The organism is Bradyrhizobium sp. MV1.5, assembly GCF_055807615.1.
This window is the reverse complement of the sequence record NZ_JBVVPL010000031.1, coordinates 36,086-80,681: the sequence shown is the minus strand read 5'-3', so window position 1 is coordinate 80,681 and position 44,596 is coordinate 36,086. Positions and strand designations below refer to the sequence as shown.

Annotated in this window: 41 protein-coding genes; 23 read left to right on the top strand and 18 right to left on the bottom strand. The window is 63.3% G+C overall.

Features of this window, described 5'->3' with window-relative positions; genetic code table 11:
* From AC0L2J_RS25665 to recQ, 11 genes are all read left to right on the top strand, one after another.
* On the top strand, positions 1-1,845 hold a 1,845-nt coding region (locus AC0L2J_RS25665; protein ID WP_473394919.1), incomplete at its 5' end, for a cadherin-like domain-containing protein.
* 13 nt (positions 1,846-1,858) lie between these two features.
* Positions 1,859-3,223, top strand: coding sequence for an HlyD family type I secretion periplasmic adaptor subunit (locus AC0L2J_RS25660; RefSeq protein WP_473394918.1), 1,365 nt, complete (start codon positions 1,859-1,861; stop codon positions 3,221-3,223).
* 704 nt (positions 3,224-3,927) lie between these two features.
* The gene (locus AC0L2J_RS25655) at positions 3,928-5,757 is read left to right on the top strand and encodes a hypothetical protein (RefSeq protein WP_473394917.1); all 1,830 of its coding nucleotides are present in this window, start codon (positions 3,928-3,930) and stop codon (positions 5,755-5,757) included.
* A gap of 76 nt (positions 5,758-5,833) precedes the next feature.
* Positions 5,834-6,685: a phosphatase PAP2 family protein gene (locus tag AC0L2J_RS25650; protein WP_473394916.1), complete on the top strand. Its 852-nt coding sequence runs from the start codon at positions 5,834-5,836 to the stop codon at positions 6,683-6,685.
* Between the two features lie 34 nt (positions 6,686-6,719).
* Entirely contained in the window at positions 6,720-7,745 is a 1,026-nt protein-coding gene (locus AC0L2J_RS25645) for a G1 family glutamic endopeptidase (RefSeq protein ID WP_473394915.1), read from the top strand.
* Positions 7,746-7,835: 90 nt separating this feature from the next.
* Complete coding sequence (locus AC0L2J_RS25640) at positions 7,836-8,171, top strand: CU044_2847 family protein (RefSeq protein WP_473394914.1); 336 nt, start codon at positions 7,836-7,838, stop codon at positions 8,169-8,171.
* A 603-nt stretch (positions 8,172-8,774) separates the two neighbouring features.
* Positions 8,775-10,349 carry an amidase family protein gene (locus AC0L2J_RS25635; protein WP_473394913.1) on the top strand — a complete coding sequence of 525 codons (1,575 nt, stop codon included), beginning with the start codon at positions 8,775-8,777 and terminating at the stop codon, positions 10,347-10,349.
* A 362-nt stretch (positions 10,350-10,711) separates the two neighbouring features.
* On the top strand, positions 10,712-12,013 hold the full coding sequence (locus AC0L2J_RS25630; protein WP_007604499.1) for an O-acetylhomoserine aminocarboxypropyltransferase/cysteine synthase family protein: 1,302 nt from the start codon (positions 10,712-10,714) through the stop codon (positions 12,011-12,013).
* A gap of 12 nt (positions 12,014-12,025) precedes the next feature.
* A complete protein-coding gene (metA, locus tag AC0L2J_RS25625) occupies positions 12,026-13,027 on the top strand; it encodes a homoserine O-succinyltransferase MetA (RefSeq protein WP_473394912.1) in 1,002 nt (333 codons plus the stop codon).
* Between the two features lie 104 nt (positions 13,028-13,131).
* A complete protein-coding gene (locus tag AC0L2J_RS25620) occupies positions 13,132-13,875 on the top strand; it encodes a polysaccharide deacetylase family protein (protein WP_473394911.1) in 744 nt (247 codons plus the stop codon).
* A 304-nt stretch (positions 13,876-14,179) separates the two neighbouring features.
* Positions 14,180-16,045, top strand: coding sequence for a DNA helicase RecQ (gene recQ, locus AC0L2J_RS25615; RefSeq protein ID WP_473394910.1), 1,866 nt, complete (start codon positions 14,180-14,182; stop codon positions 16,043-16,045).
* Positions 16,046-16,057: 12 nt separating this feature from the next.
* Here recQ and AC0L2J_RS25610 read toward each other — a convergent pair whose 3' ends face one another.
* Entirely contained in the window at positions 16,058-17,071 is a 1,014-nt protein-coding gene (locus AC0L2J_RS25610) for a 1-aminocyclopropane-1-carboxylate deaminase (protein WP_473394909.1), read from the bottom strand.
* A 163-nt stretch (positions 17,072-17,234) separates the two neighbouring features.
* Between AC0L2J_RS25610 and AC0L2J_RS25605 the strand changes: the two genes are divergently transcribed.
* From AC0L2J_RS25605 to AC0L2J_RS25595, 3 genes are all read left to right on the top strand, one after another.
* Positions 17,235-17,699, top strand: a complete 465-nt coding sequence (locus AC0L2J_RS25605) for an Lrp/AsnC family transcriptional regulator (protein ID WP_007604505.1) — start codon at positions 17,235-17,237, stop codon at positions 17,697-17,699.
* Positions 17,700-17,744: 45 nt separating this feature from the next.
* Positions 17,745-18,905, top strand: a complete 1,161-nt coding sequence (locus tag AC0L2J_RS25600; RefSeq protein ID WP_473250332.1) for a PLP-dependent cysteine synthase family protein — start codon at positions 17,745-17,747, stop codon at positions 18,903-18,905.
* A 111-nt stretch (positions 18,906-19,016) separates the two neighbouring features.
* Positions 19,017-19,577, top strand: a complete 561-nt coding sequence (locus AC0L2J_RS25595) for a carboxymuconolactone decarboxylase family protein (protein WP_473394907.1) — start codon at positions 19,017-19,019, stop codon at positions 19,575-19,577.
* A gap of 13 nt (positions 19,578-19,590) precedes the next feature.
* On the opposite strand, the gene AC0L2J_RS25590 is transcribed toward AC0L2J_RS25595, so the two are convergent.
* Positions 19,591-21,174 (bottom strand): sensor domain-containing diguanylate cyclase, encoded by a 1,584-nt coding sequence (locus AC0L2J_RS25590; RefSeq protein ID WP_473394906.1) that lies wholly within the window; start codon positions 21,172-21,174, stop codon positions 19,591-19,593.
* A gap of 235 nt (positions 21,175-21,409) precedes the next feature.
* Positions 21,410-22,279, bottom strand: coding sequence for a hypothetical protein (locus AC0L2J_RS25585; RefSeq protein WP_473394922.1), 870 nt, complete (start codon positions 22,277-22,279; stop codon positions 21,410-21,412).
* Positions 22,280-22,492: 213 nt separating this feature from the next.
* On the opposite strand from AC0L2J_RS25585, the gene AC0L2J_RS25580 reads away from it, so the two are divergent.
* Positions 22,493-22,738 (top strand): hypothetical protein, encoded by a 246-nt coding sequence (locus tag AC0L2J_RS25580; RefSeq protein ID WP_473394905.1) that lies wholly within the window; start codon positions 22,493-22,495, stop codon positions 22,736-22,738.
* 48 nt (positions 22,739-22,786) lie between these two features.
* Here AC0L2J_RS25580 and AC0L2J_RS25575 read toward each other — a convergent pair whose 3' ends face one another.
* Complete coding sequence (locus AC0L2J_RS25575) at positions 22,787-23,722, bottom strand: alpha/beta hydrolase (RefSeq protein ID WP_473394904.1); 936 nt, start codon at positions 23,720-23,722, stop codon at positions 22,787-22,789.
* A 116-nt stretch (positions 23,723-23,838) separates the two neighbouring features.
* Between AC0L2J_RS25575 and AC0L2J_RS25570 the strand changes: the two genes are divergently transcribed.
* On the top strand, positions 23,839-24,726 hold the full coding sequence (locus AC0L2J_RS25570) for a branched-chain amino acid aminotransferase (protein ID WP_063992447.1): 888 nt from the start codon (positions 23,839-23,841) through the stop codon (positions 24,724-24,726).
* Positions 24,727-24,736: 10 nt separating this feature from the next.
* On the opposite strand, the gene AC0L2J_RS25565 is transcribed toward AC0L2J_RS25570, so the two are convergent.
* Together AC0L2J_RS25565 and phaR are read right to left on the bottom strand one after the other, a co-directional pair.
* Positions 24,737-25,354 carry a class I SAM-dependent methyltransferase gene (locus tag AC0L2J_RS25565; protein WP_473394903.1) on the bottom strand — a complete coding sequence of 206 codons (618 nt, stop codon included), beginning with the start codon at positions 25,352-25,354 and terminating at the stop codon, positions 24,737-24,739.
* Positions 25,355-25,397: 43 nt separating this feature from the next.
* Complete coding sequence (gene phaR, locus AC0L2J_RS25560) at positions 25,398-25,994, bottom strand: polyhydroxyalkanoate synthesis repressor PhaR (RefSeq protein ID WP_007604520.1); 597 nt, start codon at positions 25,992-25,994, stop codon at positions 25,398-25,400.
* 304 nt (positions 25,995-26,298) lie between these two features.
* Between phaR and AC0L2J_RS25555 the strand changes: the two genes are divergently transcribed.
* The 3 genes from AC0L2J_RS25555 (at position 26,299) to yddG (ending at position 29,441) form a co-directional block, all read left to right on the top strand.
* Positions 26,299-27,477 (top strand): acetyl-CoA C-acetyltransferase, encoded by a 1,179-nt coding sequence (locus AC0L2J_RS25555; RefSeq protein ID WP_007604521.1) that lies wholly within the window; start codon positions 26,299-26,301, stop codon positions 27,475-27,477.
* Between the two features lie 240 nt (positions 27,478-27,717).
* The gene (gene phbB / locus AC0L2J_RS25550) at positions 27,718-28,443 is read left to right on the top strand and encodes an acetoacetyl-CoA reductase (RefSeq protein ID WP_007604523.1); all 726 of its coding nucleotides are present in this window, start codon (positions 27,718-27,720) and stop codon (positions 28,441-28,443) included.
* Positions 28,444-28,571: 128 nt separating this feature from the next.
* Positions 28,572-29,441 (top strand): aromatic amino acid exporter YddG, encoded by an 870-nt coding sequence (yddG, locus tag AC0L2J_RS25545; protein WP_473394902.1) that lies wholly within the window; start codon positions 28,572-28,574, stop codon positions 29,439-29,441.
* Positions 29,442-29,729: 288 nt separating this feature from the next.
* Here yddG and AC0L2J_RS25540 read toward each other — a convergent pair whose 3' ends face one another.
* The 3 genes from AC0L2J_RS25540 to gloB form a co-directional block, all read right to left on the bottom strand.
* Positions 29,730-30,413: a flavin reductase family protein gene (locus AC0L2J_RS25540; RefSeq protein WP_473394901.1), complete on the bottom strand. Its 684-nt coding sequence runs from the start codon at positions 30,411-30,413 to the stop codon at positions 29,730-29,732.
* Between the two features lie 75 nt (positions 30,414-30,488).
* Complete coding sequence (locus AC0L2J_RS25535) at positions 30,489-30,911, bottom strand: cupin domain-containing protein (RefSeq protein WP_473394900.1); 423 nt, start codon at positions 30,909-30,911, stop codon at positions 30,489-30,491.
* Between the two features lie 37 nt (positions 30,912-30,948).
* Entirely contained in the window at positions 30,949-31,716 is a 768-nt protein-coding gene (gene gloB, locus AC0L2J_RS25530; protein WP_063992451.1) for a hydroxyacylglutathione hydrolase, read from the bottom strand.
* 108 nt (positions 31,717-31,824) lie between these two features.
* On the opposite strand from gloB, the gene AC0L2J_RS25525 reads away from it, so the two are divergent.
* Positions 31,825-32,571: a class I SAM-dependent methyltransferase gene (locus tag AC0L2J_RS25525; protein ID WP_007599158.1), complete on the top strand. Its 747-nt coding sequence runs from the start codon at positions 31,825-31,827 to the stop codon at positions 32,569-32,571.
* A 71-nt stretch (positions 32,572-32,642) separates the two neighbouring features.
* On the opposite strand, the gene AC0L2J_RS25520 is transcribed toward AC0L2J_RS25525, so the two are convergent.
* The 5 genes from AC0L2J_RS25520 to AC0L2J_RS25500 all read right to left on the bottom strand — a co-directional run bounded on the left by AC0L2J_RS25520 (position 32,643) and on the right by AC0L2J_RS25500 (position 39,722).
* Complete coding sequence (locus AC0L2J_RS25520) at positions 32,643-33,434, bottom strand: DUF4167 domain-containing protein (RefSeq protein ID WP_063992452.1); 792 nt, start codon at positions 33,432-33,434, stop codon at positions 32,643-32,645.
* 462 nt (positions 33,435-33,896) lie between these two features.
* On the bottom strand, positions 33,897-34,778 hold the full coding sequence (prmC, locus tag AC0L2J_RS25515) for a peptide chain release factor N(5)-glutamine methyltransferase (RefSeq protein ID WP_473394899.1): 882 nt from the start codon (positions 34,776-34,778) through the stop codon (positions 33,897-33,899).
* Between the two features lie 7 nt (positions 34,779-34,785).
* A complete protein-coding gene (gene prfA, locus AC0L2J_RS25510; RefSeq protein WP_473394898.1) occupies positions 34,786-35,871 on the bottom strand; it encodes a peptide chain release factor 1 in 1,086 nt (361 codons plus the stop codon).
* A gap of 57 nt (positions 35,872-35,928) precedes the next feature.
* Positions 35,929-38,196 carry a phosphoenolpyruvate--protein phosphotransferase gene (gene ptsP / locus AC0L2J_RS25505; RefSeq protein WP_007604540.1) on the bottom strand — a complete coding sequence of 756 codons (2,268 nt, stop codon included), beginning with the start codon at positions 38,194-38,196 and terminating at the stop codon, positions 35,929-35,931.
* 269 nt (positions 38,197-38,465) lie between these two features.
* Positions 38,466-39,722, bottom strand: coding sequence for an aspartate kinase (locus tag AC0L2J_RS25500; RefSeq protein WP_035973494.1), 1,257 nt, complete (start codon positions 39,720-39,722; stop codon positions 38,466-38,468).
* Positions 39,723-39,871: 149 nt separating this feature from the next.
* On the opposite strand from AC0L2J_RS25500, the gene AC0L2J_RS25495 reads away from it, so the two are divergent.
* From AC0L2J_RS25495 to AC0L2J_RS25485, 3 genes are all read left to right on the top strand, one after another.
* Positions 39,872-40,339: a PH domain-containing protein gene (locus AC0L2J_RS25495; RefSeq protein ID WP_473394897.1), complete on the top strand. Its 468-nt coding sequence runs from the start codon at positions 39,872-39,874 to the stop codon at positions 40,337-40,339.
* Positions 40,340-40,354: 15 nt separating this feature from the next.
* Positions 40,355-41,128, top strand: coding sequence for a bifunctional 2-polyprenyl-6-hydroxyphenol methylase/3-demethylubiquinol 3-O-methyltransferase UbiG (gene ubiG, locus AC0L2J_RS25490; protein ID WP_473394896.1), 774 nt, complete (start codon positions 40,355-40,357; stop codon positions 41,126-41,128).
* 270 nt (positions 41,129-41,398) lie between these two features.
* Positions 41,399-42,298: an EamA family transporter gene (locus AC0L2J_RS25485; RefSeq protein ID WP_473394895.1), complete on the top strand. Its 900-nt coding sequence runs from the start codon at positions 41,399-41,401 to the stop codon at positions 42,296-42,298.
* Here the strand turns inward: AC0L2J_RS25485 and AC0L2J_RS25480 are convergent.
* From AC0L2J_RS25480 to AC0L2J_RS25465, 4 genes are all read right to left on the bottom strand, one after another.
* Positions 42,295-42,780 carry a DUF1178 family protein gene (locus AC0L2J_RS25480; protein ID WP_473394894.1) on the bottom strand — a complete coding sequence of 162 codons (486 nt, stop codon included), beginning with the start codon at positions 42,778-42,780 and terminating at the stop codon, positions 42,295-42,297. The genes AC0L2J_RS25485 and AC0L2J_RS25480 overlap by 4 nt on opposite strands.
* Positions 42,777-43,655 carry a carbon-nitrogen hydrolase family protein gene (locus tag AC0L2J_RS25475; RefSeq protein WP_473394893.1) on the bottom strand — a complete coding sequence of 293 codons (879 nt, stop codon included), beginning with the start codon at positions 43,653-43,655 and terminating at the stop codon, positions 42,777-42,779. The genes AC0L2J_RS25480 and AC0L2J_RS25475 overlap by 4 nt, the downstream gene beginning before the upstream one ends.
* Positions 43,652-43,927, bottom strand: a complete 276-nt coding sequence (gene grxC / locus AC0L2J_RS25470) for a glutaredoxin 3 (RefSeq protein ID WP_007604552.1) — start codon at positions 43,925-43,927, stop codon at positions 43,652-43,654. The genes AC0L2J_RS25475 and grxC overlap by 4 nt, the downstream gene beginning before the upstream one ends.
* 47 nt (positions 43,928-43,974) lie before the next feature.
* The coding region (locus tag AC0L2J_RS25465) for a ComF family protein (RefSeq protein ID WP_473394892.1) at positions 43,975-44,596 on the bottom strand (622 nt) is incomplete at its 5' end.

Here is a 44,596-nt window from a genome sequence, read left to right as displayed (position 1 = left end):
GGAGGTGGAGGTGGAGGTGGCGACAAGCCCCACAATCCGAGAGACCCGCGCGATTCTCCAGGTCCGACGCCGGATCTCCGCAATCGCGCGCCGCGGCTTTCCGGCCCGATCCACCTGCCCGATGTGGCCGGATGTCAGGCGCTCACCATCACCATCATGGCGCTGCTGGCGGGTGCCACCGATCCGGATGGCGACCATCTCACCGTTGTCGGTCTCTCCTCCTCGTCCGGAACTTTGACGCGGACTGAGGACGGCGGCTGGGAATTCGAGCACGAACGCGGCATGCTGGGCGAGGTCACCCTGAGATATGCGATCAGCGACGGCAGCCATTTCGTGGTTCAGACTGCGTCCTTCAACGTGGTCGAGGCGCCTCCGATTATCGGGACCGAAGGCGACGACAATTTGCTGGGCACCAAGTGCGCGGACACCATCATCGCGCTCGGCGGTAACGACAACATCGATGCCCGCGAGGGGAATGATAAGATATTCGGAGGGGATGGCGATGATCACATCCTGGCCGGAGCGGGCGACGACGTCGTCTACGCGGGCGCAGGTGACGACATCGTATTTGCGGGCGCAGGAAACGACATCGTGTTCGGCGGCGCCGGAAATGACCGGCTGTTCGGCGAAGCGGGCAACGACACACTGTACGGGGAAGATGGTAACGACCACCTCGAAGGTGGCGCTGGGCGCGACATCCTGTTGGCAGGCTCTGGCGACGATTTTCTCCAGGGAGACGAAGGCGACGACACGCTCGACGGTGGCGCAGGCGATGACCAGATGTCCGGTGGCACCGGCAATGACGTGATGGTTGGAGGCGCGGGCGACGACGTCATGACCGGCAACGCCGGCAATGACACCATGGCCGATGGAATGGGCTCCGATATCGTCCAAGGCGGGGAGGGCGACGATCACGTCCTGGCTGCGGCAGATACTACCGACGATAGGTTTGAAGGCGGCATCGGGATCGATACGCTGAACTACTCGTCAGCAGTGCACGGCATCGCCGTCGACCTCGGCAGCGGCCAGGCTGTCGGCGAGGACATCGGGCACGATACTGTCGCCGAGTTCGAGAATATCGTCGGCGGTTCCGGCGATGATACTCTCAAGGCGGCCGCGACCGGATCGTCGATCGATGGCGGTGCGGGTAACGACGTGCTGACCGGAAGCGACGGCGATGACTTTCTCAACGGAAACGACGGCCACGACCTCATCGCAGACGGTGCGGGCTCGGATGTCGTAAACGGAGGCGACGGCAACGATCGTGTCGTTGCGTCCGCCGATGCAACTTCGGACCATTATGTCGGCAACGCAGGCTGGGATACGTTGGATTACTCGGCCTCTACCCTGACCGTTACCATCGATCTACGCCATGGAACGGCGCAGGGCATTGAGGTCGGCGAGGATCTGATTTCGGGCTTCGAGGAGATCATCGCTGGCTCAGGCGACGATCGGATCGTGGCCGGCGACACTTCCGTGACGATGACGGGCGGCGTCGGGAACGACATCTTCGAATTCCATCGCGGCTCCAACGAGGGGCCCGGCCACGACCTGGTGCGGAAGATCACCGACTTCACAATCGGAGACCGAATCGTCGCTGCCAACTACCAGATCATTCTGAGCGACGACGACAGCGTGGAACATCAGATCGAAGACTTGTTCGAGCAAGTCTACAATGACGAAGACAATAGCGGCCATGGCAGAGCGGTGCGCTTCCGTTTCGAAGACCTTGCAGATGGCCAATATACGGCCATCGAGGTGGCCGACCGCCCCGACCCGGAGGATGTCATAACCATCGAGATTTCCGGTCACCACCAGCTGCAGTTCGCGGCCATTCACCCGTGAGGGACGCCAAGCCATGAAGCACGTCGATGCATCGGAATTCGTACCAGCGCCGGCACCCGCCGGGGTCGAGAGACCGGACGCGTCCGCGAAGCCTTTCCGCCTCTGGCCGCGTATTCTCGCCGGCACCCTGTTAAGCGGAATGCTGGTGGCTGGCTGCGGCGGATGGGCTGCGATGGCGATGCTTGAGGGCGCAATCGTCGCTCCCGGTTCCGTCAAAGTCGACCAGAATCTAAAGGAGGTGCAGCATCGGGATGGCGGGATCGTCAAGTCGCTTGCGGTGCGTCAGGGGGATTTCGTCCGTGAAGGGCAAATCCTGGCGACCCTCGATGACGTTCAAATCAGAGCGGAGCTTTTGATCGTGCGCTCTCAGCTTGTCGAGTCACTTGGACGCCGAGCGCGATTGCTCGCCGAACGCGATAATCTCACAACCGTTGAATTCCCACCGGACCTTCACGCGATGTTCGCAAGGACCGCCGCCGACGTTATCCACGGAGAGACCCGCCTCTTCACCGGCAATAAGGTGGCCAGGGACAGCCAGAAGGAACAGCTTGAACTGAGCATCGGCCAGACCGGCGAGGAGATCCGGGGCATGGAAGCGCGTCTGGCCGCGAAGGAAGAGGAGATGAAGCTCGTATTGAGTGAACGAGACAAACTACAGGATCTGTTCGAGCGCAAGATCGTCGAGCACCAGCGTGTCTATGGAGCTCAGCGCGACGCGGCGCGCCTGCTCGGCGAACGGGGCGAAATCCAGGCCAGTATCGCCCGCGCCAAGGTGCGGACCAGCGAGATCCGGGTTCAGATCATTGCGGTCGATCAGAATGCGACCACCGAGGCTCAAAAGGATCTGCGTACGGTTGAAGCGCGCATCGCAGAACTCCAGGAGCGGAGGCTTGCCATCGAGGATCGTCTTTCGCGTACCGAAATTCGCTCGCCGACTTCCGGCTACATCAATGAACTGTTCGCCTATACGGTGGGCGGCGTGATCACGCCGGCAGCCAAGATCGCAACGGTGGTTCCGGAAAACGCCGAGCTTAAGTTCGAGATCAAGGTTTCGCCAGCTGATATCGACCAAGTACGACTAGGGCAGCCGGCTCGCATCAGGCTTACCGCTTTCAATCGCACTACGACTCCGGAATTGAAGGGCAAGGTGGTGATGGTGTCGCCGGCATCGGCGCGCGATCCCGCAAACGGTCAGGAGTATTATCTGGCCCAAATCCAGCTGCTTCCAAGCGAAGATGCGATTGTCGAAGGGAAGGGACTGAAGCTCGTCCCGGGCATGCCCGCTGAAGTGTTCGTATCCACGCAGGAACGCACCGCGGCCTCCTATCTCCTGAAACCTTTAGGTGATCAGATGAACCGCGCCTTCCGCGAGAGATAGATCCTTTTGCCTAACATGGCTGGAACGGCCCATTGTCCACGAGTGGTAGCAAACCAATACCAACTTGTAATGTGCTGAAGGCACCGTAGGTGTAACTAGCGAAATTGCACGAAAGCCGCTGCTCGATCTGCTAAGTTTTTATACGTAAGCTTTGCCGCTAAGGAGCTTACGGCCGCCCGCGACCTAGCGGCTGGCTCTATGCACGTGGGCCGCGCCCTGAGGGACGTTGATCAGTGGCAACGGATCGATTTCCCTCTTCGGGACAGCCCCGGCGAAACACGACACAGTGAGCGGCATCATCACCAAATCATCACCATCATCATAATCATCACGGCTATGGTTCGGCCGAGATGCTGGCCTAGCTTTATCTATGATCACGGCATCAAGCCGCACGTTAAGTGTTCGGCAAATCGACCCGCAGAGATAGGACGCTTTCGTGCGACGATGCTGGTGAATGATGGTGCCGCCATGCTTCACCTTGCCATCAAGCGCGATGTTGCAGCCAGGCTAGGCAGTAGAGGCCTCACGGAAGGTTCCTTATTCGTTCTTCTCGAATGCTCCGCTGGGCAGCTTGGGCCACACTTGTCGCCGGTACATGATGCAGACCCGTTTCTAACGGGCGCGATCGGCCAGATGCCACCGCCTACCCTCAACTCCGGATATGTGGCACTATCGCGTGTGTTCTAGCGTGAGCAGGGCATCCCATGGTCGTCGGAGACAATCGCCCAGAAGCAACCGCACGCGGATCTGGGCAAAAACTCGTAAGACGGCTGGCTGCCGTTCTTGCATGGGACATCGTTGGCTACAGCGCAATGATGGGCCGCAATGAGGAGGGTACGCACCGTCGCGTGGGCGTCGAGGTCAAACGAATCGCCAAGGACATTGAGAGAACAAGGGGCCGCATATTTAGTTTCGCGGGTGACGGCCTGATGGCCGAATTCCCAAGTGCGGTTGAAGCCGTTAAATGCGCGCTACGTATCAGGGCCGAAACTCGCAAGCGCAACGCCAGGCTTCCGACAAAAGAAAAAATTAGATTTCGGATCGGGATCAATTCCGGCGAGATTATTGTGCACAATGGCCGCACAGGTGGGAACGTCGTAAATGTCACAGCGCGTCTTGAGCAGGCCGCTGATGCAGACAGTATCTATCTGTCACGAGCAGTCTTCGATCAGGTCAAGCGCACGGTTCCCGCCGACTATATTTGGGTGGGCGAACGACGACTGAAAAATATTCGCGAGTCGATAACTATTTATATGATCAGCCCCGACGCATGCGCATCTGGAGAGCCGGTACCGGCGGTCCATGATCTTACTTCCGCGCCAAGGGTCGATGTCGATGCAGACTATCGACCATCGCTCGCGGTCTTGCCGTTTCGCACAGCAGAGGCGGAGCAGGCGGATGCATACTTCGCCGAAGGCATGGTTGACGACATTGTCAGAATGCTTGGCGGTCTGAAGGATCTTATCGTTGTGTCGCGCACCTCAACGATGGGCTATGCGGGCGCGGCTCCGGACCTACAAAAAATCAGTCGGGAGCTCAACGTGAGCTACGTGTTGCGTGGCAGCGTTCGTCGGGTGGATGACCACGTTCGTATTGCCGTGGAACTCGTTGACGCAAATACGCACCAGTTGATCTGGGCCGACCGCTTCGATGGTCACACGGCGGATATTTTTGACCTCCAAGATCGAATTGCGCTGCGAACGGCAAGCTTGATAGCACCATATGTGCGCGAGCGGGAATTACGCCGCGCATCCTACAAGGACCGTAATACGCTAACCGCATACGACTTAACATTGCAGGCTTTGGATCAACTTTATGTCAGGGATCCCAGCGCTCTTTCAAGGGCACAAGACCTCTTGAAAAGAGCTATCGGCCTCGATTCTCACTATCCTACCGCACTTACGCATCTGGCATACCTTCAGCTTTTTCGAATCGGACAAGGATGGTCGCTCAACGAACATGCGGATCGCCTCGCCGCCGCTGAAGCTGCGCAGCTCGCGGTACAACGCGACCACAACGACGCTCTCGCGTTGGCCATCCATGGTCACTTGCACGGATTTCTGCACAAGGAACATGAGGCGGCCCTTGCTATCTTGGAGCAGGCGATTGCGATTGGGCCAAGCTGCGCTCTTGCCTGGAGTTTCAGCAGCTACGTTTGCGGGTGGATGGGGGAACCGGCTGCAGCGGTGGAGCGAGCGCGGCAGGGACTTCGTTTGTCACCAATCGGGCCCGATGCTGGCTGCTGGCACGAACACGCTCTGTCACAAGCACACTACATGGCTGGAGAGTACGACGAAGCGATCGTCTGGGCAAATAGGGCTGCAAGCCACGGAAGACAGTTGTCAAATTTGCGCTGTCTCGCCGCAAGCCTTGTAGCCGCCGATCGATTGGCCGAAGCGCGGACTGTCGCACTCCAGATAATACGAGCTAAGCCTGATTTCCGCCTGAAAGCATATCGGTCACAGACACCACTGAGGGGACCGATTTCCGATCTTTTTATCGAACGGCTGCGCCGCGCAGGGTTGCCAGATTAAATCGCACGGCGAGCTCTCATAACGCGCCAAGAGGTAGTGCCATCGCCCATCTAGCCCCACGAACGAGAGGTATCCAATGGCAGGGAATGCAGGGAATGCAGGGAATGCGGGGAATGCAGGAGGCGTTGGTGCCGTCAACAGCGGTTTGCGGGTCACTTCAGTTCTTTCGGACCGCGTCGATTTGCCATTTGTCACCGTCGATGAACCACCAGGGCAGCCGATTGCAAAAAACAGGGTCAGAATTCGTCGCTATCCTGAACGTCGTTGGGCAGCGGAGTGGCGTGCATGGTATGCCCTAAGCGAATATGCCCGCACAGGGTGGACAAGAATAAGGGTTGCGCGTTGGGATCGATCACAAAGCAACACGGACCGCGAAATTGAAGAGCTTGTATCTGCCGCGCGCGACGAGCGCGCCGATGCGCTTAACGAGATAGTCGCACAGCATGATGAGTTCGCCAGCTATTTCATGAGTTTGCTGACGATAACTCCCAACGGCTATCCCAATACGTTCCGACTCGTAAATCTGGCCAGCATCGTGGCGACCTTCACAGTTCTACACTTCAAGGCGGGAATACGCGGAGCCAGGGGTTACGCCCCGCGTCCCCGCCCGTCGCAAATCTGCCCGGCCCTCCTGCCGCCGGTCCCCGTACCGGGACATCCGGCCTACCCAAGCGGACACTCGACCGAAGCGCATTTGGTCGCAGCTGTCTTGAATGATGTTCTTTCCCAGGCTCCGCAGAAAGCCGCGATGAAAATCGACCTCGAAGCTTTGGCGTCACGCATCGGGCGTAACCGAGAGATCGCGGGGCTCCACTACGCCTCGGATACGCAAGCGGGGAAGAAGCTGGCGGCAGATATACTGCCTTACCTCAAGCTAACTGACGAATATCGGGTCGTGCTCCGGCTCGCGCGAAGAGAATGGCAGTGATCGCGGGTTTGCTGCGATAGCATAGGAGGTCTCTGTGCCTACTAAGCCTAGCTTCCCATTTCCGCCTCGTGACTTCAGACCTCTTGAGGCATCGCCGGCCGAACTCCAAAGGTATGGTTTACCTCAGAGACCAATCGGTCCCGGTCAGCCGGAGTTGCTCAAGGCGTGGCTTAGGTTATTTGAGGAACCGCTCGCCTTTCGTCGACCGGGCAAGTCGCGAAAATTTCCGTTTTTGCAGCCTCCGACAATTAGGCGAGTCCTTCCTTATGAGACGCGCGTTCAGAACAGTCCTAACTGGAGTGGCGCTTCTATCGTGCCAAACGGTGGCCAACGATTTGTGCAGATGTTCGGCGAATGGACAGTCCCAAAGCCCGAACTGCCGCCCCTTTTAGACCAGGGCCCCCTCGGCCAAACCAACCGCTATCATTGCGTCGCATGGATCGGCTTAGATGGTAACAGGCGATACCTAAATTCTTCGCTTCCGCAGATCGGGACGGAACAGATCTTGTGCGTAGATTCGGGTGGCAAACAAACTTACGAATATTTCGTCTGGTTTCAGTGGTGGGCACGCAATCAGCTTAAAATTAAGAGACAAGAGCTCACAAAAATCAAAATTGAGCCGGGCGTTTCCGTGATGGCCATGCTCTCGGTGATTGACCCATATCATGTGGTGGCAGTGTTTCGCACTTTTGGTCCTCGGAATGACATCACTGTGCTCGTCAGGGGGGCACCGCAAGTCCAATTGCCGGGAGTCAAGACGACCCCCGCAATATCCGGCGCGATGGCGGAGTGGATCCTGGAGCGTCCACAAACCCTTCAACTCGTCGATGCCAAGCTTCAGCTCTTCCCGAAATATAATCCAGTGAGGTTCCGGCACTGCGTTGCCGGAGCAGCGTCGAGCGCGGGCCCTCCGACATGGGAAAATACACTGACGGGCGCACGTTTGTTCCGACTATTCGAAGTCCCCGAGATGGTCAGCCCCCGGACCCGATTCATATCAATGCCAACACGGATCAGCACAACTTCGGTTGAGGTCCACTACGGCGGATTTTCGGACTGACGGGAGTTCCTCCTACTGCGGCATGAGACTCGTGAAGAATAATGGTCTTAGCGACGTGCAATCATCCAGACCTTCAGTGGAGACGCGATCATGCTCGTATCCGGAAAGACCTCAGACGTCGAGATCTACATTGAAGTGGCAGATCATGCTGAAATTGTGGATCATCCTGAAGCGATCGGTGGTCAGCCTGAAGAGAAGCGGGATAGAGTACGCGAAGTTAGCAGAGCCATAACTGCGATCTGTGCGACGATCTATGATTCGGTACAAAGCTCGGAAAGACGACCGGACGAGATTACGCTGGAATTTGGAATAAAGCTGGCGGGCAAAATTGGGCTGCCGTTCGTGACCGAGGGATCTGCCGAAGCCAATTTCAAAGTGACTGCAAAGTGGACAGGGATAAAGAAGGAAGGGGAGTCTGAAGGGTAACGGAACAAGCCAACCGACCACAGCCCTGTCCGGCGGAGTACAGGCGGACGTTAACCGACGCCGGGCTCGCGGATCCGGTGAATCGGGGTGCCGACGGGCGGGTCGCGTGGTGCGGCAGGCTGTAGGACCGTTGGGCCAACTGCGGTCTGACCGGGGAGTTGGGCATGCCGAGGCTTTCAAGCGGAACCTGGTCCGTCGGGTCCCCAGGCTACTCTGGGCTACGCGGAGAAGGTTCGATCCCAGTTCGTCTCTCTCCGCCATCAGGCCCGTCCGGCCAACCCATACCTCCCGTCCCTCACGCGACACCCTTCCATCGGCGATCGCTGCCGACATCGCGATGCTATGCGGCTGCAGGCACGTGCTCCAATTTGTCGTTGTCCAAATGGCGGCGTCGAAGCCCGGTCGCTATGCGGCAATCTGGCGGCAGTTTTTTCCATCATTCAACCAGTACATGCGTCATGGGAAAAGACCCAAGGCTCATGAGCGTCTCTCCCGCGCCTTCGTCCACCACAGCGCGGCGCGATCGCTCGCCATGCAGAAACGCGCCTGTACACGGTGGCGTGACCTCCATAACTTCCGCGACGCAATGTGAGGAGATGCGACGTGGCGAAGAAGACGGCGACCAGGAAGAAAACTGCTGCGAAGAAGGCAGCGAAGACCTCCGGCAAGACAAACGCCGTTCGCAAGGGCAAGGTTGCGAAGGCTGCAACCAAGCCGGTCAAGCAGGCCGCTCTGCGCAAATCATCGGCACCACGCCGCCCAAAGGGTCCGGCCTGGCAATGGTCGGCGGTCGAGACCGCAGCCGCAATCCGCTCCGGCGCCATCTCCGCGGTCGAGACCGTCGAGGCGCATCTGGAGCGGATGCGGGCCGTCAATCCGAGGCTGAACGCCGTCGTCGTCGATCTCTCGGAGGAGGCGCTGGCTGCGGCGCATGCGGCCGACAAGCGGCGCGCCAAAGGCGGCGAGCTCGGCCTTCTGCATGGCGTACCGATCACGATCAAAGAGAATGTCGATTACGAAGGCCGTCCGAATTTCAACGGCGTTCCCGCCAACAAGGATCTCATCGCACCGTCGGATTCACCCGTGGTGCGCAACCTGAAGAAGGCCGGTGCGGTCGTCATCGGCCTCACCAACACGCCGGAATTCTCCTTCCGCGGCTTCACCGACAATCCCTTGCACGGGCTGACGCTCAATCCCTGGGATCCGGACATCACCTGCGGTGGCTCCTCGGGCGGTGCGGGTTCGGCGGTCGCCGCCGGCATCGGCACCATCGCGCATGGCAACGACATCGGCGGCTCGCTGCGCTGGCCGGCGCATTGCAACGGCGTTGCGACCATCAAGCCGACGCAGGGGCGTATTCCGGCGTTCAACGCGAGCGCAACCGCCGAGCGGCCGATGCTGGCGCATCTGATGTCGGCGCAGGGGCCGCTCGCCCGCCACGTCTCCGACGTCAGGCTCGCGCTGGAGGTGATGAGCCAGCGCGATCCGCGCGATCCCTGGTGGGTGCCGGCGCCGCTGGTCGGGCCGAAGCCGAAGGGGCCGATCAAGGTCGCGCTCGCCAGGATTCCTGAAGACATGGACGTCGATCCGCACGTCGCGGCGGCGTTGCGTCAGGCCGCCGATCATCTGGAGCGTTCCGGCTACCGTGTCAGCGAGGTCGATGTGCCCGACATCGACGGCGTCTGGCAGACCTGGTGCGACATCATCACCAACGAGACGGTGGTGATGCAGGAAGCCGGCATGCTGAAGGTGACGTCGGAAGACTTCCACAAGGCGTGGGGCGGCATGAAAGCCAAGGCCAACGTGCTCGACCTCAAGGCCTGGATGCAGGCGACCGCCGCGCGCAACGGTCATATCCGCGCCTGGCAATTGTTCTTCGAGGAATATCCGGTGGTGCTGGCACCGACCACGGTGAAGCCGACGCCTAGCCCGCGCGAGGACACAGTCAGCCCCGAGCGCGTGCGCGAGATCTTCTGGGGCGAGATCCGCTTCATATCCGCGATCAACGTGCTGGGCCTGCCCGGCGCCGTGGTGCCGGTGACGCTGCACGATGGCAAGCCGATCGGCGTGCAGCTCATTGCCGGGCGCTATCGCGAGGACCTCGCGCTCGATGCAGCGGCCGCGATCGAGAAGCGCGCCGGCGTGCTCGCCCATCGGCTGTGGGAGCAGATGGACTGACAGCGAGAGAAGGGTGTTTCCCTCCGGACGAGATCGGCCTGCATGGTTCGAGACGCCCGCCTTGGCGGGCTCCTCACCATGAGGGTCTAGAATCCGCAGTAAGTTGCGACCTCATCCTGAGGGCCCGCCGCAGGCGGGCGTCTCGAAGGATGGCCGCAAACGAGCTTTCGCCAAGTATCGTTTCATTAATCCAATTTGACTCGAATTTTAGCCAATTCCCCAACAAGTGTTAGGGTTACTTCCTCGATCTCTAGACGAATTATTGTCCGCTTTACCACCCGCCTCTAACAGAGGGACGGCGGACAACGCACATGCCTCATACAGGCCAATAAGTGCGGCCCGCTCCACGCGGAGGTGGCACGATGCGCAACGAGACGATCGCTATTCACGCCGGCTACGAGCCCGAAGCCACCACGCACGCGGTTGCCGTGCCGATCTACCAGACCGCGGCCTACGCCTTCGACAGCGCCGATCACGGCGCGGCGCTCTTCAATCTCGAGACCGAAGGCTATCGCTACAGCCGCATCGCCAATCCGACCAGCGCGGTGCTGGAGAAACGTATCGCCGAGCTCGAGGGCGGCGTCGGTGCGCTTGCGGTTGCGACCGGGCAGGCCGCGCTGCATTTCGCCTTCGTCAATGTCGCCGATCACGGCGGCAACATCGTTTCCGTGCCGCAGCTCTACGGCACCACGCATACGCTGCTCTCGCACATCCTGCCGCGGCAGGGCATCACCGGCCGCTTCGCCGAGAGCGACAAACCCGAAGCGATCGAAAAGCTGATCGACGAGAACACCCGCGCCGTGTTCGCCGAAACCATCGGCAATCCCGCCGGCAATGTCTGCGACATCGAGGCACTGGCGAAGATCGCCCACGCCCATGGCGTGCCGCTGATCGTCGACAATACCGTGGCAACCCCGATCCTGCTCAAGCCGTTCGACTACGGCGCCGACATCGCCGTGCATTCGCTGACGAAGTTTCTGGGCGGCCACGGCACCACGCTCGGCGGCGCCATCGTCGACTCCGGAAATTTCCCCTGGGCCAAGCACGCCGATCGCTTCCCCGGCTACAACAAGCCTGACGCGTCCTATCACGGCCTCGTCTATGCCGAGCGCTTCGGCAAGACGGCCTATATCGAGCGCGCGCGCAGCATCTATCAGCGCACCATGGGTTCAGTGCTGTCGCCGTTCAACGCCTTCCTGCTGCTCCAGGGCATCGAGACCGTCGCGCTGCGCATGGAGCGCCACTGCGAGAATGCCCGCAAGGTAGCCGAATTCCTGCGCAAGGATCCGCGCGTGGCCTGGGTCAACTACACCGGCTTCCCGGACAGTCCCTATTATCCGCTGGTGCAGAAATATCTCGACGGCAACGCCTCGTCGCTGTTCACCTTCGGCATCAAGGGCGGCATGGAAGCCGGCAAGTCCTTCTACGATGCGCTGAAGCTGATCACGCGCCTCGTCAATATCGGCGATGCCAAGTCGCTGGCCTGCCATCCGGCCTCGACCACGCACCGGCAGATGTCGGCGGAGCAGCAACGGGCCGCCGGCGTTTTGCCGGAAACGATCCGCTTGTCGATCGGCATCGAGCATTGCCAGGACATTATCGAGGACCTCGACCAGGCTTTGGAAAAGGCCTGCCCGTCCGCGCGCCTCCAGGCCGCGGAGTAGGCGGCCGCGCCGATGACGATCCTGATCGACGGGGATCAAGCCATATCGAGCCCGGCACTGGTGCCGGCAGAGGGCGATCTGACGCGCGAGCACGGCGACGCCGAGCTCACCATTGGGTTGATCAACAACATGCCGGATCCGGCGCTGAAGGCGACCGAGCGGCAGTTCATGAAGCTGCTGCAAGCCGCTGCAGGTCCGCGCCGCATCCGCTTTCACTGCTTCTCGCTGCCCTCGGTGAAACGTTCGCCGGAAGCGAAATGGCATGTCGAGAGCGAATATTCGGAGCTCACCGAGCTCAGGCGGCACAAGTTCGACGGCTTGATCGTGACCGGCGCCGAGCCGATCGCGCCCGAGCTCGACCAGGAACCGTACTGGCGCGATCTCACCGAGCTGATCGACTGGGCCAAGGTCAACACGCGCTCGACGATCTGGTCGTGCCTCGCCGCGCATGCCGCGGTGCTGCATCTCGACCGCATCGAACGGCGGCCGCTCGCCGCCAAATGTCACGGCATTTTCGATTGCGAAGCCGTGACCAGCGACCCGTTGACGCGGGCCGCGCCTGCGCCGCTCAAGGTCTCGCATTCGCGTCTCAACGAGATCGCCGAGAGCGATCTCGCGCAGGCCGGGTACCAGGTGCTGACGCGTTCGGCAAAGGCCGGGGTCGATATCTTCGTCCGGCAATATGCCAGCCGCTTCGTGTTCTTCCAGGGCCATCCGGAATATGACGCGCTGTCGCTTCAGCGTGAATATCTGCGCGACATCGGCCGTTATCTCGCGCGTGAGCGCGACTATTACCCGCATTTGCCCGTGAGCTATTTTGACGCTTCGACGGAAGAGAAGCTGGTCCGCTTCGAGAAACAGGCAAGGCACCAGCGCCACCCCGCGCTCAGCAACGAACTGCCGGCGCTGAATTTGCGTGCCGATATCGCTGCCGGCAGCGCCGCGGCGGCATTGTTCCGGAACTGGCTGCAATATCTCGGCGCGGAGACCGACGCGTCGGTGCTTGCCCGTTAGGTCAGAACGACGGGATCGACGTTAGGACTAACGAAGTGTGAAGCTTGCCTCGAGCGGCGCACGAATGCTTCAGTGAGGGGCGAGACAGACAGGAAATGCGAGTCGTGTGGTCGGCACTCCAGGGACGCGTGAGCAATCGGCTGGCCCGGCATTTTCGCGCCGCGCCGCACCGGCTGCCCGCGCATGCGCCCATGGTGAGCTTCACCTTCGACGATGCCCCCGACAGCGCCGCAGGCGAGGGCGCCGGGCTTCTGGAGCAGCATGGCGGCCGTGGCACGTTCTATCTCGCCGGCAGCCTGGTCGATCGTCCCTCGGACCATTGGCATGGCCTGTCCAACGACGCCATCGTGCGGCTCCACCGGGCCGGCCACGAGATTGCCTGCCACACCTTCTCGCACCTGAGTGCGGTCAATCTCGACGAGGCCGCCATGGCCCGCGAGATCGCGCGAAACCGCAGCCATTTTCGCGGCATCGATTCCTCGATCACGCTGGAAAATTTCGCTTACCCCTATGGCATCGCGTCGGTATGGCGCAAGCCGCAGCTCGCCAAGACCTTCCGCTCGGCGCGCGGCATCCTTCCCGGCGTCAATCGCGATGTCATCGACCTCCAGTTCCTGCGCGCCTCGCCCCTGGTCGATTGCGAGATCGACATTGCGGGCGTCGATCGCTATTTCGATGAGGCGGTCGAGAGCGGCGGATGGCTGATCTTCTACGGTCATGACGTCGCCAACGTGCCCAGCCCGTATGGTTGCACGCCGGACCTGATGCGCCATGCGCTGCAGGCTGCCGGGAAGCGAAACATGCCGATCGTGACGGTCGCGGAAGCGCTGCGAAGGATAGGGGCCTAGCGACTTCTTCCCTTCTCCCCTTGTGGGAGAAGGTGGCATAGGCGGCCTTCGGCCGCCGTTCTTAACACGAACGCCGATGCTTCGCATCGGCTATGGCGCCGGATGAGGGGTTGTTTCCGCGAATTCAACTGCAGCAGGCGCGCGGAGAGGTACCCCTCACCCGTCTCGCCGCTACGCGACGAGCCACCCTCTCCCACAAGGGGAGAGGGGAAGACTCGCGTCTCGCTCTGCAAACAGTCTTGCCACGCCCGCGCGGTCATGCGACTGGCCTTGTGACGAATCTCACGGCCTCCCCGACGTGCCCATGTCCTCTCCTTCCACCGCTCCGCTGCCTGCGCCGGCCCATGGCCGCGATGCGCTGTCGGTGCTGCGTTCGGTGTTCGGCCTGCCCGGGTTCCGTGGCGCGCAGGGCGAGATCATCCGGCACGTCACCGACGGCGGCAATTGCCTGGTGCTGATGCCGACCGGCGGCGGCAAGTCGCTGTGCTATCAATTGCCGGCACTGCTGCGCGAAGGCTGCGGTGTCGTGGTGTCGCCCTTGATTGCGCTGATGCGCGACCAGGTCGCCGCCATGCACGAAGCAGGCGTCAACGCGGCCGCGCTGAACTCGTCGCTGACCCCGCAGGAAGCCTCCGACATCGAGCGGCGCCTGATCGCGGGTGATCTCGACCTGCTCTATGTCGCGCCGGAGAGACTGGTGACACCGCGGTGTCTGGCGCTGTTGGCGCGGGCGAAGGTGGCGCTGTTCGCGATCGACGAGGCGCATTGCGTCTCGCAATGGGGCCATGATTTTCGTCCCGAATATGTCGGCCTGTCGATCATCGCCGAGCGCTTTCCCGACGTGCCGCGCATCGCGCTGACCGCGACTGCCGACGAATTGACTCGCAAGGAGATCGTCGAGCGGCTTGCGCTTGCAGACAGTCCGCACTTCGTCTCCAGCTTCGATCGTCCCAACATCCGTTACGAGATCGTCGACAAGCGCAACGCGGTGTCGCAGCTCAAGGATTTCATCCGGGAGCGTCACGCGGGCGATGCGGGCGTCGTCTATTGCCTGTCCCGCAAACGGGTCGAGGAGGTCGCCGCCGCGCTCGACGACGCCGGCATTGCGGCGTTGCCCTACCACGCCGGGCTCGACAGCAGCGTGCGCTCGCGCAACCAGGACCGCTTCCTCAACGAGGACGGCATCGTCATCGTCGCGACCATTGCCTTCGGCATGGGCATCGACAAGCCGGACGTGCGCTTCGTCGCGCATCTCGATCTACCCAAGAGTATCGAGGCCTATTACCAGGAGACGGGACGCGCCGGCCGCGACGGCAAGCCGTCGGCAGCCTGGATGGCCTACGGTCTCTCCGACATCGTGCAGCAGCGCCGCATGATCGACGAGTCGAGCGGCTCTGACGAATTCAAGCGGGTCTCGATCGGCAAGCTCGATGCGCTCGTTGGCCTTGCCGAAACGCCGCACTGCCGGCGCCAGCGGCTGCTCGCCTATTTCGGCGAGATCGTGATGGGCGGGGGCTGCGGCAATTGCGACAATTGCCTGACGCCGCCGAAAATGCGCGACGGCAAGGTGCTGGCGCAAAAGCTTCTGTCCTGCGTCTACCGCACCGGGCAGCGCTTCGGCGCGATGCACCTCATCGACGTGCTGATCGGACGGCTCACCGAGAAGGTGACGCAGTTCGGCCACGACAAGCTCACGGTGTTCGGCATCGGACGCGAGCTCAACGAGAAGCAATGGCGTACCGTGCTGCGGCAGCTCGTGGCGATGGGACATTTGCTGAGTGACAGCGAAGCTTTCGGCGCGCTGAAGCTGACGGATTCGTCGCGCGGCGTGCTGCGGGGCGAAACTGAAGTGTGGCTGCGCGAGGAAGCGCCCGGCGCCCGGATCCGTTTGAGCCGCGCCAAGTCCCGCCGCGGTGATCTGGCGCCGGCGGCCGGTGCGCCGCAGGGCGGTGTTGATCCTGAATTGCGCGCGCGGCTACGAGCCTGGCGCTCGGAGATTGCCCGCGAACGCGGCGTGCCGGCCTACGTCGTGCTGCACGACGCCACCATCGACGGCATCGTTCGCGCATGGCCGACCACGCTGGACGAGCTGCGCAATGTGCCCGGCATCGGCGACAAGAAGCTCGAGCATTACGGCGACGAGCTGCTGCAGATTGTCAGGACGCGGTAGGGGCTACCGACCTCAGCCGTTCCGGAACGCATATCCATAGCCGTTCAGCGCCGGCGCGCCGCCGAGATGGGCGTAGAGGATCTTCGCGCCCTTCTCGAAATAACCCTTCTGCGTGAGGTCGATCAGGCCCTGCATCGACTTGCCCTCGTAGACGGGGTCGGTGATCATGGCTTCGAGACGCGCGGTGAGGCGGATCGCCTCCTTGGTCTCTTCCGATGGCACGCCGTAGGCGGGATAAGCATAATCCTCGATCAGCACGACGTCGTCGGCGACGAGATCCTGGCCGAGCTCGACGAGCTTGGCCGTGTTCTGTGCGATCGAGAGCACCTGCGCCTTGGTCTGCGCCGGGGTGAAGGAGGCGTCGATGCCGATCACCTTTCGCGCGCGGCCATCGGCGGCGAAGCCGACCAGCATGCCGGCGTGGGTCGAGCCGGTGACGGTGCAGACCACGACGTAGTCGAACTTGAAGCCGAGCTCGGCTTCCTGCTTACGCACTTCTTCGGCGAAGCCGACATAGCCAAGGCCGCCGAATTTGTGCACGGAGGCGCCGGCGGGAATCGCATAGGGCTTGCCGCCCGCCGCCTTCACCTCCTCGATCGCGTCCTCCCAGCTCTTGCGGATGCCGATGTCGAAGCCGTCGTCCACCAGGCGCACGTCGGCGCCCATGATGCGCGACAGCATGATGTTGCCGACGCGGTCATAGACGGCGTCCTCGTGCGGCACCCAGGCTTCCTGCACCAGGCGGCACTTCATGCCGATCTTGGCCGCGACGGCCGCGATCATGCGGGTGTGGTTGGACTGCACGCCGCCGATCGAGACCAGCGTGTCGGCGTTCGAGGCGATCGCGTCGGGGATGATGTATTCGAGCTTGCGCAGCTTGTTGCCGCCATAGGCGAGCCCGGAATTGCAGTCCTCGCGCTTGGCGTAGACCTCGACATTGCCGCCGAGATGCTTTGACAGCCGCTCCAGCTTCTCGATGGGTGTCGGACCAAAGGTCAGCGGATAGCGCGCGAATTCTTCGAGCATCGTCAGGTCATCCCGATTGGTGTTGGTGTCTGCGAAAACCCTAGCATCGCGCTGCAAAAAGGTGCTTTCAAATATTGCGGCCCTGTTGCGCACGATCTTGCAGAAATTGCGCCATAGGGTATTCTTTCTTTCGTAGAATACGCAAATTACGGAAGCTTCTTCCATGTCCGCCCGTCTTGATCGCATCGACCTTAAGATGTTGCGATTGCTGCAAAATAACGGCCGGCTCAGCAACGCGGAGCTGGCCGAAACCGTCGCCATCAGTCCTGCCACCTGCCATCGGCGCACCCAGCGCCTGTTCGAGCACGGTTTCATCGCCGCCGTCCGCGCCATGGTCGCGCCCAAGAAGGTGGCCAAGGGCACGCTGGTGATGGTCGGCGTCGTGCTCGACCGTTCGACGCCGGAGAGCTTTGCGATCTTCGAGCAGGCGATCACCAGGCTGAAGTTCGTGCTCGACTGTCACCTCGTCGCCGGCGACTTCGACTATTTCCTCAAGATCCGCGTCGGCGACATGGAGGACTTCAACCGTATCCACGGCGAGCAGCTGATCGCGCTGCCCGGCGTGCGCCAGACCCGCACCTTCTTCGTGATGAAGGAAGTCATCGACAACGCGCCGCTGGAGTTTTGAGCGGAAGCTATTGATGCGCGCTCCGCATCATGAGAGATTCAGGTGATGCAGACAGTCCCCTTCCGCCACCTCAATCCGGCCGGACCGGCCTATCGGCGCGGCTGGGTCGACGAAGCCGTGGCCGCGATCGAGGCTGACCAGTGCCGCACGGCTGACACGCATCTGATCCGGCTGATCGTGCCGGCGCTCTCAGGCATCGACATCTATCTGAAAGACGAGTCTACGCATCCGACCGGCAGCCTGAAGCATCGGCTCGCGCGCTCGCTGTTCCTTTACGCGCTCTGCAACGGCCACATCCGCGAAGGTACGCCCGTCGTCGAGGCCTCGTCGGGATCGACCGCGGTGTCGGAAGCCTATTTCGCGCAGATGATCGGCGTGTCCTTCTATGCCGTGATGCCGCGCACGACCTCGGCGGAGAAGATCGCCGCGATCGAGCATTACGGCGGCAACTGCCATCTGATCGATGACGGCCGCGCGCTGTATGCGGAGGCCGGCGCGCTGGCCGCACGGCTGGGCGGCCACTACATGGACCAGTTTACCTTCGCCGAGCGCGCCACCGACTGGCGCGGCAACAACAACATCGCCGAATCCATCTTCACGCAATTGCAGGGCGAGCCGCGCCCGCTGCCGGACTGGATCGTGATGGGGGCGGGCACCGGTGGCACCTCGGCCACCATCGGACGCTATTTGCGCTATCGCCAATATCCGACACGGCTGTGCGTCGCCGATGTCGAGCATTCCGCTTTCTTCGACTGCTTCAGCTCGCAGGACCGCTCTCATGTTTGCGATCGCCCTTCGCTGATCGAAGGTGTCGGCCGGCCGCGCTGCGAACCCTCCTTCGTGCCGGGCGTGGTCGACCGCATGATGAAGATCCCGGATGCGGCGACGATCGCGGCGATGAACGTGTTGTCGCGCCGGCTGCGCCGCGCGGTGGGTGGCTCTACGGGCACCAATTTCCTGGCGCTGTGCCGGCTCGCCTCGGAGATGCGAAGGACGAATCAGACGGGGTCGCTGGTGACGCTGATCTGCGATTCCGGCGAGCGCTACCGGCAGACCTATTATGAGCCCGCCTGGCTGAAAGCGCGCGGTCTCGATCCAACGCCGTTCGAGGCGGCCTTGTCGTCGTTCCTCGATACGGCGCAACCGCTGGCGCTTGAGTTCGAAGACGTAGCGAATCCGCAGAACTTGCGAAATCCTGGCGCCTGATAGCTGGCGCTTCCCGGCCATTTGCAAGATTGCACGGCCGTCACGGCAACTTCACTTGCCTTGCGCGCGCGTGCGGGCGAGTTTCGCGGCTTCTCAACGAGGAGACCTGCCGTGCGCCTTCCCATTCTCGATCCGAAGGACCTGAGTGCCGAACAGAAGCCGCTCTATGACGACATGCGAGCCGGCATCAAGGACCACTTCAAGGGCTTTGTGAACATGCGCGACGATGGCGCGCTGCTCGGGCCCTGGAATCCATGGATCCGCGAGCCGCGCTTCGGCAAGCCTGTGTGGGAGCTGGTCAAGGCGATCGCGTCGAACCCGCTGCTGCCGGCACCGGTGCGCGAGGTCGCGATCCTCGTCACCGGCTCGCATTTCCGCTCCGGCTACGAGCTCTATGCGCATGTGCTGGTCGCCGAACAGCGCGGCCTCTCCGACGAGAAGCTCGCGACCATCGTCGCCGGACAGCGGCCGGTCGATCTCACCAAGCAGGAAGCCGTCGCCTATGACGTGGCGTCCGCACTGGTCAGCGGCGGCGTGCTGCCGGAACTGACTTATCGGGCCGCGGTCAAGGAGTTCGGCGAGCACGGCGCAGCCGAGCTGTCCTATCTCGTCGGCATTTACTGCATGGTGTCGGTCACGCTGAACACGTTCGACGTGCCGGTGCCGGACTAGATCTACGGAGCGATCACTCCGCCGCCTTGTTCATGGGCGGCGGCGGCGACCAGGCCACGCAGCGGTTGCGACCTTCGGCCTTCGCCTGGTAGAGCGCGTGATCGGCCGCGCTCATCAAGGCGTCGATGCCGGACATGCTGACACTGGCTTCCGCAATGCCGATGCTCACGGTGACACCGAACTGAACCTGATGGGCAACGATGCGCGAGCTCATCACGCGCTTGCGGATTCTCTCAGCGACGATCCTTGCGCGCGACAGGCTGGTCTCGGGCAGCAGAATCGCGAACTCCTCGCCACCGAAGCGGCCGACGACGTCCGATTTGCGCTTGCCATCGAGGCATGCGGCCGCCACGGCCTTGATCGCCTCGTCTCCGATCGCGTGACCATAGCGGTCGTTGACCGACTTGAAATGGTCGATGTCGAGCATCAGGACCGAAACGGAGCGATAGTAGCGCTGGAAGCGGCTCCACTCTGCATCGAGCGCGCTCAGCAAATGGCGGCGGTTGTAGAGCCCCGTGAGCGGGTCGGTGGTGGCCAGACGCTCCAGCATGTTGGCCTTGTTGGTGAGATCGGTGATGTCGACATAGGTCAGCATGCGGCCGCCGTTCGACATCGTGGTGCAGTGGGCCCTGATCCGGCGCGCATCCGGCGTCTGGAGATCGCGCACATGATCGCCCGCCTTGACCTCGGCGACGCGCTTGACGGGAAATTTCACCAGTTCGTTCGCCGGCAGATCCGGCGCGCTCGCGCGATGCACCCGGCTCACCAGGGATGCATAGGTCGGGCGGGCGGCGGCTTCCTGCTCGCTCACCTCCCAGAACCGCCGCATGCGCCGGTTCATGAAGCTGGCGTTGAGATCGCGGTCGAGCAGCAGCACGCCGTCCTCGACGTTCTCGAGGGCGTCGCGCAGCAATTTCAGCTCGTCGGAATAGCGCACGATGTCGGTGACCGGCGTATAGGTCAGCATCCGCCCGCCGTTGGGCAAAGGCGTGCATTGCATCCGAACGACGTCGCCGCTGGTACGGCGCAGGTCGCGCGGAGACGCATCACCCGCCTGTATCTGACGGACGCGTTCGGCGACATAGGCCTCAAGCTCGGCCGGCGGAATCTCGTAGGCGAGCGTATCGCGGCCATGATGCATCAACGTCACAAATGACGGATTGCTGTTGGCAACTTCCTCCGGCAAGAGCCACATCTGCCGGAACGCCCGATTGATCAACTGCGCGCGGAGATTGGCATCCAGCAGCACGATGCCAAGTGGGACGAAATCGAGAGCCGCCCGAAGCGCCAACATCTGTCCGCGCATCAGCGAATCGGTCGGCCGCTCCTGCTCGTCCACGGCCTTCGGCTCGACATGATCTTCCGCTCCGAGCGCAACCCCGATCTGACGGTCCGACCGCCAGAGCACATGGCAGGAGAGGATCTCCTGGCCTGCGAGCCGGAGCTGGAACCGATCGGGCACGCCGATGCTGCTCTGCATCTCCAGCGTCGCGCCGTCTTCGGACATCCGGCGCACGACGCAATCGATGGTCGACTGACCGAAGTTGAAGAAGATCTGGCCGGCGAGGAACGTTCGTTCCGATACCAAGCGGGGCATTCCAAACCTCCCAAGCGACATCGGCCCAGTTTGCCCGAAGCTTACTTGCCGAAAGGTAAGGTGGTGCGCGATTGTGCGAGAGGGCTAATAATTGGTTCACGCATCCGGCCGTCGTCACGTCAGCGTTGAACGCGAAAAGCCCTTCATCATCAACGATGAGCGGGAGCGGCCCTTGCTCTGATGTCCGTGAAAATGCGGTTGCTCCGCTTTACGGAAAATCCACCACGGTCCGCAGTCAGTTGCGCACCGCGTAGAGCGGCGTCCGCAACGTCAGCTGGTAGGACGGTTTCGGCATCCAGGCGATCTGTGCAGTGATGCCGAATAGTCGGTTGTCATTGTCGTCCATGCGATCGAGATCGAGGCGCAGGATCGGCTGCGTGAAGGGTTCAGCCAGCACCCTGCCTGCGAGTTGCGCGCCGCCGAACGATTGCACGCCGAGACGGCCGGTGAATTTCCAGTTGCTCGGCCATTGGTAGTAGCCGCCGGCATAGAGGATCGTGTTCGGCCGGATGCGGACGACCGCGCCGGCAATGTCGGTGATGGTATATTGCACCCCGGCAAGCCATCCGCGTGTCTCGTCCTCGTCGAGCGCGTAGTCGAACTCCAGGATGTTGTTGAATGACGTTGTCATGCCGGGGTCGTTGGGCACTGACTGCGTCAGGGTGGATTGCAGCGTGATTGTCGGGATCTTTCCGCCGTTTTGCTGGTAGAGATCGGCTTGCACACCGATGTTCCAGCTGGTGATGTCGAACGCCGACCAGCCACCGCCTAGGTCCGTGGTCGAGCCCGAGACGCCGCCGTAGAGCGAGACGCGATCGCTGACGTCGACGGTCATCGGGAGATCGAGGGCGATTGACTTCGCGGCCGGCAATCCGTTCGGCAGCGCATCGCCCCTGCGCGCCGCCAACGCTTCGAATGCTGCAGACAATGATGTGTTGCCGAAGCCGAGCCCGAGCGTGCCCGCGGGGATCGTGGCGTACGTTGTGCGCAGGTCGAGATAGATATTCGGAACCGCCGGCTTCGCGACAGCGTCTTGGTCACTATCGGCGGCCAATGCGCCAGCCGGCATCATCAGGCAGAGCAGTCCCATCGCGAAAGCGCGCAAGGCCGAGCGGGGCGATTGGGTTCGATGGGACACGTGACAATCCGACGCGTCTGCCGTGATGGCGAAACTGCCTGCTAGATGGAATGTGATCGCCCGTATGGTCAAGTGGTATCCGCAATCGGTGGACGGTGCGAATGCACGCAGGTACGTTGCCGTCACCGCACTGACACATCCTCCGCCAGAGTGCAGGCCGGACACTGGAGAACGACAGCCATGGACACGTCACGCCGCATCCTGCTCGCCGGACTGGCGGGACTCGCCGTTGCGCCGACCGTCGCAGCAGCCGCGCCCTCGGCCGCGTCCGACGACGTGACGGTCGCCGAAGAGCGCTTTGCGCGCATGATCGCGGCTGCGCATGCGCCCGACGTCACCTGCGCGTGGGAGGCCGAGCGCTATGCGGATTCGCATTGGCCAAGCTATGTCGCGGCGGCGCGTTCCGTCATCGAGGCGAGAGCGTGAGGCATTCTCTTTCCTCTCCCGTTGCGGGAGGCGGCAAGACCAGGTGCTTCACGTCCCCACCGCCCGCCTGACCTGCTCCCCGATCTGCGACAGCACGAGCTGCGCTTGCGGCAGGATTGCGCCCATAGCGTGGAAATTGTGGACCATGCCCTCATGGCAGACGTGCTCGACCGCGACGCCCGCGGCGAGCAGCTTGCGGGCATAGGCATTGCCCTCGTCGCGCATCGGGTCGAACTCGGCGGTGTGGATGATGGCGGTCGGCAGGCCCGCAAGCCGTGTCGCGCGCAGGGGCGAGATGCGGGGATCGGCGGCATCCAGGTCCTCGGGCAGATAGTCGGCGAGATCAGCTTCGATCGTGACGCGGTCGATCAGGTGGCCCTCGGCGAACGCCTGGCGCGAAGGTGAGGCCTCCTCGAAATCCAGCACCGGGCAGATCAGGCATTGCGCTACGATGGAAAGGCCTGCGGCCTGCGCTGCCTCCTGGCACACGATCGCAGCGAGCGTTGCACCCGCGGAATCGCCGCCGAGCACCAGACGCCCCGCGTCGATACCGAGCGATGAGGCCTCGCGCGCCACCCATTCGGTGGCAGCGATCGCATCGTCCACGGCGGCGGGGAATTTGTGCTCGGGCGCCAGCCGGTAATCGACCGAGACGAGGCGGCAGCCGGTCGCATGTGCCAATGCCGCTGCGATGCGGTCATGCGTGACGATGCTGCCGGCAACGAGCCCGCCGCCGTGAAAGAACACGAAGCCGGGCGCGCGATCGGCGGCGCTTGCCGGTGAATAGAGGCGATAGGGCAGCGCGCCGCCGGGACCAGGCAGCATGCCGTCGGACGACGTCACGTCAGGCGCATCGGCGCGCGCAAACTGCATCAGTTTTGCCAATGATTGCCGCCGTGCCTCCACGCTCGGCCGGCTCCTTGCCTGCGGCGCGGCCGCAGCCATCATGGTCAACAAACGCTTTGCGAGTGGATCGAGCGGCATGGTGCTTCCTTTCCCTTCCGGGAGGGTAACTCACCATTTTCCCGCAGGGAATCATTTAGAAATTGCGCCCAATAGTGGCGCTATAATGCGGCACCACGCCAAGGGAGAGGCCGGTCATGGCCGAGATCAAAAAACCCATCGCATATTCGCCGAGCTGGACCTTCTTCGAGGGCAAATGGCATGACGGCAATGTGCCGATCATGGGTCCGCGCACGCATGCGGCCTGGCTCGGCTCGGTCGTGTTCGACGGCGCGCGGGCGTTCGAAGGCGTCGCGCCGGATCTCGACCGCCACGTCGCCCGCGCCAATCAGTCCGCGACCAACTTTGGGCTGAAGCCGGTGGTCGATACCGGAACCTGGATGACACTCGCAAACGAAGGCATCGCGCGCTTCGCGCCGGATGCCGAGCTCTACGTCCGTCCGATGTACTGGGCGCAGAATGGCTCGGGTGGCGGCGTGCTGTTCGACCCCGAGACCACCGATTGGTGCCTGTGCATCTACGAGGCGCCGATGCCAAAACCCGTCGGCAACGCGATCACGCTATCGCCGTTCCGCAGGCCCACCGCCGAATGCGCCCCGGTCGAGGCCAAGGCCGCCTGTCTCTATCCGAACAATTCGCGCGCGCTTGCCGAAGCCGCCTCGCGCGGCTTCCAGAACGCGCTGATGCTCGACATGCTCGGCAACGTCGCGGAGTTCGGCAATTCCAACGTGTTCATGGCCAGGGACGGCGTGGTCTACACGCCGGTGCCGAACGGCACCTTCCTCAACGGAATCACCCGCCAGCGCGTCATCAGCCTGCTTCGCGCCGACGGCGTCACCGTGGTCGAGAAGACGCTGCGCTACGCCGACTTCGTGGCCGCCGACGAGATCTTTTCTACCGGAAATTTCGCAAAAGTCGCGCCGGTGATCCGCATTGACGATCGCGAGCTGAAGCCGGGTCCGCTCTACATTCGCGCGCGCAAGCTCTATTGGGACTTTGCCCATGCGGTGAAGCTGGCGGCTTAATAGCACCGCCCTAGCTGTGCCGCTTGAACCGGCTGAACTGAAACGCCTGCGTCGAATTCCACGGCGTATGGTGCGCCTCGTTGCGCGTTTCGACCAGCTCGAACCCCGGCCCGAGCTCCGCCGCAAGGCTCGCGCTGTCATGACGCTGCACCGGCAGGCCGCTGCACTTCTCGGGACCGTCGAGCGCAAACGTCGCAATGATGACGTGGCCGCCGGGCGCAACCGCCGACCGCAGCCGCTCGATGTATGCGGTCCTGTCGCGGGAATCGGTCAGGAAGTGAAACGCCGCCCGATCGTGCCATAGGTCGTATGTCTTTGCCGGGTGCCATGTCGTGGCGTCGGCAACGATCCAGTCGACCGTCGAAGCGGCTGGGCCGATTCGCTTCTTTGCAGCGTCAAGCGCATTGGCAGAGAGATCCAGCACAGCGACGTCGCGATATCCGTCCAGCAGGAGAGCATCGACCAGCCGCGATGCGCCGCCGCCGATGTCGAGGATGGCAGCCTCGCGGCCTGGATTAGCCGCTCTGATCATCGCGAGCGAAGTCGCCGGACTGTTCTGAAACCAGCTGACCTCGGCTTCGCCCTTGGTGGCGTAGACATTGTCCCAATGGGTGCTTCGGTCGGACATGGCGCGTCCTCCGGCCTGCCGGGAGCCGGCGCAGAGGGACGACCTACTCGTCCTTCTTCGACATCCGCTCGAGGCGTTCCTGCATGTCTTTCATCTGCTGGCGCAAATCGTCGATATTGCTGTCCTTCGGGGCTTCGGCGGTCGCCTCAGGCGCCGGCTCAGCGGAGCCTGCGGGGCGGCCTGCGCCGGGCGCGAAGGGCTTGAACATCGAGAAGGTCTGCTGGAACAGCTCCATGTTGCGGCGGACCTGTTCCTCCAGCGGCGCAAACGGGGTTCCGGACAGCGAGGTGGCGATCTGCTTGCGGAACTTCTCCTGCTCCTGCGTCAGCGACGCGATGGCCTGCTCCAGATATTTCGGCACGACCATCTGCATGCTGTCGCCGTAGAAGCGGATCAACTGGCGCAGGAAGGTGGTCGGGAGCAGGTTCTGGCCGGCCTTGTTCTCCTGTTCGAAGATGATCTGGGCAAGCACGGAGCGGGTGATGTCGTCGCCGGTCTTGGCGTCGTAGACCAGGAAATCTTCGCCGTCCTTGACCATGGAGGCGAGGTCTTCCAGCGTCACGTAAGTGCTCGTCCCGGTGTTATAGAGCCGGCGGTTCGCGTATTTCTTGATGGTGGTGGGTTGGTCTGATTTCGCCATGGGCTCTCACTTGCAAGACGCGGAGAACGGGAACCTGACGGGCTATGCCGCAGGGCGGGAAGAGTACGCAACGCAACAAAATAAGCATTTTCAAAGGGGTCACGCTACCGTTTTGTGCGCCACGGTTAATCGGGCAGCAAAAACGTGCTTGCGAAAGCGCCAAGAACGCTATTTTGAATGCGCTGCGGGATGAATTCGGCCGCCGGCCGATTGACATGCCTCAACGACGTTAACAGGATGCCGTCCGAGACTGGCGAGCCGTTTCCCCAGCCCCGTCTGCCCCCATTCAACCCAGGAGATGCCCATGTCAGACGATGTCGTCATCGTCAGCGCCGCCCGCACCCCGGTCGGAAGCTTCAACGGAGCGTTCGCAACCCTTCCCGCCCATGACCTCGGCGCCATTGCCATCAAGGCCGCGCTGGAGCGCGGCGGCATCGAGCCCGGCCGGGTCTCCGAAGTCATCATGGGCCAGATCCTGACCGCCGCCCAAGGCCAGAACCCGGCCCGCCAGGCCTCGATCAATGCCGGCATTCCGGTCGAGAGCCCGGCCTGGGGCGTCAACCAGCTCTGCGGTTCGGGCCTGCGCACCGTTGCCCTCGGCTATCAGGCGCTGCTCAACGGCGATTCCGAGATCGTGGTCGCCGGCGGCCAGGAATCCATGAGCATGGCTCCGCACGCCCAGTATCTGCGTGGCGGCGTCAAGATGGGAGCAGTCGAATTCATCGACACCATGATCAAGGACGGGCTGTGGGACGCCTTCAACGGCTATCACATGGGCAACACCGCCGAGAACGTCGCGCGGCAGTGGCAGATCACCCGCGCCCAGCAGGACGAGTTCGCCGTGGCCTCGCAGCAGAAGGCCGAGGCCGCGCAGAAGGCCGGTAAATTCAACGACGAAATCGTCCCCGTCACCATCAAGGGACGCAAGGGCGATGTCGTCGTCAGCGCCGACGAATATCCGCGCCATGGCGCAACGGTCGACGCGATGGCGAAGCTCCGTCCCGCCTTCGAGAAGGACGGCACGGTCACCGCTGGGTCTGCGTCCGGCATCAATGACGGCGCTGCGGTCGTGGTGCTGATGACCGCCAAGCAGGCCGCCAAGGAAGGCAAGAAGCCGCTCGCGCGCATCGTGTCCTGGGCGCAGGCGGGCGTCGATCCGAAGATCATGGGCTCGGGCCCAATCCCGGCCTCGCGCGCCGCGCTGAAGAAGGCCGGCTGGAACGTCGGCGATCTCGACCTGATCGAGGCCAACGAAGCCTTCGCGGCGCAGGCTTGTGCCGTCAACAAGGATCTCGGCTGGGATACCTCCAAGGTCAACGTCAACGGCGGCGCTATCGCGATCGGCCATCCGGTCGGTGCCTCCGGCGCACGCGTACTGGTGACACTGCTGCACGAAATGCAGAAGCGGGACTCGAAGAAGGGCCTCGCCACGCTGTGCATCGGTGGCGGCATGGGTATCGCGATGTGTGTGGCGCGCGACTGAAGATAGTGACGCGTCATCTGCGCGTGCGCTGCACGCGTGGCTGAGTGCGTTGCACGCGATTAAAAAGGCGGCGGTTGCAAATCAAATATTCTTCGCAACCGTACAAGCCTCGACTAAATAGAAACGCCCGGCTCGACGCCGGGCGTTTTGTTCTTGATGTCCGTCAAACGTCCCCCATAATCCGCACTTAAAAACGATCACTCAGAAACGTCCGAAGAGTCCAAGGGAAGGGAATACGATATGGCACGTGTTGCATTGGTGACGGGTGGTACGCGGGGCATCGGAGCTGCGATCAGCAAGGCGCTGAAGGCGGCCGGCTACAAGGTTGCGGCGAGCTATGCCGGCAACGACGCGGCGGCGGAGAAGTTCAAGGCCGAGACCGGCATCGCGGTCTACAAATGGGACGTCAGCAGTTTCGATGCCTGCGCCGAGGGCGTGAAGAAGGTCGAAGCCGAGGTCGGACCGATCGACGTGCTCGTCAACAATGCCGGCATCACCCGCGACACTGCCTTCCACAAGATGACGCTCGAGCAGTGGAACGCCGTCATCAATACCAATCTCGGTTCGCTGTTCAACATGACGCGTCCCATCATTGAAGGCATGCGTGCGCGCAAGTTCGGCCGCATCATCTCGATCTCGTCGATCAACGGCCAAAAGGGACAGTTCGGCCAGGTCAACTATTCCGCGGCGAAGGCCGGTGACATCGGCTTCACCAAGGCGCTCGCGCTCGAGAACGCCAAGGGCGGCATCACCGTCAACGCGATCTGCCCCGGCTACATCAACACCGAAATGGTGCAGGCCGTGCCAAAGGACGTCCTGGAAAAGAACGTGATCCCGCAGATCCCGGTGAACCGGCTCGGCGAACCGGAAGAGATCGCGCGCGCGGTCGTGTTCCTGGCGGCGGACGAAGCCGGCTTCATCACCGGCTCGACGCTGACCATCAATGGCGGCCAATATCAGGCCTGATGGCGCCCATTCTCTTGGCGCAACGTCGCTGAGCCAAAATCTGTAGCTTCAGGCGCGACAAGGCGATAGTGAAGACGAAAATGCCCGGCCTCGTGCCGGGCATAAACGTCCTCAGAGCCTTTTGATCGATGACTCCCCGCACCGCGACGCTGATCGGATTGACCGCGATCCTGATGTGGTCGCTGCTGTCAGTGATGACGGTGGCGACCGGAAAGATCCCGGCGTTCCAGCTGGCCGCGATGACGTTCGCGATCGGCGGTCTGGTCGGGCTGCTCACCTGGATCGGCCGCGGCGAGGCGGCCAAGAGCCTGCGTCAGCCGCTGGTCGTGTGGACCGTGGGTGTCGGCGGACTGTTCGGCTATCACGCGCTGTATTTCCTCGGGTTGCGCTTTGCGCCACCGGCTGAAGCCGGCCTGCTGAATTATCTGTGGCCGCTCCTGATCGTGCTGTTCTCGTCGTTCCTACCGGGCGAGCGGCTTGCCGTGCATCACGTCGTCGGCGCCCTGCTCGGTCTCGTCGGCACCGTGCTGCTGTTCGCCGGGAGCACCTCCAGCTTCACCCGGGGGCAATTGCCGGGATTAGCCGCGGCCTTCATCGCAGCGTTCGTATGGGCGATCTATTCGGTGTTGTCGCGGCGATTGAAGGCGGTGCCGACCGATGCTGTCGCGGGATTCTGTCTTGCTACCGCGGTGCTTGCCGCGCTGATGCATGGACTGCTTGAAACCACGGTATGGCCGGACACGACGTTGCAATGGCTCTCCGTGCTCGCGCTCGGCATCGGTCCCGTCGGTGCTGCGTTCTACGCCTGGGACATCGGCATGAAGCGCGGCGATATCCGCGTGCTCGGCGCCGCCTCCTACGCGACGCCGCTGCTCTCGACCGGCTTCCTCATCGCCGCAGGCTTTGCGAAGGCGAGTACCAACATCACCATCGCCGCCATCCTGATCGCCGGCGGCGGCCTGATCGCGGCGAAGGACATGGTGCTGCGGAAGCGATGATTCGCTCTCTCGCCATACCTCTGATGCTGATCTCGATGCTCGCTGCTCCGGGCGCCGTGGCGCAAGTCAGCGCGACGCCCGAAAGGTTTACCGGCATTTATCGGAACGAGCACGCGAATGGCCGGCCCGAGACCGTTACGATAAGCGATGGAGAATTCTTCATTGAATTGACAGAGGAAGATTATCGAGCCGGTGGTTATCGGCCGGCCTATGAGAGGCTTCCGACCAGGTTTGTTCGTCGAATACCCGTGCGGAAGCCCACTGCAGCCGACCAGGATTGATCCGCGGCTAAAGCGCCGGCTGCCAACCCGGTGGCCGGTACATCACTTCAGGGATCTGCCCGAGTTCGGAACGCTGCAAGCGCTGCGGTGTCAAGCCGTAGAATTCCTGAAAACTGAGGATCAGCGGCCGCCATTTGTCCGGGTCGATGCGATTGGTGGCGCCGTCCATCATGATCTCTGGATGCGCGTGCACGCGGGTGATGCGCACCTCGATCGCCGTAAGGTTGCCACGCCAGACCTCGTCATCCTGCGCCATCTCATGGACATGGGCGACCTTGGCTTCCATCTGCACGGGACACTCGGCCGCACGCGGTGCCGCGACTGTTTCGCCCGGCAGCACGGTTAGTCCGCCACGACCGAACTTGTCCTTCTCGTGCCGATAGCCGCGATAGAGTTTGCCGGGCGGCACCGGATCCGATCCCGTGGTCCGTGCGAGGCGATCGACCGCGGCGACGAGATCGGCGGACGGCAGATTGAGCACGCATTCGCCCGTGCGAATCATGTTCTCGGTGGTCTTGGAATTCCGGGCCAGTCCCAGCATGCAGCGCCACCCGACCCACCATGCCGACGACATCGGCGCGAGATTGGAAGTGCCGTCTTCATTGGTTGAGCCGATGAGGACGACGGGCGTGCCGAAATACAAGATGGCCGGGTCGATCTGGACGGCGGCGGGGCCGAGTGTTCCGTGCATCGTGCGCTCCTGTTGATTGGAAGCGCTGTCGTAAAGGGAGAAGCGGATCGAACCCACCCGATTCCAGATTGAGATTCAGGGCTCCCAGCCCTTCGGCGCTAGCTCGAACCTCGCGAACTCGAAGGCGGGCGCCACGGTGCAGCCGACCAGGGTCCACTCGCCGGTGGTCTCCGCCGTCTGCCACGCATCCGCCGGCACGATCGCCTGCGGCCGTTCGCCGCTCACGAGGTCCGTACCGAGCCGCACCTCGTGCTGGGAGCAGCCGTCATGGGCGATGCGCAGTGTCAGGGGGCTGCCGGCGTAATAGTGCCAGCTCTCGACCGCATCGATGCGATGCCAGTGCGAGCGCTCGCCGCGCGCCAGCAGGAAGTAGATGAGGGTCGAGCGTGCGCGGCCGTTGGCGTCGGTGGTCTGGTCGCGAAACGTCTCGCGATAGTGCCCGCCCTCGGGATGCGGGCGGAGTTCGAGGCGCGCGATGATCTCGGCTGCGGTCGGCATCGATTCCCGTCAGGATTTGCTTTTCAAGATTTGGTCTTCAAGACTTGTTCTTGCGCTCGCGCAGCTCGCCGAAGACCGCGGTGGCATCCGCGCCCTTCATGTGCAGCCTGGCTGCGATCGACGGTTCGTCGGCGCGCAGGAACACGTTTGTCCGCTTCTCGTCGCCAAGCAGCGAGGGAATGGTCGGCTTGTTCTCGGCCCGCAGCCTCGCCACCTCCGCCGCGCGCGCTTGCAGCGCCGCATTGTCGGGGTCGACGGTCAGTGCGAACTTGACGTTGGACGCCGTGTATTCATGGCCGCAATAGAGCTTGAAGTCGTCGGGCAGGGCACGCAGTTTCAAAAGCGAATCCCACATCATCGGATAGGTGCCCTCGAACACGCGGCCGCAGCCGATCGAGAAGAGCGTGTCGGCGGCGAACAACGCCTTCTCGGTGTCGAACACATAGGAGATGTGGTCGAGCGTGTGGCCGGGCGTCTCCAGTACGCGCCCCAGCAAGCTGCCGACCTTGACGATTTCGGCATTGGCGACGCGCAGGTCGACGTCTGCGATCTCCGTCGTCTTGTCATGCGGCGCGACGACGCGGCAATTGTATTTCTGCTTGAGTTCGGCGACTCCGCCGACATGATCGCCATGATGATGGGTGATCAGGATGTCGGTGAGCTGCCAGCCCTCGCGCTCGAGCGCCCTCACGATGGGGCCGGCCTCCGGCGCGTCGATCGACGCCGTCGCCTTGGTTTCCACATCGTGGATCAGATAACCGAAATTGTCGTTTAAACAGGTGAAAGTACGAATTTCGGCGGCCATGTCGTCTCCATCGCGCTCAGCTCCGTCAGACAAATATGGCGTTAACGTTGCGCAGGCAATGCAATATTCCGCGCGCAGGGGCCACCTCGTGCATGTTACATTGCGGTCATGACCATTGATGTCGTCGACCTCCGCGAGTTCTACTCCCGTCGCCTCGGGATTGTGGCGCGGCAAATGATCAATCGCGGCATTCGGGAGCGCTGGCCGCGCGTCGACGGCCAGCGGGTGCTCGGCTTCGGCTATCCCACGCCCTATCTCGGGTTGTTCCGCGAGGACGCGGAGCGCTGCATCGCCTTCATGCCGTCGGCCCAGGGCGTCCTGAAATGGCCGACGGGACGGCCGGCACTCGCCTCGCTGGTGGATGAGTTCTCGCTGCCGCTTCCCGACGCCGCGGTCGATCGCATCCTGCTGGTCCACGCACTGGAGATGTCGGACGATCCGGCCGCGCTGCTGCGCGAGGCATGGCGCGTGCTGTCGCCGTCCGGTCGCGTGATTGCGGTGATTCCGAACCGGCGCGGGGTGTGGACCCGCACCGACAGCACGCCGTTCGGTCACGGCCGGCCCTATTCGCGCTCGCAGATCACGGACCTGTTGCGCCAGACCTGGTTCACCCCGACCGCCTGGGGCGAGGCGCTGTTCATGCCGCCCTATGCCGGCGGCTGGGTGCTGAAATCCGCACAGATGTGGGAGCGGGCCGGCGCGGCGCTGTCGCTGCCCTTTGCCGGCGTGCACATCGTCGAGGCGACCAAGCAGGTCTACCGCGCGATCCCCGCCAAGCGCGAGCGGGCGCGGCTGATTCCCTCGCTGGCGAAGCCGGTGCTGGTACCGTCCTCGACGACGGCGACGCGCGGCTAAAAACAAATCGTCCCGGACATGCCGGGACGATTCAGGTCAGGGTATCTGGCGCAGGACGTCCGGCGAAAGGCTTACTCGCCGGGAGCCACTTCGTCGCTCGAAGCGGCCGGAGCGGCTTCGCGCTCGGGGCGCGGGCCATTCGGCCGGCGGCGCCGCCGCGGAAAGCGCTCGCCACCACCACCCTCGAAGCCGGCCTGGCCGGGCGCGCCACCGCTCACCTGCGGCTGCGGGCCGGTGATGAAGGACGGCAGGCGATCGACGCTGACGGCGTCGGCTACGACGGGCTGGGGCTGGTTCAGCGGCAGCGGTTGCGGCTGGGGCTGATATTGCGGCTGCGGGCGATGGTCGCGTTCGCGATGCTCGCGCGGCTGCTGGTTGTCGCGCTGATAGTGGTTGTCGCGGGGCTGATGATCACGCGGTTGATGATCGCGCGGGCCGTCGCGGTCGCGCGTGAAGGGCTGCGGTGGCGGCTGTGGGACAAAACCCGGCTCCTGGCCGAAGTTCGAGAAATTCTCGCCGTCGTCCTCGCCGTCGTCGCCGCTGCTGTTGCTGATGGGCTCGTCGCCGCGTGGCTGCTGATTCTGCCGGAACTGTTCCTGAGCCGTCGCGATCAGGCGAAAATAATGCTCGGCATGCTGGTAGTAGTTCTCGGCCGCAACGGGGTCTCCGGAGGAGCGTGCGTCGCGCGCGAGTTGGAGATACTTTTCAGCAATATGCGAAGCCGTGCCGCGGATCTTGATATCGGGTCCGTTGGACTCGTAGACCCGGGTCATCGGGTTCTGGCCGCGCCGGTTATTATTGTTGTTATTGTTATTATTATTGTTGCGGTTGCGCATCCGCTGCTTGTTCTGACCGTTTCTCATGTCCTGCCTTTAATTCCAGCCCTAAAGGTTGCACGCATTACTGATTGCCGAGAGTGACCTGATGACAGCGGTTCACATCGCTTGCGCGCAACCGCACGCAAGAGCGGATTGATCCCTGCCGATGTTCGTCGACCGTCGCGTTCAACAAAAGACGCGTTCCCCACCGCCAGCATCCATCGCCAGCGAACCCATTCATATCGCCTGCCGAAACAAGCCCTGCTTTGTTGCGTAAGTCTTCAAGCGCAATATCAGGCTTTCGTTCACGTTGCGGTCGGTAAGCAGCGCAGCTCAAATGGCCATCGCGCTCAACAGGACCTGCGGCTTGGAACCATTATCAGTAAGCTCTCGCCCGAGAGCCCGGCTTTCGCCCGTAGGTCTACGGGGCCGGCACCGATGTGTTGGTCGGAAGGTAGTCGTTCCCAAGGGATATTCCAAGAGGTTTTTTGCAGCCCAATCCGGCTTTTATGGGGGCATTTTCCGGGCCGAAACCGCCCGCGGGATGCCCGCCAGATCGGCCTTGGGCGGCCTGTCCACGACCAACGCGGCAGCTGTCATCAAGGTTTCAATATTTCGGGCCTGGCCCTGTCCGGCCTCGACGATCAGTGCTCCGCCGGGGGCGAGACGTTCAGCCGCCTGCGGGATCAGGGCGCGATAGGCGTCGTAACCGTCATTGCCGCCGTCCAGCGCCAGATGCGGATCGTGCTCGCGCACCTCGATGCTCAATTTCGGAATTTCGGCCGACGGGATGTAGGGCGGGTTCGACACGACGAGGTCGAACGGGCCGCGGAGCGCCGCTGCGTAGGAGCAGGCGACGAAGCCGGCGCGGTCGGCAAGGCCCAGAGCAGCGGCGTTGTCTCTGGCGGTCTTGAGCGCGGTCAGGCTGAGATCGGTGCCGACGCCGACGGCGCCGGGAATTTCGTGCAGCAGCGCGAGCAGGATGGCGCCGGATCCGGTGCCGATATCGGCGATGCGTATCTGATGGGAGGCTTGCCGCTCGCGAAAGATTTCGAGCGCCAGTTCGACCACGGTCTCGGTGTCGGGACGCGGCACCAGCGTTGCTTCCGACAGACGAAACGGCAGGCCCCAGAATTCACGCGTGCCGAGAATGCGGGCGACCGGCTCGCCGGCGATGCGGCGCCCGACATATTGCGCGAGCCGCGACGTCTCGGTTTCCGTAAGCAGGCGTGCGGCCTGCGCAACGAGACCTGTGAGATCAAGTCCGAGTGCCGCGCCGAGCAGGATCCGCGCGTCGAGCTCGGCTTCTTCGAGCTGCGCCGATCTCAGTTGCGCGGCGAGCGCGCGCCGCGCGCTCTCAACGGATAATGCGGTGAAGGGATTGCTCACGCGCCGGTCACGCCGCCGCGCCCTGAGCGGCGAGCTGCGCGGCCTGGTGCTCGGTGGTCAGCGCGTCGGTCAATTCGCCCAGCGCTTCGCCCGCGATCACCTGCGGCAGCTTGTAGAGCGTCAAATTGATGCGGTGATCGGTGACGCGTCCTTGCGGAAAATTGTAAGTGCGGATGCGCTCGCTGCGATCGCCGGAGCCGACCTTCTCCTTGCGCTCGGCCGAGCGCGCCGCGTCGAGGCGTTGCTGCTCGGCGTCGTAGATGCGCGAACGCAGGATGTTCATGGCGGAAGCGCGATTCTTGTGCTGCGAGCGGCTGTCCTGCATCATCACCACGATGCCGGTCGGGATGTGGGTGATGCGGATCGCCGATTCGGTCTTGTTGACGTGCTGGCCGCCGGCGCCTCCGGCGCGCATGGTTTCAATACGCAAATCATCGTTCCGGATCTCGACGTCAACCTCCTCGACCTCGGGCATCACGGCGACGGTGGCGGCGGATGTGTGGATGCGCCCCTGCGTCTCGGTGTCCGGCACGCGCTGTACCCGGTGCACGCCGGACTCGAATTTCAGCTTCGAGAACGCGCCGCGGCCCTGGACCTCGGCGATGATTTCCTTATAGCCGCCGACGCTGCCCTCGCTCGCCGAGATCACTTCGACTTTCCAGCCCTGCAGGGCCGCGAAGCGCTCGTACATCCGGAACAGGTCGCCGGCGAAGAGCGAAGCCTCGTCGCCGCCGGTGCCGGCGCGGATTTCCAGCACCACGTTGCGATCGTCCATCGCGTCCTTCGGCAGCAGTGCGACGCGGATCTTCTGGACCAGGTCCTCGATCTTCGGCGTCAGTTCGTCGCGCTCGGCTTCCGCCATGGCGCGCATCTCGGCATCGGTCGCGGAGTCGGCGATCAGCGCCTCGGTGTCGGCGAGCTCCTTGACGGCCGAACGATAGGCTTTGACCGCTTCGATGAGCGGCGTGAGCTCGGCGAGCTCACGCGTGATCTGCACATAGCGTTCGGAGGCGAGCTGACCGAGCGATTCGGCCTCCAGCGAGGCGTGATGCGCGAGCAGGACGTCCAGTTTGGCTTCGGGGAGTGACGACATTGGTTCAGTCTCAAAATGCGGGAAAGGGCGAGGCGGCAGGAGGGGGCGACAGGCCCGCTACAACGCCAGGCCTTCGGCCTCGGCAAATTCCGTCAGCTTCTGCCGGATCGAGACGCTGCCGGCGGGCGCGTCCAACAACGGGCCGAGCATCGCTTCGGCCTTCTTGGCGTCGAGATCGAGCACCATGGCCTTGACCGGGCCGAGCGCGGTGGCCGAGAGCGACAACGAGCGATAGCCCATCGCGATCAGCGCCAGCGCACCGATCGGTTTCGACGCCATCTCGCCGCAGAGCGACAGCGATTTGTTCGCGGCTTGCGTCTTGTGTGCGATGTCGCGCAGCGCGCGCAGGATCGGCGCCGACATGGTGTCGAAGCGCTCGGAGACTTTTGCGTTGCCGCGGTCGACCGCAAACAGGAACTGGAATAGATCGTTGGAGCCGACCGAGATGAAGTCGACCTTCTTCAGGAGTTCGTCGAGCTGATAAAGCAGCGCCGGCACCTCGACCATGGTGCCGATGTCGATTCTTTCAGGCAGCGTGTGGCCGTGCTGGCGCAGATAGGTCAGCTCGCGTTCGACCAGCGCCTTCGCCGAATCGAATTCTCCCACCTCCGAGATCATCGGGAACATGATGCGCAGCGCGCGGCCGCCGCCGGCGCGCAGCAGCGCGCGGATCTGGCCGCGCAACAGGCCGGGACGGTCGAGGCCGAGCCGGATCGCGCGCCATCCGAGCGCGGGATTCTCCTCGATCACCGCCTCCATGTAAGGCAGCGCCTTGTCGCCGCCGATGTCGAGGGTGCGGAAGGTGACGGGCTTCGTGCCGGCGGCATCCAGCACGGTGCGATACAGCGCGAGCTGGTCGCTGGTGCGCGGCAGGCTCTGGCCCACCATGAATTGCAGCTCGGTGCGGAACAGGCCGATGCCGGCGCTGCCGGTGTCTTCGATGTGCGGCAGGTCGATCGCGAGACCCGCATTGATCATCAGCTCGACCTTCTGGCCGTCCTTGGTGACGCAGGGCCGGTCGCGCAGCGCCAGATACTGCGCCTGGCGGCGGGCGCGGAAGCGCACGCGCTCCGCGAAGGCGGCTTCGACCTCCTGCGATGGGCGCACATAGATCATGCCGGAGGTGCCGTCGACGATGACGGCGTCGCCGGGATCGGCGATACCAGGCGCGTTCGGGACTTCGCCGACCGCGGGAATGCCGAGCGCGCGCGCCACGATCGAGACGTGGGAATTGGCGGTGCCTTCTTCCAATATGATGCCGCGCAGGCGCTTGCGGTCGTAGTCGAGCAGCGCCGCCGGGCCCATCGCGCGCGCGATGACGATGGCATTGTCGGGCAATTGTTCGCGTGACGGCGCGTGATCCTGGCCGACCAGCTGCCGCATCAGGCGATAGCCGAGATCCTCGAGATCATGCAGCCGGTCGCGCAAATAGGGATCGGTCGAGCGCAGCATGCGCGCGCGGGTGTCGGATTGCACACGCTCGACGGCGGCTTCCGCCGTGAGGCCGGTGGCGACCGCCTCGTGCAGCTTGTGCGACCAGCCCTGGTCGTTGGCGAACATGCGATAGGCTTCCAGCACCTCGCGATGCTCGCCGCCCTCGGCGACGTCGCCGCGCTCCAGCATGCGGTCGAGATCGGCGCGCAGCTTGGCCAGCGCGGTGTCGAGCCGCTTGATCTCCTTCGGCAGGTCCTCGGCGATGTAGTCCTTGATGACCACGCGGGGCTCGTGCAGCACGACATGGCCGAGCGCGATGCCTTCCGACAGGATGGCGCCGACCTTCTGCGCCGAATGGCGCGCCGCGGGCTCATGGCCCGGCTGGGCCAGCGCAGACAGCTCGCCGGAGGCGATCAGCTCCGCCAGCACCATCGCGGTGGTCTGAAGCGCCTCGAGCTCCTCCTCGACATAGTTGCGCTTGGCGCGGTTCTGCACCACCAGCACGCCGAGCGTGTTGCCGGCGCGCAGGATCGGCACGCCGAGAAAGGAGTGGTAGATCTCTTCGCCGGTCTCCGGGCGGAAAGAGAAGGCCGGATGGCTCTGCGCATCGTTCAAGTTGAGAGGGGTTGCCTCGCTGGCGACCAGGCCGACAAGGCCCTCATGGGCGCTGAGCACGGTGTGGTGCACCGCCTCGCGGTTGAGACCTTCGGTGGCATAGAGCTCGAGCGTGTTGTCGACGCGCAGCACATAGACGGAGCACACCTCGGCCACCATGTTGGCCGCGATCAGCACCACGATCTTGTCGAGCCGCTCCTGGGCCGAGACCTGCTCCGCCATGGTTTCGCGGAGCCGTCTCAACAAGACGCGGGGACCTCCCGACGCGCTCCGCATGAACCGTCAATCTCCTCCGTCTGCCGGGGCCGAAAGGACCCGCGGCGGCTCGCCCAGAAATCCAGAAAAACAACAAATTTGCTCGTCCGGCGCCAGCCCCGGCGGTTGCCTGGGCCGAATCAGCACCGCCTCAACTGGGGCACAGTTTCCGGCAGCCCACCCTGTTCGCCGTATAGCGAATTGGGGCTTGTTTTGCCAAGCAAAACGCCTGCCAAACGCGAAAGTGTGGAGACCTCAGCGTTTGCTGCGACCGCTAAGAGAAAATTAGCCTAAGCCTGATCGAGACCGTAGAGCGTGTGCAGGGTGCGCACCGCAAGCTCGGTATAGGCGGTGTCGATCAGAACCGAGAATTTGATCTCGGAGGTTGTAATGGCCCGGATGTTGATATTCCGTCCCGCGAGGGCCGAGAACGCCTGGGCGGCAACGCCGGCATGGCTGCGCATGCCGCTGCCGATCACCGAGATCTTGGCGACGTCGGTCGCAGTGTCGAGCCGGGCATAATTGATCTGGCTCTTGGCCGCGGTGATCGTCTCCTTGGCCCTGGTGTAGTCGGCGGCCGGGACCGTAAAGGTGAGGTCGGTGGTCTTGCCGTCCTCGGAGACGTTCTGCACGATCATGTCGACGTTGATGTTGGCATCCGCGAGCGGGCCGAAGATCGACGCCGCCACGCCGGGCTTGTCCTCGATCTGGCGTACCGAGATCTGGGCCTCGTCCTTCGAAAAGGCGATGCCGGTGACGACGTGGCTTTCCATGATCTCCTCCTCGCTGCAGATCAGCGTGCCGGGCGGCTGGTTGGCATGCGGATCGATATCCTCGGGCTTGTCGAAGCTCGAGCGGACGAAAATCGGCATGTTGTGGACCATGCCGAGTTCCACGGAGCGGACCTGGAGCACCTTGGCGCCCTGGGAGGCCAGTTCCAGCATGTCTTCGAACGCGATCTTGTCGAGTCGGCGCGCCTTCGGCACGATTCGCGGATCGGTGGTGTAGACACCGTCGACGTCGGTGTAGATGTCGCAGCGGTCCGCCTTGACGGCGGCGGCGATCGCCACGGCCGAGGTATCGGAGCCGCCGCGGCCGAGCGTGGTAATGCGGTTGGTCTCGGGGTTGATGCCCTGAAAGCCGGCGATCACGGCGACTTCCTTGCGCTCCCTGAAGCGCTTGATGATCTCGCTGCCGTCGATGCCCTCGATCCGGGCCGAGGCATGGGCGTCGCTGGTCTTGATCGGGATCTGCCAGCCCTGCCAGGAGCGGGCCTGGATACCCATGCCCTGAAGCACGATGGCAAGCAGGCCGGACGTCACCTGTTCGCCCGAGGCGACCACGGCGTCGTATTCGCGCGCGTCGTGCATCGGCGAGGCCTCGGTGCACCAGGCCACCAGCTCGTTGGTTTTACCGGACATCGCCGAGACGACCACGGCCACTTCATGGCCGGCGTCGACCTCACGCTTCACATGGCGTGCGACGTTGCGGATACGTTCGATGTTGGCGACGGATGTGCCGCCGAATTTCATCACGAGGCGGCTCATGACGACGCGTGCATTCCCTCATAAGGATAAGTATGGTGACCCGCGCTGGACGGGTGCCTGCGATACCGACCGCGCGTATACAGAGCGGCGGGGCCGGGGGCAAGCGGGTTCCTGGGCGGGCCAATCCGGGCAATGGGTTAATCGAGGTCATGGCGCGTTATATCGACGAGATCCTGCAACCGGGCGAGCGGGTGCTGTATTCGACCAATGCGCACTGGATCTTCTATTTTCCGGCGATCCTGGCCTGGATCGTGGCGCTGGCCCTGTTCGTCCTGTCCCGGCAAACCATCGTCGAGGGGCTCGTGCTGCTCTGCCTCGTCGCGGCCGGCCTGGTGGCTCTGGCGGCGCTGTACTGGACCGTGAAGGGCTGGTTCCATCGCTTTACCACCGAGACTGACGTGACCAATTTGCGGATCGTGCACAAGACCGGCTTCATCAAGCGCCGCACCTTCGAGATGGCGCTGGACAAGGTCGAGAGCGTCGATGTGAATCAGACCATTCTTGGACGTATTCTCAACTATGGCGATGTCACCATCAATGGCGTGGGGGAAGGTCGCGAAACCATCCGGACCATCGCCTCGCCGCTCGCCTTCCGCAGTTCGATCACCACGCGGTAGGACCGCGCGCAACCCATGAGCATGCAGCAAAATACTTCCGCTACCGCAAGCCCGCAGCCGGGCTCGACCGTCGACGCCGCCGAGATCGCGAAATTCTCAAAACTTTCAGCCGAGTGGTGGGACCCCAACGGCAAGATGGCGCCGCTGCACCGGATCAACCCGCTGCGGCTCGGCTACATCCGCGATGCCGCCTGCCGCAAGTTCGAGCGCAACGCGCGCAGCCTCAACTGCCTCGGCGGTCTGCGCGTGCTCGACATCGGCTGCGGCGCCGGCCTGCTCTGCGAGCCGCTGTCGCGCCTGGGTGCGCAGGTCATCGGCGTCGATCCGTCGGTCAGCAACATCGCGGCCGCGAAGCTGCATGCCGACAAGGCGCATCTCGCGATCGACTATCGCTGCACCACGGTCGAGGAGATCGACCCGCGCGAGCGCTTCGACATCGTGCTGGCGATGGAGGTGGTCGAGCACGTCGTCGACGTCGGCGTTTTCCTGAAGCGCTGCGCCGCGATGCTGAAGCCAAACGGGTTGATGGTGGTCTCGACGCTGAACAGGAACTGGAAGAGCTTTGCGCTCGCCATCGTCGGCGCCGAATACGTCCTGCGCTGGCTGCCGCGCGGCACCCACGAGTGGAACAAGTTCGTCACCCCCGACGAGCTGACGAGATACCTGCTCGACAATCGCCTGGTCATCACCGAGCAGACGGGCGTCGTCTACAGCCCCTTCGCCGACAAATGGACCCTCTCGTCAGACATGGACGTGAACTACATGGTGGTGGCGGAAGGCATGGTGTGAGGCGTTGCTGCTTCCAAACATCCGGCGTCGTCCTGGCGAAAGCCAGGACCCATTATACCCCAGGGGTCTAGTTAGGCGAAGGCTGATAACCACGAGTCTTCGCCAAATCACTCCTTGGGGTAATGGTCCTGGATCTGCGCTTCGCTTGCCCAGGACCACACTGAGTTTGTCAGGCAAGCATCGCACCCATGACATCCGCGTGATTGACCTGCTTGAGCGCGAGCGGCACGTTGACATCAACGTCCTGTTCCTCCCACCGCCATCCCACCCATGTTCACCATCGCCAGCCTCTGGATTCCCTTCACCGTCATTGCCGCGCTTGGCCAGGTCGCGCGCAATGCGATGCAGCGGTCGCTGACGAAGCCGCTGGGGACCTGGGGCGCAACCAATATCCGCTTCCTGTTCGGCTTTCCGTTCTCGCTGCTGTTTCTCGCGGTGGTGCTGGTCGCCAACGGCGATCATGTCGACATGCCGCCCGGTGTGTTCTGGCCGTGGCTCCTGCTCGGCGCGCTCAGCCAGATCGTCGCGACCGGCCTGATGCTGCTCGCCATGAACGACCGCTCCTTCGTGGTGACGACGGCCTATTTGAAAACCGAGGCGATCCAGACCGCCATCTTCGGCTTCGTCTTCCTCGGCGATCATCTGACATGGCTGAAGGTGCTGGCGATCGTGATCGCGACAATCGGCGTCGTCATCACCGCGCTGCGGCCCGGCGGCGAGAAGAGCTTTGCCGAATTGAAACCGACGATCACCGGTCTCGTCGCGGCCGCGGCCTTCGCGCTCTCTGCGGTCGGCTTCCGCGGCGCCATCATCAACGTGCCCGATGTCTCGTTCGTGACGGCGGCATCGTTCACGCTGGTGCTCGGCCTGTTCGTGCAGACGCTGATCCTGACGATCTATCTGCTCTGGCGCGCGCCGAACGTGCTTCAGGCGATCTTGGGGCTTTGGAAGCCATCGCTGCTCGCCGGCTTCATGGGCGCCTTCGCCTCGCAGTTCTGGTTCCTGGCGTTCGCGCTGACGGCCGCCGCCAATGTCCGCACCCTCGCCTTGATCGAGGTGCTGTTCGCGCAAGCCGTGGCGTATTACTCGTTCAAGCAGCCGATCGCGCCGCGCGAGATTATTGGCATCGCGCTGATCGTAATCGGCGTCGCGGTGCTGGTGGGAGTCTAGTTCCGGTCTTCCGGCAGCGTCGGCAGCGGCGACACCTCGATGCCTTCGTCGATCAGCGACTTGGCCTCGTCCGGCGAGGCCTCGCCGTAGATCGGACGGTGCTCCTTGTCGCCGTAATGCATCGCGCGGGCTTCGGTGGCGAATCGCTCCCCGACATTGTCGGCGTTCTTCACGATGTGATCGCGCAGCTCCTTGAGCTTGGCGCGCAGCTCGCGCTCCTGCGCCATCAACAGCGAGGTCGGTGCGGATTGCGCAGCCTCGGGCGCGGTCGTCGTGGCGGTGGGCTCAGGCGGCGGCGTGGCGCGTCCGCGGCCCTTCTTGCCGACGATGCGCGGCGCCATGATCGCCTTGTCGACCTTGGCCGAGCCGCAGATCGGACACGTCACGAGCTTGCGCTTCACCTGCTGGTCGTACGCGGCCGAGCTCTGGAACCAACTCTCGAAGTCGTGGCTCCGGTCGCAGCGGAGCGCGTAGCGGATCATGCCGATCCCCGCACCAGGTGCAGATGGTCCGGCCCCGCCTTGGGGTCGGCGACGCCGAAGCGGCGGCCGTGCTGGAGTGAGGGGATCGCGCGGCGCGCGGTCTCGACCTTTACCGGATCGATTTCAGCCATGATGATGCCGGGTTCGACATCGCCTTCGGCGAGGATCTCGCCCCAGGGATCGATGATCAGCGAATGGCCATAGGTCTCGCGCTTGTTCTCGTGCAGGCCTGCCTGCGCCGCGGCGAAGATGAAGCAACCGGTCTCGATCGCGCGCGCGCGCAACAATACGTGCCAATGCGCCTCGCCGGTCTTGCGGGTGAAGGCCGAGGGTACCGTGATGAAGTACGCGCCGCTTTCGGCCAGCGCGCGGTAGAGCGCGGGGAAGCGGACATCGTAGCAGATCGTCAGGCCGACGCGGCCCCAGGGCAGGTCGGAGATCACGGCCGTCTCGCCCGGCTGGTAATTGGCGGATTCGCGATAGCTCTCGCCGTCCGGCAGCTCGATATCGAACATGTGGATCTTGTCGTAGCTCGCGAGCACATTGCCCTCGGGCCCGATCAGGAACGAGCGGTTGACCGCTTTCTCGTCGGAAAAGCGCAGCGCCAGCGAGCCGATATGGATGTGGATCTTCAGTTCGGCAGCGAGCGCCCGGTACGCCCTCAGCGAGTTATCGTCGTCCTGGCTCTGGAGGTGCTCGAACAGGGCCTTGCGGTTGAGCTGCATCATGTTGCTGACTTCGGGCGTCTGCACGTAGTCGGCGCCATTGGCCGCAGCCTGGCGGATCAGCCCGGTGGCCTGCTCGAGGCTCGGCTCGGGCATCAGGCCGGTGCGCATCTGCACCATCGCCGCCGTGAAGGTCCTGTTGTCGCTCATGACTCCGCCTTGACGCTTTCGAGCATGCCGTCGAGCTTGCCTTCGCGATCGAGTGCGTAGAGCTCGTCGCAGCCGCCGACATGGGTTCCGCCGATCCAGATCTGCGGGAAGGTGGAGCCCTCGCCGGAGCGATCGTACATCTCCTGGCGCCAGGACGGGTTCTTGGCGATATCGAACTCCGTGAAGGTCGCCTTCTTGCGGGTCAGCAGCGACTTCGCGGCGGAACAATAGCCGCAGCCCGGCCTCGTGTAGATCTCGACAGCAGCGGTCATGGTGTCTGGCGCTCTCATGTCATGAATTCATTGAATTATATGGGACTTCACCGGCTCTCGACAACCCGGGCAAACACCAGCACGTCCACTTGCGCGGCCTTGGCCCGGAGCAGGGCCCGCGCACAGGCATCCAGCGTCGCACCCGACGTCAGGACGTCGTCGATGAGGACAATGCGCCGACCTTGGACGTCGGCCTGGCGGTCGGGGGATACCTGGAATGCGCCTTGCACATTGGTGGCGCGCTGGGCCCGCGACAGGCCGATCTGCTGCTCGGTCGCGCGTACCCGGCGCAGTACCTCAGCCTTCACCTTTACCCCGCTCTGCCGCTCGATGATCCGCGCCAGCGCCCCGGACTGGTTGTAGCGGCGGCGCCAGGCCCTTCGCCAGTGCAGGGGAACGGGCACCAGCATGTCGGCCTCGGTGAGCAGTTCGCCACCTGCGCGCGTCATCCAGCGGCCCATGGCGGGGGCCAAGTCCGTGCGGTCCTGGTATTTCAGCGCATGCACCAGGGTGCGCGCGACGTCGTCATAGCGCACGGCGGCGCGCGCCCCCGGGTTGGCCGGCGGGCGGGCGCTAGCCGACCAAGCCACCAAGTAGGGGGCCGGATAGTTAACAAAAAGGAATCCCAGCCGCGAGCAGGCCCCCCGGCGGAAACCCCAGGCAGCGGGC

Excerpts from the sequence above, each read along its gene's own strand:
- AC0L2J_RS25600 (WP_473250332.1), top strand. The coding sequence starts at position 17,745 with ATGCAGACAGTCCCCTTCCGCCACCTCAATCCGGCCGGACCGGCCTAT.
- gloB (WP_063992451.1), bottom strand. The coding sequence starts at position 31,716 with ATGGCCGCCGAAATTCGTACTTTCACCTGTTTAAACGACAATTTCGGT.
- AC0L2J_RS25555 (WP_007604521.1), top strand. The coding sequence starts at position 26,299 with ATGTCAGACGATGTCGTCATCGTCAGCGCCGCCCGCACCCCGGTCGGA.
- recQ (WP_473394910.1), top strand. The coding sequence starts at position 14,180 with ATGTCCTCTCCTTCCACCGCTCCGCTGCCTGCGCCGGCCCATGGCCGC.
- AC0L2J_RS25660 (WP_473394918.1), top strand. The coding sequence starts at position 1,859 with ATGAAGCACGTCGATGCATCGGAATTCGTACCAGCGCCGGCACCCGCC.
- AC0L2J_RS25480 (WP_473394894.1), bottom strand. The coding sequence starts at position 42,780 with ATGATCCGCTACGCGCTCCGCTGCGACCGGAGCCACGACTTCGAGAGT.
- ptsP (WP_007604540.1), bottom strand. The coding sequence starts at position 38,196 with ATGCGGAGCGCGTCGGGAGGTCCCCGCGTCTTGTTGAGACGGCTCCGC.
- AC0L2J_RS25525 (WP_007599158.1), top strand. The coding sequence starts at position 31,825 with ATGACCATTGATGTCGTCGACCTCCGCGAGTTCTACTCCCGTCGCCTC.
- AC0L2J_RS25630 (WP_007604499.1), top strand. The coding sequence starts at position 10,712 with ATGCGCAACGAGACGATCGCTATTCACGCCGGCTACGAGCCCGAAGCC.
- ubiG (WP_473394896.1), top strand. The coding sequence starts at position 40,355 with ATGAGCATGCAGCAAAATACTTCCGCTACCGCAAGCCCGCAGCCGGGC.
- AC0L2J_RS25590 (WP_473394906.1), bottom strand. The coding sequence starts at position 21,174 with ATGCCCCGCTTGGTATCGGAACGAACGTTCCTCGCCGGCCAGATCTTC.
- AC0L2J_RS25565 (WP_473394903.1), bottom strand. The coding sequence starts at position 25,354 with ATGTCCGACCGAAGCACCCATTGGGACAATGTCTACGCCACCAAGGGC.
- metA (WP_473394912.1), top strand. The coding sequence starts at position 12,026 with ATGACGATCCTGATCGACGGGGATCAAGCCATATCGAGCCCGGCACTG.
- AC0L2J_RS25610 (WP_473394909.1), bottom strand. The coding sequence starts at position 17,071 with ATGCTCGAAGAATTCGCGCGCTATCCGCTGACCTTTGGTCCGACACCC.
- yddG (WP_473394902.1), top strand. The coding sequence starts at position 28,572 with ATGACTCCCCGCACCGCGACGCTGATCGGATTGACCGCGATCCTGATG.
- AC0L2J_RS25640 (WP_473394914.1), top strand. The coding sequence starts at position 7,836 with ATGCTCGTATCCGGAAAGACCTCAGACGTCGAGATCTACATTGAAGTG.
- AC0L2J_RS25540 (WP_473394901.1), bottom strand. The coding sequence starts at position 30,413 with ATGCACGGAACACTCGGCCCCGCCGCCGTCCAGATCGACCCGGCCATC.
- AC0L2J_RS25655 (WP_473394917.1), top strand. The coding sequence starts at position 3,928 with ATGGTCGTCGGAGACAATCGCCCAGAAGCAACCGCACGCGGATCTGGG.
- AC0L2J_RS25535 (WP_473394900.1), bottom strand. The coding sequence starts at position 30,911 with ATGCCGACCGCAGCCGAGATCATCGCGCGCCTCGAACTCCGCCCGCAT.
- grxC (WP_007604552.1), bottom strand. The coding sequence starts at position 43,927 with ATGACCGCTGCTGTCGAGATCTACACGAGGCCGGGCTGCGGCTATTGT.
- AC0L2J_RS25650 (WP_473394916.1), top strand. The coding sequence starts at position 5,834 with ATGGCAGGGAATGCAGGGAATGCAGGGAATGCGGGGAATGCAGGAGGC.
- AC0L2J_RS25570 (WP_063992447.1), top strand. The coding sequence starts at position 23,839 with ATGGCCGAGATCAAAAAACCCATCGCATATTCGCCGAGCTGGACCTTC.
- AC0L2J_RS25575 (WP_473394904.1), bottom strand. The coding sequence starts at position 23,722 with ATGCCGCTCGATCCACTCGCAAAGCGTTTGTTGACCATGATGGCTGCG.
- AC0L2J_RS25495 (WP_473394897.1), top strand. The coding sequence starts at position 39,872 with ATGGCGCGTTATATCGACGAGATCCTGCAACCGGGCGAGCGGGTGCTG.
- AC0L2J_RS25475 (WP_473394893.1), bottom strand. The coding sequence starts at position 43,655 with ATGAGCGACAACAGGACCTTCACGGCGGCGATGGTGCAGATGCGCACC.
- phaR (WP_007604520.1), bottom strand. The coding sequence starts at position 25,994 with ATGGCGAAATCAGACCAACCCACCACCATCAAGAAATACGCGAACCGC.
- AC0L2J_RS25500 (WP_035973494.1), bottom strand. The coding sequence starts at position 39,722 with ATGAGCCGCCTCGTGATGAAATTCGGCGGCACATCCGTCGCCAACATC.
- AC0L2J_RS25520 (WP_063992452.1), bottom strand. The coding sequence starts at position 33,434 with ATGAGAAACGGTCAGAACAAGCAGCGGATGCGCAACCGCAACAATAAT.
- AC0L2J_RS25485 (WP_473394895.1), top strand. The coding sequence starts at position 41,399 with ATGTTCACCATCGCCAGCCTCTGGATTCCCTTCACCGTCATTGCCGCG.
- prfA (WP_473394898.1), bottom strand. The coding sequence starts at position 35,871 with ATGTCGTCACTCCCCGAAGCCAAACTGGACGTCCTGCTCGCGCATCAC.
- phbB (WP_007604523.1), top strand. The coding sequence starts at position 27,718 with ATGGCACGTGTTGCATTGGTGACGGGTGGTACGCGGGGCATCGGAGCT.
- AC0L2J_RS25580 (WP_473394905.1), top strand. The coding sequence starts at position 22,493 with ATGGACACGTCACGCCGCATCCTGCTCGCCGGACTGGCGGGACTCGCC.
- AC0L2J_RS25605 (WP_007604505.1), top strand. The coding sequence starts at position 17,235 with ATGTCCGCCCGTCTTGATCGCATCGACCTTAAGATGTTGCGATTGCTG.